The organism is Pseudomonas sp. NFACC37-1 (assembly GCF_900101575.1).
Lineage (GTDB): Bacteria > Pseudomonadota > Gammaproteobacteria > Pseudomonadales > Pseudomonadaceae > Aquipseudomonas > Aquipseudomonas fluorescens_AA.
This window is the reverse complement of the sequence record NZ_FMUZ01000036.1, coordinates 1-54,013: the sequence shown is the minus strand read 5'-3', so window position 1 is coordinate 54,013 and position 54,013 is coordinate 1. Positions and strand designations below refer to the sequence as shown.

The window sequence follows — 54,013 nt, the reverse complement described above, 5'->3', positions numbered from 1 at the left end:
GCTAGGAGCCCTGTTGTCCTTCGCAATGCCTGGCCTGGCCATGGCAGAAGAAGCGGCAGCCCCTGTCCTGAACTCCGGCGACACCGCCTGGATGCTCACGGCCACGATTCTTGTACTGTTCATGACCATCCCCGGATTGGCGCTGTTCTACGGCGGCATGGTCCGTTCGAAGAACATTCTTTCCGTGATGATGCAGTGCTTTGCCATTACCGGTCTGATCAGCATCCTGTGGGTCATCTATGGCTACAGCATCGCGTTCGACACCACCGGCATGGAGCAGGGCGTCGTCAACTTCAACTCCTTCATTGGCGGGTTCGGCAAAGCGTTCCTGGCGGGTGTCACGCCAGCCAGCCTGACCGGCCCGGCGGCGCTGTTCCCTGAAGCGGTGTTCATCACCTTCCAGATGACGTTCGCCATCATTACCCCGGCCCTGATCGTCGGTGCATTTGCCGAGCGGATGAAGTTCTCGGCCATGCTGATCTTCATGGGCGTGTGGTTCACCCTGGTGTATGCACCGATTGCGCACATGGTCTGGTCCGGCAATGGCGGCCTGATGTGGGACTGGGGCGTGCTGGACTTCGCTGGCGGCACCGTGGTGCACATCAACGCCGGTATCGCCGGTCTGGTGGCGTGCCTGGTATTGGGCAAGCGCAAAGGCTTCCCGACTACGCCAATGGCACCGCATAACCTGGGTTACACCCTGATGGGCGCGGCCATGCTGTGGGTCGGCTGGTTCGGCTTCAACGCCGGTTCCGCTGTCGCCGCCAACGGCACTGCCGGCATGGCGATGCTGGTGACCCAGATCGCTACCGCTGCGGCGGCGCTGGGCTGGATGTTTGCCGAGTGGATCACCCACGGCAAGCCAAGCGCGCTGGGCATTGCCTCGGGCGTGGTGGCCGGCCTGGTTGCAATCACCCCGGCTGCTGGCACCGTGGGCCCGATGGGCGCCCTGGTCATCGGCCTGGCGGCGGGTGTGGTGTGCTTCTTCTGCGCCACTACCCTCAAGCGCAAGCTCGGTTATGACGACTCCCTGGATGCCTTCGGCGTGCATGGCATCGGCGGTATTCTCGGCGCGATCCTGACCGGTGTATTCGCTGCACCGGCCTTGGGTGGCTTCGGTACCGTGACCGATATCGGCGCGCAAGTGTGGATTCAATTCAAGGGTGTGGGTTTCACGGTGGTCTACACCGCGATCGTCACCTTCATCATCCTCAAGGTCCTGGACGCCGTCATGGGTCTGCGTGTCACCGAGGAAGAAGAAGCTGTGGGCCTGGATCTGGCCCAGCACAACGAGCGTGGCTACAACCTGTAAGCACACGCCATAAAAAATGCCCGGTTCGCCGGGCATTTTTTTGTCTGGAATTTGTCATTGCTCACAAGGTGCGACGGTTTTTCCGATGCCTTTTGTTGTGGATGCGACATGGGTTTTTATACCGCCAAAGGCTTACATCGAAGCAAGAATATTAGGGCCTTTGTTTTTTCCCTGAGCGCGCTAGAATGCGCGCCGAACGTGCGGAGATCTGTATGTGGCAACAGACGCTGATAACCCTGCGGGCAAGACCCCGGGGCTTTCATCTGGTGACGGACGAGTTGCTCGCCGGCCTGCCTGAACTCCAGGCGTGTCGTGTCGGTCTGTTGCATCTGTGGCTGCAGCATACCTCGGCCTCGTTGACCATCAACGAGAACGCCGATCCGGCGGTACGTCGGGACTTCGAACGTTTTTTCAATCGGCTGATCCCACAAGGAACCGCCGGCTATGAGCACAACGACGAAGGCCTGGACGACCTCCCGGCGCACTTCAAGGCCAGTGTGCTCGGTTGCCAGCTCAGCCTGCCGGTTACGGCGGGACGGCTGGCATTGGGAACCTGGCAAGGTGTTTATCTGGGCGAGCACCGTGATCACGGCGGTGCTCGTAAAGTCCTTGCCACCTTGTACGGTGAAGGGGCATAACCGCTGATTGCCAGCGGATGTTGAATTTTTTCCGGCAGCCTTCGAACAGATGGCGAAGCTGGGCTATAACTAATCTGCTTTTCGCAAGTCATGAGGTAGAACATGAGCGACGATGATCTGGAAAACGACGACCTCGAAGTAGGCGACGAAGACGAGACCGAAGAAGGCCTTGAAGTGGCGGCTGAAGACGTTGCCGAAGACGATGGCGCCGACGTTCCGGCACCTACCGCCAAGGGCAAGGCCAAGGCCGCGGTGTCGGTCGACGAGTTGCCGAGCGTAGAGGCCAAGAACAAGGAGCGTGATGCGCTCGCCAAGGCCATGGAGGAATTCCTGGCCAGGGGCGGTAAGGTGCAGGAAGTGGAAGCCAACGTGGTCGCTGATCCGCCCAAGAAGCCTGACAACAAGTACGGCAGCCGCCCTATCTGAGTATCGGCTTCTTGCTTGCTGAAAAAGCCCGCCGTCGCTGCGGGCTTTTTCATGGGCGCGATTCTATTCCGGGCCAAGGGCAGTCCCTGTGGGAGCGAGCTTGCTCGCGATAGCGGTGGGTCTGTTGGCATTGATGTTATGTGCCGCCATCATCGCGAGCAAGCTCGCTCCCACAAAGGGCTTTGGCGGCTGTGAAGCAGGGTTCAGGGTTGGCTATGCCACCCAGCCAGTAACCCCGGCAGTTCGGTCAGGCTTCGAATTTCCGCGTCCGGTACATGGTCGGCATCCCAGGCCTTGCCCGCCGGGTTGAACCACACCGCGCGCAGGCCGGCCTGTTGGGCGCCGGCGATGTCGTCGCCCGGGTGATCGCCAACGTGCACAGCGGTCTGTGCCGTGGCGCCGCCGCGCTGCAGGGCTTCGTGGAACAACCGGGCGTCAGGCTTGGCGATGCCGATGTCTTCGGCGCACAAGGCGAACTTGAAGTAGTCCGCCAGCCCCAGGCGTCGCACGTCGGCGTTGCCGTTGGTCACCACGCCGAGGGAGAAATGATTGGCCAGGATTTCCAGGGTGGGCTGCACCTCGGGGAAAATCTCCAACTGATGACGGGCGTGCAGGAACGTCTCGAAGGCCTGGTCCGCCAGTTCAGAGGCGTGCCACTGGTCGTAGCCGGCTTCCTGCAAGGCACGGAACAGCACCCGCCGACGCAGCGCACTGATGCGATGCTTGAGGTTGGGTTCTTCGCGCAACACTTGCTCACGAATGGAAAAAAGATGCTCCACCGGCAGCCCGCCCAGGTTCGGTGCGTTGTCGGTCAGCCATTGGCGGAGTATGGCTTCGGCGCTGGCGATCACCGGGGCGGTGTCCCACAGGGTGTCGTCCAAGTCGAAAGTGATGAGTTCGATGGTCATGATTCTTCGCCTTTGATGCGTTTGGCCCTGGGGTGGGCACTGTCATAGACCGTCGCCAGGTGCTGGAAGTCCAGGTGGGTGTAGATCTGGGTCGTCTTGATGTCCGAGTGGCCCAGCAGCTCTTGAACGGCGCGCAGGTCCTGGGAGGACTCCAGCAAATGGCTGGCGAAGGAGTGCCTGAGCATGTGCGGGTGCAGGTTCTGCCCCAACTCGCGTTCGCCAGCGGCCTTGACCCGCAACTGAATCGCCCGCGGGCCGAGGCGTCGACCGCGTTGGCTGACGAATACCGCGTCGTCGGCGGGGTTGGCCAGGGCCCGCAAGGGTAGCCACAGTTCCAGGGCTTCACGGGCCTTGCGGCCGACGGGCAGCAGGCGGGTCTTGCTGCCCTTGCCAAGCACCTGGACCATGCCGTCGGCCAGGTCCAGTTGATCCAGGTTAAGCCCCGTCAGCTCTGAAAGCCGCAGGCCGGAAGAATAGAACAGCTCGAGAATCGCCTGGTCGCGCCGGGCCAGGAAGTCATCTTCGACGGCGCCTTCAAGCAATTGCAGGGCGCGGTCGGTATCGAGGCTCTTCGGCAGCCGGCGTTCGCCCTTGGGCGGTGCCAGGCCGGTGGCCGGATCGTGATCGCACAGGCCTTCGCGATTGAGGTAGTGATACAGGCCACGCACCGCCGACAACAGTCGCGCCAGGCTGCGGGAGGACTGTCCCTGTTGATGCAGGCGGGCGATCAGGCTGCGCAAGCGCTGGATGTCCAGGGCCGACCAACTGCCGATGTTCTGCTTCTGGCACCAGCCCAGTACTTTTTCCAGGTCGCGGCGATAGGCCAACAACGTATGGGGCGACACCTGGCGCTCACTGCGCAGGTGTTCGCAGTAGGCGTCCAGTTGCCGCTCCATCATCAGCGTACCGAGCGCAGCGAGCCGGCGACTCTTGGCAGCACCCGGCCGGTGACTTCGGCGATGTAGCTCAAGAACAGCGTGCCCACCGAACTCTTGTAGTGCTGCGGATCGCGGCTGGCGATGGCCAGCACGCCGTGCACACCCTGGTGGGCGATGGCGACGACGGCGGTAGAGCCGATCTGCTTGCGCTGTTCTTCGCCGAACAGAAAGTCCAACTCATGTTCGCGCAGGCTGCCGCTGACGCTTTTGTTTTCCGTGAGCAGCCCGCCGATGGCCGTCTGCGCTTCGGCGTGGGTCACCCAGCGGCCCACCGGCATGGCGTTGTCGCCAAACAGAATCAGGCTGACAAAGGGCACCTGGAAATCCTGGCGCAGGCTGTCTTCGACGCTCATGACCAGATCTTCGAGGGTGCTGGCGTCCATCAGGGCCAGGATCAGCCGACGGGTCTTGTCGAAGAGCCGGTCGTTGTCCCGGGCCACGTCCATCAGGTGCGAAAGACGATGGCGCATTTCGATGTTGCGCTCGCGCAGGATTTTCATCTGGTGCTCCACCAGCGACACGGTGTCGCCGCGCCGGTGGGGGATGCGCATCGTCGCAAGCAGTTCTTCATGCTCGACGAAGAAGTCCGGATGAGCCTCCAGGTAGGCGGCCACGGCCGCGACGTCTGGAAGGCTGGGGGATTCGTCGGGCTGTGGGGCTGGAACCTGCGGCTGATCGGTCATGGGTTTGGCTCACTCAAAGACGAACTTGTCCTTCGTATACGCGCACTGCCGGGCCGGTCATCATCACCGGTTGGCCAGGGCCTGCCCATTCGATGGACAGGCGCCCGCCGGGCAGGTCGATCAACAATGGCGAATCCATCCACCCCTGGCTGATCGCAGCGACGGCAGCGGCACAGGCGCCGGTACCGCAGGCCTGGGTTTCCCCGGCACCGCGCTCCCAGACGCGCAATTGTGCGCGGTGACGGTCGATGACTTGCAGGAAACCGACATTCACCCGCGCGGGGAAGCGCGGATGGTGTTCGATTTTCGGCCCCAGCTCATGCACCGGGGCGCTGTTGATATCGGCCACTCGCAGCACGGCATGGGGGTTGCCCATGGAGACTGCCGCCAGTTCCACCGTGTTGCCATCGACTTCCAATGGATAGCTCAGGGCCTGGGCCGGCGCTTCGAATGGAATGTCCGCCGGTACCAGGCGCGGAGCACCCATGTTGACGCCGATCTGGCCGTCGCTGCGCACATCCAGTTCGATGATGCCGCTCTTGGTCTCGACGCGGATCTGCCGCTTGGCGGTCAGGCGCTTGTCCAGCACGAAGCGGGCGAAGCAGCGCGCGCCGTTGCCGCATTGCTCCACTTCCGAACCGTCGGCGTTGAAGATCCGATAACGGAAATCCACGTCCGGGTTGTTGGGCGCCTCGACGATCAGCAACTGGTCGAAACCGATACCGGTGTGCCGGTCTCCCCATTGCTTGGCATGCTTGGGCAGGATATGCGCGTGCTGGCTGACCAGGTCGAGGACCATGAAGTCATTGCCCAGGCCGTGCATCTTGGTAAAACGCAGCAGCATGGTTTTACTCCGGCAGCAGGCTTTCGCCGGCAAACAACTCGGCTACCGTCTCGCGGCGACGCACTTCGAATGCCTGATCACCGTCCACCAGCACCTCGGCGCAACGGCCGCGGGTGTTGTAGTTGGAACTCATGACAAACCCGTAGGCACCGGCCGAATGCACGGCCAGCAAGTCGCCTTCTTCCAGCGCCAGCTCCCGACCCTTGGCCAGGAAGTCACCGGTTTCGCAGATCGGCCCGACGATGTCGTAGGGGCGGGCCGCGGTGTCGCGAGGGCGCACGGCGGTGACGTCCATCCACGCCTGGTACAGCGCCGGGCGGATCAGGTCGTTCATCGCCGCATCGACGATGGCGAAATCCTTGTGCTCGGTGTGCTTGAGGTATTCGACCTGGGTCAGCAGCACGCCGGCATTGGCCACGATATAGCGACCGGGCTCGAACATCAGCGCCAGGTCGCGCCCTTCGAGACGCTCGCGCACCGTCTTGATGTAGTCGGCCACCAGGGGGGGCTCTTCATCGCGATAGCGCACGCCGACACCGCCACCCAGGTCGATGTGGCGCAGGTAGATGCCGCAGTCGCCGAGGCGGTCGACCAGCGCCAGCAGGCGGTCGAGGGCATCGATGAACGGTTCGAGGGTGGTCAGTTGCGAGCCGATGTGGCAATCGACACCCAGCACTTCCAGGTTTGGCAGTTGGGCGGCGCGTACGTACACGTCCTCGGCGTCGGCAATGGCGATGCCGAACTTGTTTTCCTTGAGGCCGGTGGAAATGTACGGGTGGGTGCCCGCGTCGACGTCCGGGTTCACGCGCAGGGAGACCGGTGCGCGCACGCCCAGCTCGGCGGCGACGACCTGCAGGCGCTCCAGCTCATCGGTGGATTCGATGTTGAAGCAGTGCACGCCGACTTCCAGGGCGCGGCGCATGTCTTCGCGGGTCTTGCCAACGCCGGAGAACACAATCTTGTCGGCGCTGCCGCCCGCGGCCAGCACACGCTCGAGCTCGCCACCGGAGACGATGTCGAAACCGGCACCCAGGCGCGCCAGGACATTGAGCACACCCAGGTTGGAGTTGGCCTTGACGGCGAAACACACCAGGTGCGGCATGCCGTCGAGAGCATCGGCGAACGTCCGATACTGGGCTTCGATGTGGGCACGGGAATAGACATAGGTCGGCGTGCCGAAACGTTCGGCGATCGCGGACAGGGCAACTCCTTCCGCGAACAGCTCCCCGCCACGGTAGTTAAAAGCGTCCATGGCGTTCCCTTAGTAAGTGGTGTGGGTGTCGTGCGAGTGTGTCTTGGATTGCGACGACTTGGCCTGTTCTTCAGGGGACTTGCTGTCATCAGGCAGGTACAGCGGACCTTTTTGACCACAGGCTGTCACGAGGCAGGCAACCGCGACGAGCGCAGCAAGGGAAGAGATCAGGCGCTTCATGGCGAAATCCTTGAAAATGCATTAATTGCGCCGGAGTATACCGGCCACCCGTCAGCTTGCCTATGCAACGGGGCGCCCGTCCGGCGGCACTGTTGTCGTTGATCGGTATATCCTTTGCAATCGCCGGGCGGCGTCCGTATCTTGCGGCGCTTGAGCATGAGCAGACATTTTCGAGGTTGCCGCAAATGAGTTTGAGTGAAGCCCGTTTCCACGATCTGGTCGATGCGACCCAGCAAACGCTGGAAGATGTGTTCGATGACAGTGGCCTGGACATCGACCTGGAAATCTCCGCCGGTGTACTCACCGTCAAGTTCGAAAACGGCAGCCAACTGATCTTCAGTCGCCAGGAGCCGTTGCGGCAGCTGTGGCTGGCGGCGGTCTCCGGCGGCTTTCATTTCGACTACGACGAGGAAAGCGAGCGCTGGATGTGTGACAAGAGCGAAGAGCAACTGGGTGAGATGCTCGAGCGCATCGTCAAGCAGCAGGCGGGTGTGGAACTCGAGTTCGAAGGCCTGTGACGGCGTGAGCCAGATCGCCCCGCCACGGCCCCCCAAGCCGCTCTACAGCAACGTCAGCCCCGCCGTGCCGTCGCCGTGCACCAGCGTGTGCAAGCTGGATGAAAAGAAGGTCTGCCTCGGCTGTTTCCGCCATGTGGAAGATATCCGCGAATGGCGCTCGGCCGATGATGAGCGCCGGCGGGTCATCTGTGCAGAGGCGGCTAAGCGCAAATCCCTGAGGTGATTTGTGGTGAGGGGATTTATCCCCGATGGGCTGCGAAGCAGCCCCCAATAGAAGCTGTGCACGATCAGCCTGATGCACCAAGGTGAGGGTTTAGGGCCGCTTCGCAGCCCAGCGGGGATAAATCCCCTCGCCACAGTCATTCTGCCTCCCATGACGATGAGTAGACCCCGCCCGTCTTGTTTATTTATTGAGCTGTGATAGTGTCCGGTTACGCCTCAATCCATCGAGGCCCGTGAAAACCCCGCCTTTTTGTGGCGGGGTTTTGCTTTTTTTGTGCAGAAGAAAGGAGTCTGCCTGGATCATGACCGCACCTTCCATCACCCTTACCCGCCTGGACGTACAGCGTCTGGAACGCCTGATCGACAGTCTTGATGAAACGCTGCCAGGCGTGATTGCGTTGCAAACCGAACTGGATCGCGCCGAGAACGTGGTGGGCCACGAAGAAGTGCCTGCCGATGTCGTGACCATGAACTCGCGTGTGCACTGCCGCGAAGAAAGCAGCGGCAAGGACTATCACCTGACGTTGGTATATCCACAGGACGCCAATGCCGACGAAGGCCGGATCTCTATCCTGGCGCCGGTGGGCAGTGCCTTGCTGGGCCTGAAGGTCGGCCAGCACATCGACTGGCCGGCCCCCGGCGGCAAGACGTTGAAGCTGACCTTGCTGGACGTCGAATACCAGCCCGAAGCGGGCGGCGATTTCCACCTCTGAGTGCCCGGGTGCTTCAGACCAGGGCCAGCGCCTCGTTCAGGGCGCGTTCCAGGTCGGCCTTGTAGCGCAGGTACAAATTGCTTGAGCAGGTCCCGTCGCCCACCAGCCCCGAGAGGTCCAGGTCGGTGATGTAGCAACGATAGCGCTGGGCTTCGCGGCGCTGTTCGACGATCTCCCTGGCGACCACGCGGAACAGTTGGTCGCCATGTTCCAGTTCGGAAAACTCCTGCTGATCGCAGTACAGGGTGACGTGTACCTGCCCGTGCGCCGCCTTGCCGATGATCGCCTGCACGTCATAGAACGGCTTGTCGATCGGTGTCTGTGGGGCTTGCCGCGCTTCGATCCGGCGCGCCCGGCCACCTGAAGGCAGCAACTGGTAGTACAGGGTTTCCAGGGTCAGCGGCTGGGTGGCGTCCAGCGGCAGCAGGGCGTCGCGGCGGTACAGCACCGATTGCAGAAAGCGCTGCAGCGGCACCAGCAGGCTTTGTTCGTCGTGATAGGGCAGGTGTTGTTGCCACAGCGTGTTGAATTCATCGAGCACATACAGATCGGCTTCGTCCTCGTTGGTCCGGTAGAACACCTGGATACACTCGGGCTGGCCCATGGGCAGGATCAGCGCCAGGTCGTGGTCTTCCAGGGCCATCGGGTCCAGGTGCAAGGGGCTGTAGGCCGTCAGTTCCTCGCCCAGGTAATCCATCAGCGCCGACAAACTGCCCAGGGCCACGTGATTGACATGACCGGGCACCAGTTCCAGCACGTGGTAATGCTGCTGGACCTGAAGCAGGTAGCGGTGATTGAGCCTGCTCAACAGCAGGGTCTGCGCCGTTTCGATCACTTCCTCGACCCGTCGCGCAATGAATTGGGCGCGGTTGTGGCAGAAGCAGCGCACCTGCAAGCGCGGTTGGTGCAGGGTGACGGGCAGGTCGTTGAGGTAGTCGCGCAGGCAGTCGAGCAGGGCGTGTTCGCCGTCGAAACGGTTGACCAGCACTTCATTCCAACTGTTGAGGGTAACCTGGTCGAGGGTCAGCACCAGGTTTTCCCGGACCCCGGCATAGCTCAGGGAGTCGGTACGCTCGGTGGTCATCAGGATATTCAGGTCGCGATGGTGCTTGAGCGGGTCGACGCCGACATTCACCAGGATCAGCACTTCGCTGGGCACGCTGGCGCGCAGCAACTGCGCTTCATCCACCGTGACCAGGGGCAGGGCGATGGACTGTTGCAGGCTGCCCAGCAGGTTGAACAGTTCGAACTCGCTCAGGTCACTGTCACCTGGGTGCAGCGCCAGGCGCGTGCTGCTGTCGATCACGCCGTTGCGATGGCACCAGGTCAACAGCTCCAGCAATTCGCGGCAACGTTTGATCGGCGCGAAGTTCTCCCACTCCAGGGCGTTGAGGCTACCGTTGTACAGGCCCCACTGGCTCTGTCCCGGTTCCTTCTTGTTGGGTGACTGGACCAACGTCAGGGTGTCTTCGGCCAAGTCCGGCGCGATACCGGGGTTGATGAACTCGACTTTGTCGGCCTTGCGCTCGAAGGCGGCATACAAGCGCCGGCCAAGCACGTTGAGATCGCGCTTGTTGATCAGGCTGACGGTTTTCTCGGTGCGGGCGAACTGGGTCAGGAAGCGGTAGCTGTGGGTGAGTTCGTTGACCAGTGCGCGCCGCTCGTGGCTGACCTGGCGGACTTTCCACTGGCTGCGGCTGTCCAGCAATGCCAGTTGACGCTGGTCCCAGCCCCATTCCCGGGCCAGTCGCTCAAGCAGTACCCGTTGCCAGCCACTGCTGCGCGCCTGGCCGGTGAGCTTGCGGTTGACCTTCAGGTACAGTGCGCGACGGATCAACTCCAGGCGTTCAGGTTCGCCACGGGCATTGAGGTATTCCTCGATGCGGCGGTAAACCAGCATGTACGGGTCCAGCTCTTCCAAGTCCAGGCGATTGGCGAACACGGCCTGTTTGAAGCGCAGGCTCAGGCAGCGCACGTTCGGGTGTTCGCTGGCGTAGACCTCGGTCAGCAGCAGCTTGAGCACGGACTTGTAGGGCGATTCGATACCCTTGAACAACTGCCAGAGCCCGGCGCCGACGAATTCCCCCGGCGGAATGTAGGCCAGGTGTCCCAGGTCCAGGGTTTCATCGGCCCGAATGAAACGCTTGGACATCAGCGTATGGGTGTACTGCTCGTAGTTCTCTTCCTCGTAGACCGGCACCAGCCACCAGATCGGTGTGCGCCCGGCCAGCCAGATCGCGGTGCGGTAGAACTCGTCCAGCAGCAGGTAATGCTGGGTGGTGCCGCAATCGTCGGAACTGAGCTGGTTGTCCCGCTCGCCCCGCACGAAACGCGCCGGGTCGATCAGGAAAAAGTGGGCTTCGGCACCCTGGGTCGCGGCCCAGATTTCCAATAGCTGGCATTTCTTGCGCAGCTCGGCCAGTTCATCGTCGTTCAGGTCGGGGCCGTGGCAGACCCACACGTCCATGTCGCTCTGGTCGGCCTGGGCCAGGGTGCCGAGGCTGCCCATCAGGAACAGACCCAGGATCGGCCGTGGCGGGTTGCTGCCATGGCGCGGCTTGTAGGAAAACGAACGGGTCAGCCGCTGGGCTTCGGCAAGGACGTTGGCGTCGGGCTCGTAGTTCGACAGCCCGGCGGGCGTGCTGCCGGAGACGTAGCCGGGCAGCAGCGGATGGTTGACGTGGAAAAACAGCGGCAGCAATGTCAGTACGCCTTGTTGGCGCGGCGACAGGCCTTCCAGGGCGCGCTCCATCCGCACGCTGTTGAGCTTGAGAAAACGTGCGCGCAACTGGCTCAGGACCTTGCGGTCGATTCCCTCGTCCAGATCGGGGCGGATTTCATGGTTGCGGGTCATGTCAGCTCAAACCGGTTCGCGGCGTCGAACGTGGGAAATCACAGGTAGTGGCAGTTTAGCGCCCGGACTTGAGAATTCTTAAGCTGAAATGGAGGTTTGGCGTCAGATTTTTTTACAAGTGACGGCAGTGCGCCTGCGGAAATCTCGCTGAAGGAGATTTCCGTTGGCGGCAAGGGGCGTCAGGCGGCTTCTTGTACAACGTTAAGAATGGTCAACAGGCTTTGCACATGCTCGGCGGCATCTCGGCCCAGGCTGGTCAGGTAACCGCCATCGGACAAGGTGATCAGATCTTTTTCGTACAGGCGCTTGGCAGCAGCGATGGCAGAGGGGGCAGCGGTCTGATGAATTTTCAGGCCTTCCTGGGAACTGTCCAGGTTGAAGAGTGCAAGGATTTCCAGTTCGGCAACCAACTCAGGGGTAAGCGACATAAGGACTCCAGACTTTCTAGGAATTTGGACGACAGCGTCACTAAGGTGAGCGTAGTCGGCCGAGCTGTCCAGTGTCGGAGTAGTGGTTTTTTCGTTTTAGGGGACGGAGCACCGCTGTACTACCAGGCGGAGCCCCCTGTGGCGAGGGGATTTATCCCCGCTGGGTCGCGAAGCGGCCCCAAAAAACATGAGCGCGCCCGATTTCCAGGGTCTGCTTCGCAGCCCAGCGGGGATAAATCCCTCGCCACAGGAGCAACTTTGTCTCGCGGTTTATTTCTTTTCCGGCGGCAACTCGGGCAGGGCGCGCAACGCCGTTTCGTACCATTGGGTGTCGAACGGGCGGTCTTCTTCGAGGATGGCGTCGATCTCATGGGCCAGTACATGAGCCATGAGGTTGAGGATTTCTTCGCGCTCGTAGCCCACCAGGGTCAACTTGTTGAAGGTGGCCTTGGCCGCTGGCGGGTTGTCACTTTCGATCTGGTTTTCGATGGCTTCGATCAGCGTGTTCTCGACAAAATCTTCTTCGTCGGTGTCGATATCGGTTGGCTCGCTCATGGCAGGCTCCTGTAAGAAAGGTCGCCAGTTTACCTGCATTCAGCGGCGTGATGCGCCTGGCAAGAAACCCCTCGACGGTCTATAACGCAAGGCTGCCAACCCCGCACGGCCTGGAGGCTTTGTAATGCTCAAGCTTTATGGTTTCTCTGTCAGTAATTATTACAACATGGTCAAGCTGGCACTGTTGGAGAAGGGCGTGCCCTTCGAAGAAGTGCAGTTCTTTGGCAACCAGACCCCGGAAGCCCTGGCCATCAGCCCGCGCGGCAAGGTGCCGGTGCTGAAGACCGAACAGGGTTTTATCAACGAGACCAGCGTCATCCTCGAATACATCGAGCAAACCCAATCGGGTAAAGCCCTGCTGCCGACCGACCCGTTCGAGCGCGCCCAGGTGTTGGCCTTGTGCCGGGAAATCGAGCTGTACATCGAGCTGCCGGGGCGGGCCTGCTATGGCGAAGCATTTTTCGGCATGACGGTGGCCGATGCCATCAAGGAAAAGTCCAAGTCCGAATTGCTGCTGGGGTTCGCCTCGCTCGGCCGGCACGGCAAATTCTCGCCGTATGTGGCCGGTGACAGCCTGAGCATCGCCGACCTGTATTTCTACTACAGTCTTTCGCTGGCCTTGCAAGTGGGCAGGAAAGTCTTCGATATCGATTGGCTGGCGGACATGCCGGCGGCCAAGGCGCTTATGGAGCGCTTGGAGCAGAACCCGAACGTGCAGCGGATCGCTGCGGACAGGGAGGCAGAGATGCCGGCGTTTTTGGCGATGATTGCTGCAAAGAAGTGAGTTTTGTGCTGTTCTGAAGGACGCTTTCGCGAGCAAGCCCGCTCCCACACTGGACCTCTATATGTTCACAAGATTTGTGTCCACTGAAGATCTACTGTGGGAGCGGGCTTGCTCGCGAAGCTTTTAGCGGCTGGCGAGCAACGCCTGGCCGCGCACAACCGCTGCCTTGACCTGCGCCGGCGCGGTGCCGCCGATGTGGTCACGGGCATTGACCGAGCCTTCGAGGGTCAGCACGGCGAACACGTCCTGCTCGATCTGGTCGCTGAACCGGCGCAGTTCGTCCAGGCTCATTTCCGCCAGGTCCTTGCCGGTGTCCACGCCGTACTTCACGGCATGGCCGACAATCTCATGGCAATCACGGAACGGCAGGCCACGGCGCACCAGGTAGTCGGCCAGGTCGGTGGCGGTGGAGAAGCCGCGCAGGGCCGCTTCGCGCATCACCGCGTGCTTGGGCTTGATGGCCGGGATCATGTCGGCGAAGGCCCGCAGCGAGTCGCGCAAAGTGTCGGCGGCGTCGAACAGCGGCTCCTTGTCTTCCTGGTTGTCCTTGTTGTAGGCCAGCGGCTGGCCTTTCATCAGGGTCAACAGGCCCATCAGTGCGCCGAACACCCGGCCGCTCTTGCCGCGCACCAGTTCCGGCACGTCGGGGTTTTTCTTTTGCGGCATGATCGAGCTGCCGGTGCAGAAACGGTCGGGCAAATCGATGAATTGGAACTGCGCGCTGGTCCATAGCACCAGCTCTTCGGAGAAACGCGACAGGTGCATCATCGCGATGCTCGCGGCGGCGCAGAATTCGATGGCGAAATCGCGGTCCGAGACGTTATCCAGCGAGTTGCCGCCCACGGCGTCGAAGCCCAGCAGCTGCGCGGTGTATTCACGATCGATCGGGTACGTGGTGCCGGCCAGCGCGGCGCTGCCCAGGGGCATGCGGTTGGTGCGCTTGCGGCAGTCCACCAGGCGCTCGTAGTCGCGGCTGAGCATTTCGAACCAGGCCAGCATGTGATGCCCAAACGTTACAGGTTGAGCGGTTTGCAGGTGCGTGAAGCCCGGCATGATGCTCTCGGCCTCGCGCTCGGCCTGTTCCAGCAGGCCTTTTTGCAGGCGCGTGATTTCGCCCAGGATCAGGTCGATTTCATCCCGCAGCCACAGGCGGATGTCGGTGGCGACCTGGTCGTTGCGGCTGCGGCCGGTGTGCAGCTTCTTGCCGGTCACGCCAATGCGGTCGGTCAGGCGTGCTTCGATGTTCATGTGCACGTCTTCAAGGTCGACGCGCCAGTCGAACTGGCCGGCCTCGATTTCAGTCTCGATGGTCTTCAGGCCATCGATGATGCTATCGCGCTCGGCATCGGTCAGCACACCGACCTTGGCCAGCATGGTGGCGTGGGCGATTGAGCCCATGATGTCGTGGCGATACAGGCGCTGGTCAAAGTTGACGGAGGCGGTGAAGCGGGCGACGAAGGCGTCGACGGGTTCACTGAAGCGGCCGCCCCAGGACTGATTGGTCTTGTCAGTGCTCATGAATTCGCTCGTGATCGGCTGTGGAAAAAGTAGCGGTTAAAGGCTGCGGCGGATGATAGCAGGGTTGCCGGGACTGGCGCTGGCACTGGTCGGCAGGTTTTTTCGATCGAGACCCGGGATCCAACCGGGTTTTCGCACAACGATATTTTTCGATTGAGCAATATCGTCGTGGCAACCGTCTACAGTGGACGGTAGGACTTTTGCTTTTTCCATCCATGGCGCACCGGACACATAGAAAAAGGGGGAGCTCATATTGGTCAGATCGACAGTTAATAATCCCTACGGCAACGCCGTGCGACAACGGGCCTCGGGCATCGGTCGGCAAGCGCTGGTAAAGATAGGCAACCGCCTCGCGGCACTTTTTGGCCCTCGAGCGAGTCTTAGCGTGGATCGCGGTGACGGATGTCACTTCCCCTGTCTACGCTATCCTTGTGCGAGACTCACGCAGGAATCCAGCGCAATATGAATGTCCTGATCGTTGATGACGAACCACTGGCCCGCGAGCGCCTGAGCCGAATGGTTGGCGAGCTCGAGGGTTACAGTGTCCTGGAGCCGAGCGCCACCAATGGCGACGAGGCATTGGCCCTTATTGACAGCCACAAGCCGGATATCGTGCTGCTCGACATTCGCATGCCTGGCCTGGACGGCCTGCAGGTGGCGGCGAAGTTGTGCGAACGGGAGTCGCCGCCCGCCGTGGTGTTCTGTACCACCCGGGACGACTTTCCACCCGAGGTGTTGCAGGCCGGTGCCGTGGGCTACCTGGTCAAGCCGGTGACGTCCGAGGCGTTGCTCGAAGCCTTGCGCAAGGCCGAGCGACCCAACCGCGTGCAACTGGCGGCACTGACCCGTCCGGCCGCCGAAAGCGGCAGTGGCCCACGCAGCCACATCAGTGCGCGCACCCGCAAAGGCATCGAGTTGATCCCCTTGAACCAGGTGGTCTATTTCATTGCCGATCATAAATACGTGACCTTGCGCCATGAGAGTGGCGAGGTGTTGCTGGACGAACCTCTCAAGGCACTTGAAGACGAGTTCGGCGAACGCTTTGTACGCATCCACCGCAACGCCCTCGTGGCCCGCGAGCGTATCGAGCGTCTGCAACGCACTCCCCTTGGGCATTTCCAACTGTTCCTCAAAGGCCTCAATGGCGACGCGCTGATTGTCAGCCGGCGGCACGTGGCCGGCGTGCGCAAGATGATGCAGCAGCTTTAAGCCAGGCGGTCCAAGGCGTTCAGCGCGTTTCATTTCCAGGATCTGGCGGCCAGGGAGGCCTTGGGGTCGTGATTCAAATCAAAGCGGTTTTGACTGAGCTGTTATTATCTGCCGTATCTTTTAAGTACGGATTGATCCATGTCCCCTCGCGAGATCCGCATCGCCACCCGTAAAAGTGCCTTGGCCCTCTGGCAGGCCGAATACGTCAAAGCCCGCCTGGAAGCGGCCCATCCCGGCCTGATCGTGACCCTGGTGCCCATGGTCAGTCGCGGTGACAAGCTGCTGGACTCGCCTCTGTCGAAAATCGGCGGCAAGGGCCTGTTCGTCAAAGAGCTGGAAACCGCGCTGCTGGACAACGAAGCCGACATCGCCGTGCATTCGATGAAAGACGTGCCCATGGACTTCCCTGAAGGCCTGGGCCTGTTTTGCATCTGTGAGCGGGAAGACCCACGCGACGCGTTCGTCTCCAACACCTTTGCCAGCCTTGAAGCGCTGCCTGCCGGGAGCGTGGTCGGCACGTCCAGCCTGCGTCGCCAGGCCCAATTGCTGACGCGTCGTCCGGACCTGCAAATCCGTTTCCTGCGCGGCAACGTCAACACGCGTCTGGCCAAGCTCGATGCCGGTGAGTATGACGCCATCATCCTTGCTGCCGCCGGCCTGATCCGCCTGGGTTTCGAAGACCGCATCACCTCGGCCATCAGCGTCGACGACAGCCTGCCGGCCGGTGGGCAAGGGGCGGTGGGTATCGAGTGTCGCAGCGCCGACAGCGACATCCACGCCCTGCTGGCGCCGCTGCACCATACAGACACCGCCACCCGAGTCTTCGCCGAACGCGCGCTGAACAAACACCTCAATGGTGGCTGCCAAGTGCCGATTGCCTGTTACGCCGTGCTGGAAGGCGAGCAGGTCTGGTTGCGCGGCCTGGTGGGGGATCCCAATGGTGGCCGGCTGCTCAGCGCCGAAGCCCGGGCACCGCGCCAGGATGCCGAGGCGTTGGGCGTGCGGGTGGCTGAAGACTTGTTGAGCCAGGGCGCCGCCGACATTCTCAAGGCGGTCTACGGCGAGGCCGGCCACGCGTGACGGGTTGGCGGCTGTTGCTCACCCGGCCGGCGGATGAGTCGTCGGCGCTGGCGGCTGTCCTGGCCGAAGCGGGGGTCTACAGCAGCAGCTTGCCGTTGCTGGATATCGAGCCGGTCCCGCTGTCCGATGCCGGGCGGGCGATATTTCAGGCTCTGGATCAATACTCTGCGGTGATCGTGGTCAGCAAGCCGGCCGCACGCCTGTGCCTCGAGCTGCTGCGCCAATACTGGCCCCAACCTCCAGACCAACCCTGGTTCAGCGTGGGCGCGGCCACCGGACAGATCCTTGCCGATGCCGGCCTCACGGTGTTCTATCCCGATAACGGCGATGACAGCGAAGCCTTGCTGGAACACTTGGTCTTGCGCCAGGCTGTTTCGCGGCCCGACCCCAAGATCTTGATCGTGCGGGGCGAAGGCGGGCGTGGCTTGCTGGCAGAGCGTTTGCGCGAGCAAGGTGCTAGTGTCGATTATCTGGAATTGTACCGCCGCCACCTGCCCAGTTACGGTGAAGGGGCGTTGCCGGCGATAGTCGAAGCGGAACGCTTGAACGCACTGGTGGTCAGCAGTGGGCAGGGCTTTGAGCATCTGCAGCGGCTGGCCGGTGATGCGTGGCCGGCCCTGGCGCGGTTACCGTTGTTTGTTCCAAGCCCAAGGGTTGCCGAGATGGCGCGTGCCGCCGGGGCCCGAACAGTTGTGGATTGCCGTGGCGCCAATGCCGCGGCTTTGCTGGCGGCGTTACGGGAACACTCCGTGCCGTTTTCTAATGCAAAGGATGGATACGTGAGCGAAACAGCCTTGCCAAAAGAAGATCTAGACCAGCCAGCGATCGATGCGCCGGTTGAGCCCCCGCCCCCAGTGGCGCCGCGCCGCGGCAACGGGCTGGCCATTGTTGCCCTGCTGCTCGGCGCCGCCGGTGTTGCCGTGGGCGGTTGGGGCGTGTGGCAGGTACGTCACCTGCAAACCAATAACCAGCAGCAGTCCGCCCAGGTCCAGGCGCTGAACGACCAGGCCCAGACCCTCAAGCTCAACGAGCAACGCCTGAGCGAGCGCCTGGCGCAATTGCCACCGGCCGAAGAACTGGAGGAGCGGCGGCGCCAGGTGGCCCAGTTGCAAGGTGATCAGCAGCATCTGAACCAGCGCCTGGAAACCGTGCTGGGTGCCAGCCGCAAGGATTGGCGACTGGCGGAGGCCGAGCACCTGTTGCGCCTGGCCAGCCTGCGTCTTTCCGCCCTGCAAGACATCGACAGTGCCCAGGCGCTGGTCCAGGGCGCTGACGAAATCCTGCGCGAACAGAACGACCCCGGTTCGTTCGCTGCCCGCGAGCAACTGGCCAAGACCCTCGCTGCGCTGCGCAGCACCGAACAACCGGATCGTACCGGGCTGTTCCTGCAACTGGGCGCCTTGCGTGATCAGGTGTTGCAACTGACCGAACTGGCACCCGAGTACAAGGATCGTGGAGAGTCGCTGCTGGGCCTGACCGCCGATGGCGATGGTGCCAGCCGGTGGGCGCAGTGGTGGGACCAGATCTCGCGCTATATCCGCATCGACTTCAACGCCGACGAGAACGTCCGTCCGCTGCTGGCCGGACAAAGCCTCGTGCAAGTGCGCCTGGCCTTGAGCCTGGCGCTGGAGCAGGCGCAATGGGCCGCCCTCAATGGTCAGGCGCCGGTATACACCCAGGCGCTGACCGAGGCTCGGGACGTGTTGAAGAACAACTTCAACCAGGACAACCCGCAAAGCAAGATCATGCTCGAACGCGTGGTCGAGCTGTCCAGGCAACCGGTGACCGTGGTCACCCCGGACCTGACGGGCACGCTGAGCAGCGTCCAGGCCTACCTTGAGCGTCGCAACCTCAATGCCCAGGAATCGGTCAAGCCACTGCCCGCCCCAGGCGCGCAGGAGGCCACGCCATGAAGCGCCTCTACGTGATTCTGTTCGTGGTCATCGCTGCCGCGGCTTTGCTGGGCGTAGCGATTGCCGAGCATTCGGGTTACGTGCTGGTGGCGTACAAGAACTTCCGTTATGAAGCTGGCCTGTGGGTCACCCTGGCCCTGGTGGCGGTGCTCTGGCTGGTGTGGCGAGGCCTGAGGGCGCTGATCGGGTTGGTGACCACGTCCAGCGGCGTGGTCAACCCGTGGTCTCGGCGCAACCGCAGTCGTCGGGTGCAAGTGGCGATCGAACACGGTCAGTTGGACCTGGCCGAAGGTCGCTGGGCCAGTGCCCAGCGCCATCTGCATCGTGCCGCCGAAGCCGAGCGCCAACCGCTGCTGTATTACCTGGGGGCCGCCCGCGCGGCCAACGAACAAGGGCTTTACGAGCAAAGCGACAGTTTGCTGGAGCGCGCCCTGGAGCGTCAGCCCCAGGCGGAACTGGCCATTGCCCTGACGCACGCGCAATTGCAGATGGATCGGGGTGACACGGATGGCGCACTGAGCACGCTGCAGGCCATGCATGAGCGTCATCCCCATAACGCCCAGGTCCTGCGCCAATTGCAACGGCTGCATCAGCAGCGCGGCGATTGGTCGGCGGTGATCCGGCTGTTGCCGGAGCTGCGCAAGGATAAAGTCCTGCCGCCGGCCGAGCTGGCTGAACTGGAGCGGCGTGCCTGGGGCGAAAACCTGACCCTGGCGGCCCACCGCGAGGAGGACGGCAGCGTCGGTTTGCAGTCGCTCAATCGAGCCTGGCAACAACTGACCTCCGCACAGCGCCAGGAGCCGGCGCTGGTGCTGGCCTATGCCGAGCAATTGCGCCAGTTGGGCGCCCAGGTCGAAGCCGAAGAGGTGCTGCGCGGCGCGCTCAAGCGTCACTATGACAGCCATCTGGCGCGCCTGTACGGGCTGGTTCGCGGCAATGATCCGATCCGCCAGTTGCAAGCGGCCGAAGGCTGGCTCAAGGACCACCCGGCCGACCCGAGCCTGTTGCTGACCCTGGGGCGCCTATGCCTGCAGAACAGCTTGTGGGGCAAGGCGCGGGATTATCTGGAAAGCAGTTTGCGCGCCCAGCGCAATCCCGAAGCCTGCGCCGAACTGGCGCGCCTGCTGGCGCAGTTGGGGGATGCCGAGCGCAGCAACCAGTTGTTTCAGGAGGGGTTGGGACTGTTGGATGAGCGCCTGTTGGCCGCGCCGTTGCCGGTTCCGGCCCAGGTGTTGTCCACTTAAAAAGGCATGACTCATTCCTGGGAATGTATGAGTCCTTGTGGCGAGGGAGCTTGCTGTGGCGAGGGGATTTATCGCCGCTGGGCTGCGCAGCAGCCCCTTGGAAGGCAGGACTCGATGGGGCTGACGCACCACTGCAATGTCAGGCTTTTAGAGGCTGCTGCGCAGCCCAACGGGGATAAATCCCCTCGCCACAATTAAGTGCTGTCCTTGAATGAGAGGGGCGAATACCGCCCCGGTTTTGGGGCTTTGGTCATACCTTCAGCAAAGTCCTACAGCGGACCGCGCCGAATCCTCTTCGACCTGTCGGGAATTCCCTACACCCCTGGTGAAGTGTCTGCGCGGGGCTGCCTTGAAAGGCCCGAGGGCTTTCCTCTACCGTAACTGCTTGTCTCTTCTGTTACGGAATCGCCATGTCTTTGGCCAGCTCACGCTTCTCGTTTCTCATGGCTTCCATCGCCGCCGCCCTGGCTTTGGGCATCAGCACTTATCTGGAGTATTCGGCCGGCCTGACGCCTTGCAGTCTGTGTGTCTTGCAGCGGTTGTGCCTGATGCTGTTCCTGGCGAACAGCCTCGTAGCGTGTGTACACGGGCCAGGCCAACGAGGCAGTCTCTTCTATGGCGCCGCAGGATTGGTTTTTGCGACCGGGGGCATGACCCTGGCGTGGCGTCAGGTCCTGATGCAAAGCCATTCCTTCGAGTCGTTATCCGATTGTGCCGCACAGCTCAACCCGACGAGGTCGTGGTGGTGCGCGTTGCATCGTGTCCTCGACGGCGCCGTCGACTGTGCGAATATCACGTGGACGTTGTTCGACCTGAGCATCCCCGAATGGAGCCTGTTGTTTTTTCTCGCGGTGTCCAGCGCCATGACCTACCTGCTGCTGCGCCTTGCCTGGAGTGCTCTGGTACGACCGCTCAGCGGCGAGACGTCGCAGCTGGCCCGGGCCCTGGATTAAACACTTGTATGAACTTTATCTCCTGCGTACCTTGAAGCCATTGTCGTGCGGGCATAATCTGGCCCGCACGTGTTATTGGAATTGTGCCGCTCGATCATGTTGTGTCTGGCTTGTCCCTGGTCATCAGGCGTGCACAGGCTGCGAAGGGGCATGACTCACAAGGGAAGAAATCACCATGCTCGAAAGTTGTCAGAATGCTCAGGAACGCTGGGGTGGGGTGCATCTGCTGATCGATCGTTGGCTGCAGGAGCGTCATGAACTGGTTCGGGCCTACGATGATCTCGGTGCCAAGCCTGAAGCCCTGAGCGAAAGCCGCAGACCCTTGCAGGATTTCTGCGGTGTGCTGGTCGACTATGTGTCTGCCGGTCATTTCGAGATATACGAACAACTGACGGGCGAGGCGAAGGCCTTCAACGACAAGCGCGGCCTTGAACTGGCCGAGACGATCTACCCGCGCATCGATGTCATCACCGAGAAGCTGCTGGCGTTCAACGACCTGTGCGATGAAGGCAAGTGCGTAGCGGAAAAATTCAAGGAACTGGGTGGCTTGCTGCACGAGCGTTTCGAATTGGAAGACTGCCTGATCGAAGTGCTGCACAACGCTCACAAGGAAGAAGCTGCGGTCCAGGCCTGAGGGTTCGCGGTCATGAAAAAAACGGTGCGCATTGCGCACCGTTTTTTGTTGGGCCTGCGTCAGGTCGTCGCGCCCAGCAACTCGATTTCAAACACCAATGGTGTGTACGGTGGGATCACATCCCCGGCCCCTTCAGCGCCATAGGCCAGGGACGACGGAATCACCAGCCGCCATTTCGCGCCGACCGGCATTTGCGGCAACGCACTGCGCCAACCGTCGATCACACTGTCAAGATTGAACCACTGTGCCTGGCGGTTTGAATCGAATACGGTGCCGTCTGGCAATCGACCGGTATACAGCACCTGGACCTTGCCGTGAGGGCCGGCCTTCGTGCCATGGCCCGGCTTGATTTCGGTCAGCAGAATGCCGTCAGCCAGTTGCTGGACCCCGGGCCGGTTTTTTTCTTCAGTGAGAAATTTCTGCTCGGTTTTCAACGCGGCGTCGGCCTGCGGCGATGTCGATGGCGCGTTCAGTTGCGCCTGGTGCTCGGCCAGGATCTGTTCGATGCGTTCATCTTTCAGGGCCAGCGGTTTGCCCAGGTAGGCCTGTTGCAAACCTTCGACCAAGGCTTTGATCTGCAAGTCCGGCACGTCCTGGCGCAGGCGTTCGCCGAGGCTGGCACCCAGGCTATAAGCCAGATCGTGGGCATCGTTTGCGCTGGTTTTTTCAACGGCCTGGACCGTGGCGCAAGCCATGCACAGGAATAAAAACAGGTGACGCGACATGTGTGCTCTCCGGCCTCGAATCGAGGAATTATGCCAGTGTCGATATCTGTAGAGGTGGATTGCCAAGGCACTGGCGCAGAAGATTTTTCGTCCCTTGCAACGCAACGTCTTGTGTACTGTCAACATGCCCTAGCGGCGGTTGCAGCAGAGGTCTAGTATGAGCCGCACTCACGTCAGTCAGGAGGTAAACCATGTCGGCCACCAAGAAGCCTGTAAACACTCCGTTGCACTTGCTCCAACAACTCTCGGGCAGCTTGCTCGAACATCTGGAAAACGCCTGCTCCCAAGCCCTGGCTGATGCCGAAAAACTGCTCGCCAAACTGGAAAAGCAACGCGGCAAAGCGCAGGAAAAACTGCACAAGTCGCGTACCAAATTGCAAGACGCAGCCACCGCTGGCAAGGCCAAGGCACAAGCCAAGGCCAAAGATGTCGTGAAAGAGCTCGAAGACCTGCTCGATGCCCTGAAGGATCGTCAGTCCGAAACCCGCGCCTACATTTTGCAACTCAAGCGTGATGCCCAGGAAAGCCTGAAACTGGCCCAGGGTGTCGGTCGTGTGCAAGAAGCTGCGGGCAAGGCGCTGTCGCTTCGTGCGGCCAAGCCTGCCGCTGTATCGGCCAAGAAGCCGGCGGCTAAACCCGCCGTGGTAAAAGCACCGGTCAAAGCCGCAGCCAAACCTGCCGCCAAGGCACCGGCCAAGGCGGCCAGCAAGCCGGCTGCCAAACCCGTCGCGGCCAGCGCTGCAAAACCTGCGGCAAAAAAACCAGTCGTCAAGGCTGCTGCTGCCAAGCCAGCCGCAAAAACGGCGGCCGCTAAACCTGCCGCTGCCAAGCCCGCTGTAAAAGCCGCTGCTAAACCTGCAGCAAAAGTTGTGGCCAAGCCTGCCGCTAAAACCGCCGCCGCAAAACCTGCCGCGACGAAAGCCGCTGCCGCTAAGCCGGCTGCCAAAACGGCGGTAAAATCCACTGCCAAACCTGCTGCCGCCAAACCTGCTGCCAAACCTGCGGCAACCAAAACGGCCGCGGCCAAGCCTGTTGCGAAAACGGCTGCCAAGCCCGTCGCTGCCAAAGCGCCTGCCAAAGTGGCGGCTAAACCCGCTGCCAAACCAGCCGCTGCGAAGCCTGCTGCCGCGAAGCCAACGGCTGCCAAGCCTGCTACGGCCAAGCCCGCTGCCGCCAAGCCCGCCGCTAAACCAGCCGTGAAGAAGCCAGCCGCTGCAAAACCTGCGACTGCGCCGGCCGCCAAGCCAGCGACACCGACTCCGGCCCCGACCGCGACACCTGCGCCTACCGCCAGCACTCCGGCCTCGGCCACCAGCCCAGCCGCCGTTGCGCCGACCACCAGCAGTACCCCAACCAGCGCTTCCTAAGTGCCGGACACCGCGACGCGCAGCTGATGCAGCGCGTCGCGGTTCGCTGGGTCGGCACTCGTCACCAGCCCTTGCAGCCATAGCGCTGAATCATTCGGTTGTTCCTCAGGCCAATTCCCGGTCGCCGCCTGCAATCGTTCCAGCAATCGTCGTTCGGCTTCCAATTCCAGTCGCTTGACCTGTTCGCGCAGGCTATCGAGTGCCGTGTCTTGCCGGGCACCGGTCTTCCATTGACTGCGAAGCGCGCGCAAGGGCCTCACCACCTCTGCCTCCCAAGGCTCGGTCAATTGTCGAAGCTGTTGCAGCCGTTGTTCATTGCAGGCCACGCCGCGTCGTTCCAGCCACAGCCCGCAAAGCAACAGGCAGACATTGATGCCGGCGCTCTGTAGCGTGAGGCACGCAGGCTCTACGCCAGGCTTGGCATAAAGGTCGAGGGAAAAACTCCACAGGTCAGGGGACATCGTGCTACTCGCGCCAGTTGCGAGCGAAGCTGGTAGACTCCGCCGCCATTATGATCCGACTTCAGAACCTGACTTTACAGCGTGGCCCGCAACGTCTGCTAGAAGACGCCGAGCTGACCCTGCACGCCGGCCACAAAGCCGGCCTCATCGGTGCCAACGGCGCCGGCAAATCGAGCCTGTTCGCCTTGCTGCGAGGCGAGCTGCACCCGGACTCGGGCGATTGCCTGCTGCCGGCCGACTGGCGTATCGCTCACATGCGCCAGGAGGTCGACACCCTCGATCGCCTGGCGGTGGACTACGTGCTCGATGGCGACCTGCGCCTGCGCCAGGTGCAGCGTGACCTGGCGGCAGCCGAAGCGGCCCACGACGGTGCCGCACAGGCCCGCCTGCACGCGGAACTCGACAGTGCCGACGGCTATACCGCCGATGCCCGCGCGCGCAAGTTGCTCGCCGGCCTGGGCTTTACCAATGAACAGATGGACCGCCAGGTCGGGGACTTCTCCGGTGGCTGGCGGATGCGCCTGAACCTGGCGCAGGCCCTGATGTGCCCTTCGGATCTGCTGCTGCTCGATGAACCGACCAACCACTTGGACCTCGACGCCATCATCTGGCTCGAAGACTGGCTCAAGGGTTACCCGGGCACGCTGCTGCTGATTTCCCACGACCGCGATTTCCTCGACGCGGTGGTGGATCACGTGGCCCATGTCGACCAGCGCAAGCTCACCTTGTACCGCGGTGGCTACAGCGCCTTCGAGCGCGCCCGTGCCGAACGCCTGGCCCAGCAACAGCAGGCCTACGAGAGGCAACAGGCGCAACGTGCGCACATGGAAAGCTACATCGCCCGCTTCAAGGCCCAGGCCACCAAGGCCCGCCAGGCCCAGAGCCGGATCAAGGCGCTGGAGCGGATGGAAGAGCTGTCGGCGGCCCACGTCGATTCACCGTTCGATTTTGTCTTCCGCGAATCGACCAAGATTTCCAGCCCGTTGATCGACCTGTCCGACGCGCGCCTGGGTTATGGCGACAAGACCGTGCTGGAGAAGGTCAAGCTGCAACTGACCCCGGGTGCGCGGATCGGTCTGCTGGGCCCCAATGGTGCCGGTAAGTCGACCCTGATCAAGAACCTCTCGGGCGAACTCCAGCCATTGGCTGGACGCTTGACCCGAGGCGAAAACACCGTTGTTGGCTATTTCGCCCAGCACCAGCTCGACTCCCTGGATTCCAAGGCCAGCCCGCTGCTGCACCTGCAACGCCTGGCGCCAAGCGAGCGGGAGCAAACCCTGCGCGACTTCCTCGGTGGGTTCGATTTTCGCGGGGCGCGCATCGACGAGCCGGTGTTGAATTTCTCCGGTGGCGAAAAGGCGCGCCTGGCGCTGGCGTTGATCGCCTGGGGCCGGCCGAACCTGTTGCTGCTCGACGAACCGACCAACCACCTGGACCTGGAAATGCGCCTGGCCCTGACCATGGCCTTGCAGGAATTCAGTGGCGCGGTACTGGTGGTGTCCCACGATCGGCATTTGCTCAAGAGCACCACGGATAATTTCTTCCTGGTGGCCGACGGCAAGGTCGAGGAGTTCGACGGTGACCTGGAAGACTATGCCCGTTGGCTGGTGGAGTACCGCCAGCGCAACGCGCCGGTCAGCAGCACGCCGGTCAACCCGGACAAGACCGACAAAAAGGCCCAGCGCCAGGCCGCCGCCGCATTGCGCCAGCAACTGGCGCCGCACAAGCGCGAGGCCGACAAGCTCGAAGCCGAGCTGGGCAAGCTGCATGAAAAACTGCAGAAAATCGAAACCAGCCTGGGCGACAGTGGTCTCTACGAGGCGGCGCGCAAGGATGAGTTGCGTGACCTGCTGGCCGAGCAGGCCAGGCTGAAGGTTCGGGAAGCGGAGATCGAGGAGGCGTGGATGCAAGCGCTGGAACTGCTGGAAAACCTGCAAGCGGAGCTGGAGGCCTTGTCCTGATGGAAGCGTTGGCGTTGCCTGTCCCTGTCATGTGGATCGAGCCGATCTGGCTCGGTGTGCAAATCCTGTTGATCCTGGTGGCCGGTTATGTCTCGCAGCGCTTCGTCGCGCGTGCGCTCACGGGCCTGGGTGAGCGTTACCCGCTCCCACCCCAACTGGTGATTATCCTGCGGGGCGTGCTGCGCTGGCTGATCATGGGGACTGCGGTGCTGGTGGTGCTCGAACGCCTGGGCGTCTCGGCCACGGTGCTGTGGACGGCTCTGTCGGGTTTTGTCGCGGTGGCAGCGGTGGCTTTCTTCGCCATCTGGAGCGTGCTGTCCAACCTGTTCTGCGCCGTGTTGATCTACACCGTCGGACCGTTTCGCCTGGGCGATGTGGTCGAGTTGGTGGATACCACCGACAAGCCCGGCATCAAAGGGCGCGTGGTGGCGATCAATCTGCTGTACACCACGCTGATCGAACCCGAGGAACTCGGCACCGGCAGCGCCATGGTGCAAGTGCCCAACAGCCTGTTCTTCCAGCGTTCGGTACGGCGCTGGCGTGGCAGCGAAGCCTTTCCGGTGGGTGGGTTCGTCGAATAACCTGGCCTCGCCGATTGGCTTTTTTTTGCAAAAAAGCGATGGTCAATCCTGCGGCGGCGCATTAGCTTAGTCGTTTTCGACGAATCCGAGCCGAGGTGTGCAATGGTGTTGGAAACATGGCTGGCGTTTTTCGCCGCCTGTTGGGTGATCAGTCTTTCCCCGGGCGCCGGCGCCATTGCATCGATGTCCAGTGGCTTGCGCTACGGTTTTTGGCGCGGTTACTGGAATGCCCTGGGCCTGCAATTGGGCCTGGCGCTGCAAATCGTGATCGTCGCCGCCGGTGTTGGCGCGATCCTCACGGCGTCGGCCACCGCGTTCTATGCGATCAAGTGGTTCGGCGTGGCCTATCTGGTCTACCTGGGGGTCAAACAGTGGCGAGCCATCCCCGGTGACATGACTGATGACGCGGCCCCGCGGCCCATCGGCAAGCCCCTGGCACTGGTGTTTCGCGGCTTTCTGGTCAACGTCAGCAACCCCAAGGCGTTGGTATTCATGCTGGCGGTGTTGCCGCAGTTCATCAATCCCCACGCACCGTTGATCCCGCAATACCTGATCCTGGGCGTCACAATGATCGTCGTCGATCTCATCGTCATGGCCGGGTACACCGGGTTGGCGTCCAAGGTCCTGCGCCTGTTGCGCACACCGAAGCAGCAACGGCGGATGAACCGCGCCTTCGCGGGTATGTTCATTGGCGCGGCGGGTTTGCTCGCGACGATTCGCAAGGCTGCGGTGTAAAGCAAAACCTGTGGTGAGGGGATTTATCCCCGCTGGGGTGCGAAGCAGCCCCAAGAATTCTGCGAGCGCTACGCACTCGAGCGGGGATAAATCCCCTCGCCACAGAAGCAGCTGAAGAGCTACCCGACGGTGTGGCTCAGCGCAGGATCACCGGCGCGGTATCCCGGGGCAGGTTATTGCGCTGCATCGGCTCGCCGGGCTGTTGGTTGCTCGGGCCGCCGAGTTGTTCACTCAGCTGCCGCGCCACGTCTTCACCCAGGGCCTTGGACACTTCGCGCACCACCCGTGGACGGTTGAGGCTGATGCGCACGTCCCGGTGGTTCAACAACTTGGTGTCCTGGCCTTCGCCCATGGCCGTAAAGGCCGAGGTGATTTCGTAGGTCTTGGTGTTGATCAGGCTGAAGTCCGCCACCAGGGTCAGCGCCAGCACGGCCGAGTAGCTGTCGGTGTTGGCCAGTTCGTTGATGTCGCGGGTGAAGTCGATGTCCGACACCGTGCCGAACAGCACGTAGTCGGCACCCTTGAAGTTCCCGGCCTTGATGCGCTTGATGACGTCATAGACGTCGCCATTGGACGCCGCCGTGTGAGGCGTGCCCTGGGTCAGCTGGAACATCCCGCTGCGCAGGATCTCGCCCTTGATGTCACCCGTGAACTTGCGCAGTTCGCCCTGCTCGATGTAGCTGCTGGTGGCTTCCATCTCGTCGTAGCTCGAGGAAGCGCTGGCACTGTAGGGGTTCGCCTGGAAGTTGCTCTGCGCTGAAACGGTGTGGATGTATTCCTCCACCCGCTCCTGGTACGCCAGGTCGGTCACCGCGACTTTTGGGGCTGCCTGCGCGCTGAATGCGCAGGCCAGGGCCATGATGCCTATCCATGTGCGCATGGCTTAGCGCTCCGTGGTCTTGCGGATTTCTTTTTCGTCCATCCACTCGGCCAGACCGCTCTCGACGTCGATCAATTGCAGGCTGAATTTGTAGAAGACGTCCTTGTAGTCGCTGCTGCGCTTGACGATCGAGCTGATGGAGCCCTCGAGGCGGTACTTGGCCGCGATCATGTTGCCGGTCTTGGCCACGGTGCTTTTCTTGTACAGGCCGCTCTGGTTCTGCAGCTTGAGCTGGTCGACCTGGCTGTCCATGGCGGTGTTGTCGCTGGCGAAACGAGCGGCACCGGTCTTCATCAGTTGGGTCTTGATGCTGGTGGTGATTTCGCGGGTGTCGATGTATTCGCTGGTCTTGTTCTTCACGTCATAGACCTGGACCACCGGGCGGCCCTGCAGGATGCCGGACTGGGCCAGGGAGCGGGTCATGGACTCGGCGATCATTTGCAGGTCGGTGGAGCCGAACTCGTTGGTCACGGTTTCCACGGCCTTGGTATCGCCGTAGCTGATGTTCTTGTTGCCCAGGACCGGCGAGTTGTTGGCACAGCCGCTGACCAGCAGGGCGGCGAGGGCGAGGGATGAAATGCGTACGAACATGTGGGTGCTCTCAAATTGCTGCATAAAGGGTTTTTGTGGCAAGGGGATTTATCCCCCGTTGGGCTGCGTAGCAGCCCCAAAAAACTGAATGAAATCTACCTGACATACCGAGTCCGTCGGTTTGAGGGCTGCTGCGCAGCCCAGCGGGGATAAATCCCCTCGCCACAGGTCTGGTGTTGGCTTGACCGACCGGGATCAGGCTCAAGGGGTATTGATTTCCAAACGGAAATCCACGGCCTTGGGTGTCGGGGCGATGGCCGGCAGGAAGCTGGTCTGTTCGCCGTACAGCGTCAGGCTTTTCCAGGTTTCTTCCTCGGCGATCGGAAAACCTTCCGGCCCCAACCAGGCAAAGCGGTAGTACATCGTCTTGTTGTTGTAGCTGGTGTTGCTCAACTGGACATTGACGGTCATGTAGCCGTTTTCCCGGGCCACGCGCATGGCGCCGACCACGATGTTCTTGGTCTTGCCCATCGCCACGACCTTGCTGGCGGCGCTGCCCGGCTCCGGAGGCGGCGGGGTGGCGCAACCGGCCAGCAAGGCCAGGGCGCCGACGGCGATCATTTTTAAACGCATGTGAACAAGACTCCGTTCTTAAGGTTGCTTGAGGGCAATGGCGGTCGGGTTGGCGCTCGGCATCACCTGGGCCGCGAGGCCGCCGGCGAACACCTGGTTACCCACGGCGCGAAGGCTGATGACCTGGTAGCGCTGGTCGACGGTGACCTTGACCACCGAGCCGCCCACGGCACTTGGCAAGGTGACCTGGTGCTCGCCTTTCTTCAGGCGCAGGCGCACCACCTGGGTGTAGTCGGGCAGGGTGCGCCAGGTCCGGGTGTCGGCCCCTTCGAATACCGCCGAGGTGAGGCCGACGGCCAGGCCGGCCAGGGGATTGGTTTCGTTGATCTGCTTTTGCGCCACACCACGGGTGACGGCGCGCACGGTGGTGCGCAGGATGATGCCCGGCATGTCGTCGCGCAGGGCCCGACGGGACATGGCGGTGGTGCTGTTGAGTTGGGTCAGGTCCAACTGACGGCCGTCGACACCGATCTGGCCGAAGGTGGCCGTGGAGGTGTCAGGCTTGATCAGGGGGAACGACAACGGCGTGATGACCAGGTTGCCGCTGATTGGCAAAGGCAAGGGAATGCGGATCGAGTCCCGGGACGGTGCCAGGCCACTCTGCACCACGATCAGGATGTCGCTGTCGTCGCTCTTGGCGGCGGGCTTGTCGAGGTCACGCAGGGCCTGCTCCAGCAACGGTGTGTTGGGGCGCAGTTCGGCGGCCTTGCGATAACCCGGTGCGGCCAGGTCCTTTTCACCCAGGGCTTCGTAGACAAAACCGGCCAGGTAATGGCTGAACGCGCTCTGGTAACTGTTCTTGAGGCTGACCACTTCCGGGGCGTCGAGGCTGGCCACCGGGTAACCCTGGAGGTCCTTGTACTCGGTCTTGACCCCTTGTTTCTCGGCTTCTTCCTCGCGCTTGAGGTATTCCTTGTCCCGCAGGTCGGCGATCACCGCTTCGCGTTCGTGGGTCTTCTTGATCTGGGTCCGCGCGCCGTCGAAGTCATTCACCGCCAGCAGGTTCAGGGCCATCTGGGTGGTCAGCATGACCTTTTCGTAGTCGTAGCCTTCGTAGCGGCGGACTTTATCGTTGACCAGGAAACTGCCGAACTGGGCCAGGTACTTGGCCGTGTCGAGCTTGACCGCATCTTCCCACTGGGCCACTTGTTGGTCGGCGCTGCTCCAGGCGGTCTGGCTGCCGGACAAGTCGCCCTTGGCGCGCAGCAGCTCACCTTTCTCGAAGTAATACAGCAGGTCCTTGTCTTGGCTGGAGTTGTTCTTTTCCAGCAGGGTCAACGCGCCGTCGACATTGCCGGACGCCAACTGCTGGTTGGTCTGGGCCAATTCGCTGTCATAGTTGCGAAAGGCCGAACAGCCGGACAACAAGGTGATCGCGCCGAGGGCGACCGAAAGAACGGCACGGGATGCCATGAACATTTTCTTCCCTGATAGCAGCCGGGGTGTGCGGGTCGGGCTGGGGCGATCCCACGGACAAGCGTCGCTACGCTGTCGGTTCCTCATAAGAAGAGGAGCTTTTATGCCATCTGATGATAAGAAGGCGGCGGGATTATAAACATGGCGCTTGGCTATGTAATGGCTTTTCAATTCCTAAATGCTGTTTTTGTGACATCACCGCCAAAGCATGAAAATCCGATGAAAATCGGCTCCCAAGCCACATCCACCCTTGAGCCGAAGCCATTGGAAGTGAACAATGTGTTACTTCTTATTACCAACTGAGAGTCATTCATGACTGCGCCGTACCGTTTCCTGGCCTGGCTTGTACTGCCATTGCTTGCTTTGTGCAGCACTGCGCTGCAGGCCGACCCCCTCGAGAGTGCCCCCCAGGCGCTGCATTTATTGGATTACATCGGGGCGGATTACCCGGCGACGGTCGAGGCGGGCAAGGTCATCGACGAGGCGGAGTACCGCGAGCAGCTGGAATTTACCCAGGCGCTGGAAGGGTTGGTCGCCGGGTTGCCGGCCAAGCCGGAAAGGACTGAGCTGGTCCAGGGCATCGGCACCTTGCGCACGGCGATCACCCAGCGCCAGGACGGCGGCGATGTTGCGCGCCTGGCGCGGCAACTGGGGGCCAAGCTGGCGGTAGCGTATGAAGTCAGCCAGGCACCGGTCATCACGCCCGACCCCACCCGCGGCGCGCCGCTGTATGCGCAGAATTGCTCGGTGTGCCACGGCGCCAACGGTGTCGGCGACGGTCCTGCCGGTGTTGGCCTGGAACCGCCGCCCGCCAACTTGCGCGACGCCCAGCGCCTGGATCGCCTGAGTCTCTACGCGATCTACAACACCCTCGGCATGGGCATCGAAGGCACCGACATGCCGGCCTTCGCCGATCAGCTCGACGACCGTCAGCGCTGGGACCTGGCAACCTACATCGCCAGCTTCAGCGCCGACCCGGCAGCGGCCAAAGGCGAACAGGTCTTCAATCTCGCTGACCTGGCGCGCCAGACCCCGGCCGAAGTGCTCGCGGCGCAAGGCCCCGCAGCGGCGGCGACATTCCGTGCCCAGCGTGCCCAGCCGCCGCAGGTACAACGTGGCCCGGCGCAGTTGCTCGACTACACGGCCGCCACCCTGGACAAAAGTATCGCGGCGTATCGCGCCGGTGACCACGACCAAGCCTATGACCTGTCGGTAGCGGCTTACCTGGAAGGTTTCGAGCTGGTGGAAAGCTCGCTGGACAACGTCGATGCCAATGTGCGCAAGGACACCGAAAAGGCCCTGATGGCCTACCGTCAGTCGTTGCAGGACGGTTTGCCGGTGGAGCAGGCCGTACAGCGCCTGGACGTGGCCAAGGCCAAGCTGAAGGAGTCCGCCGGCCTGCTGGGTGGCGATGGCTTGAGCTGGTCGCTGAGCTACATCTCGGGGTTGCTGATCCTGCTGCGTGAAGGGTTGGAAGCGATCCTGGTGCTGGCGGCGATCCTGGCGTTCCTGCGCAATACCGGCCAGCAGTCGGCGGTGCGCAGCGTCAACGTCGGTTGGGGCCTGGCGCTGCTGGCCGGCCTGGCGACCTGGGGGCTGGCGGCGTATGTGATCGACGTCAGCGGCGCCCAGCGCGAGCTGCTCGAGGGCGCGACGGCGTTGTTCGCCAGTGTGATGGTGTTGTGGCTGGGGGTCTGGATGCACGACCGTCGTCACGCGGCGGCCTGGCAGGATTACATCAAGAGCAGCCTGGTGGGCGGCGGTGGTCGGTTTGGTTTTGCGATCCTGGCGTTCTTCTCGGTCTATCGTGAACTGTTCGAAGTGATCCTGTTCTACGAAACCCTGTGGTTGCAAGCGGGTCCTGCCGGGCATGACGCAGTGCTGGCCGGCGGCGCGACGGCGCTGGTGCTGCTGGTGGGGCTGGCCTGGGTGATCCTGCGCGGCTCGGCGAAACTGCCGCTGGCGCTGTTCTTCAGCATCAACGCCGCGTTGCTGTGCGCACTGTCGGTAGTGTTTGCCGGCCATGGCGTGAAGGCGTTGCAGGAAGCCGGGATCTTCGGCACCCACCCGGTGGCGTTCTTCGACTTCGACTGGCTGGGCATTCATGCCGATGCCTATTCGCTGGCCGCTCAAGTGGTGGCGATCCTGGCGATCGTGGTGCTGTATGGGCGCAGTTGGGTAGCGGAGAAGCGTCGGGTCCAGGTTTCCTGACAGCATTCGCTGCGCTCATGATCGCGAGCAAGCTCCCACAGGATGTAGGCTGTCCTTGTGGGAGCGAGCTTGCTCGCGATGCATTTGAAAAGAGGAACAACCCCAATGCGCATATGGATCGACGCCGATGCCTGCCCCAAGGCGGCGAAGGAGCTGGTGGTCAAGTTCGCCCTGAAGCGCCGGTTCGAGGTGGTGCTGGTGGCTGGTCAACCGCAGATCAAGCCGGCCCTGGCCTGTGTAAAATTGATCGTGGTGCCCAGCGGCCCCGACGCGGCGGACGACTACTTGGTGGAACACGCCGTGCCGGGCGAGCTGGTGATCTGCAGCGACGTGCCCCTGGCTGATCGGTTGGTGAAGAAGGGCGTCGCGGCCCTGGACCCGCGAGGCAAGGAGTTCGATGCGCAAAACATGGGTGAGCGGCTGGCGGTGCGAAACCTGTTCACCGATTTGCGCGAGCAGGGCCATATGGGCGGTGGCCCGGCCGCGTACAGCGAGCGAGACAAGCAGGGGTTTGCCAATGCTTTGGACCGGATACTGACGCGCTTGGCCCGAGCCTCTTAAATCTTGCCTGGACCCCTTGTGGGAGCGGGCTTGCTCGCGAAGGGGGTGTGTCAGCCGACAGAGATGCCAACTGAACCGACGCCTTCGCGAGCAAGCCCGCTCCCACAAGGATGGCGCTGGTGTCAGGAGTCATTCTCGTGCGTCAGCTCCAGCACCCGGTCCACCAGTTTGTTGATGCCTGAAGCCGCTTCGCTGATGTTCTGCGCCAGCATGTAGGCCGGGGTGCTGACCAGTTTGCGCGCGCGGTCTTCGACGATGTCGGTGACCGCGCAGTCTTCGTGAGTGCCGCCCATTTTGCCCACGGCTGCCGCCGTGTCCGGGTCGTTGCCGATGGTGCACGTCACCCCCGGGCCATAGATTTTGGCCGCCAGGGCCGGGGAGATGCAGATCAGCCCGACCGGTTTGCCCGCCTCGGCAAAGGCTTCGGTCAAGGCCAGGACCTCTGGCTGTACGGTGCAGCCGGCGCCTTCGACGGCAAAGTTGGAGAGGTTTTTCGCCGAGCCAAAACCACCGGGTACGATCAAGGCGTCGAAATCCTCGACCCTGGCTTCACGCAAATCCTTCACGTTGCCCCGGGCGATTCGCGCCGACTCCACCAACACGTTGCGGCTCTCGGGCATTTCCTCGCCGGTCAGGTGATTGATCACATGCAACTGGGCAATGTTGGGGGCGAAGCACTGGACCTGCGCCCCGCGCTGGTCGAGACGCAGCAAGGTGATCACGCTTTCGTGGATCTCGGCGCCGTCATATACGCCACAGCCGGAAAGGATCACTGCAATTTTTTTGCTCATGGGCTTTTCTCCAGATTCATGGCGTTAAATGTCTACTAATTTGTCACTCGTTGCCATAGGGGGATCGGGCAGCTACACCTAATCTGCCGACTATCTCCTTGCCTTGCGTGCCCGGGTTGCGTCATGAACTTCATCCTGTATGCCGTGCCGTTCTTCTTCGTGCTGATCGCCGTCGAGTTGCTGGCCGATCGCTGGCGGGGTGTGAGCCACTACCGCGTGGCGGACGCGATCAACAGCTTGAGCACCGGCGTGCTGTCGACCACCACGGGCCTGTTGACCAAGGGCGTGGGGCTGCTGACCTACGCCTTTGCGCTGAAACACCTGGCCGTCATCGAACTGCCTGCCGACCGGGCCTGGACCTGGGTGTTCGCCTTCGTGCTCTACGACCTCTGTTACTACTGGCTGCATCGCATGGGCCATGAGCGCAACATCCTCTGGGCCGCCCATTCGGTTCACCACCAAAGCGAGGACTACAACCTGTCCACCGCGTTGCGCCAGACCAGCACCGGGTTCCTGTTGAGCTGGATCTTCTACGTCCCGCTTGCCGTACTGGGCGTGCCGCTGGTGGTCTTCGTCAGCGTCGCGGCGTTGAATCTGCTGTACCAGTTCTGGGTCCACACCCAGCACATCCCCAAGCTCGGCTGGCTGGAGTGGTGTTTCGTGACGCCGTCCAATCATCGTGCCCACCATGCACAGAACCCTCTCTACATGGATCGCAACTACGGCGGGGTGTTCATTATTTGGGACCGTCTATTTGGCACCTTCCAAGAAGAAGACGATAACGAGCCGGTGATTTTTGGCGTGACCACGCCGCTGGCGAGTTGGAATCCGTTGTGGGCCAACCTGCAGTTCTATGCACAGCTGTGGGCCGATGCGCGACGGACCGGGCGCTGGTGGGACAAGCTGCGGATCTGGTTCATGCCCACTGGTTGGCGTCCGGCGGACGTCGCGGCCCAGTACCCGTTGAGCAAGCCCGACCTGAGCCAGTTCCGCAAATTCACCGTGCCGCTGGACCCGCGCCAGCAGTGGTACGTGGGGCTGCAGTTCTGCGTCTACATTGCCTTGGGCAGTTATTTGATGAACCTTGAAAGCAGCCTGCCGGTCGCCGCCCTGGTGCTGGGGTGGGGCGCGGTGGCGTTCGGTCTGTTCGTGTTGGGCGTGGCCCTGGAGAATCGCCCGTGGGCACTGAAACTGGAGCTGTTGCGGCTGGCCTCGAACCTGCCGCTGGTGTGGCTGGCGCCCTTGGCCGGGGTGTGGCCGGCCAGCGCTGTGGCCTGGGTCGGGCTGCTCAGCTACAGCCTGCTCAGTGGCATCGGGCTGTATTGCTGCCGCAGCCGCTTTACTCGGTTGGCGTCGTAGGTGCGTCGGACCTGGCTTGTTCCAGGCGTTCGGCTTCTAGGACTTTCCTGGCCAGCCGCGCATTCTTGATGCGTCGGCGCAACCACAGGACCAGGCCCAGCACCAGCAGCGCGCCGAGTACCCACAGCTCATATTTCTTGATGCTGCCCAACATGCCTTCCAGCACGGCGCCGAAGTGATACGCGGCAGCGGCCAGGGCCGTGGCCCAGATCGCCGCGCCGATGCCGTTGAGCAGCAGGTAGCGGCCCGGCGGGTAGCCTGACAGGCCGATCGCCACCGGCATCACCGTGCGCAGGCCATAGACGAAGCGGAAGCTCAGCACCCAGATGTCTGGATGCCGGCGGATGTGCTCCAGCGCGCGATCCCCCATCAACTGCCAACGCGGCTTGCGCGCCAGGAGCTTGCGGCCGTGCTTGCGTCCCAGGAAATACCACAGCTGATCGCCCGCGTAGCTGCCGCAGAAAGCCACGACCACTACCAGGTTGATGTCCATATAGCCACGGAACGCCAGGAAACCTGCGAGCACGAGGATGGTTTCGCCTTCGAAGAACGTGCCGATAAACAAGGCCAAGTAGCCGAAGTCATGCAGAAATTGTTGGAGCATTGTCTGGGTGCTGGCGAAATGAACGCGCAGCCTAACCCTTCAGGCACATTCAGGAAAGTATCGAAATGTGTCTCGACGTGAACAATTCCTACAGAAGACAATGACTGCGACTACCGGTCGCGCCTTAGCACAACTGTCACACGTTCGTCATAATGTCCGCTTATAACTGTCACGCTCGCCCGTCTGCGGGCTCAGGAGTCTGCCGTGAGCTTTACCCCCGCCAATCGTCTGTTCCCTGCTACCCGCCTGCGTCGCAACCGCCGTGATGAGTTCTCTCGTCGGCTGGTGCGTGAAAACGTGCTGACCACCGATGACCTGATCCTGCCGGTATTCGTGCTGGACGGTGAGAACCGTCGCGAAGCGGTGGCGTCGATGCCCGGGGTGGAACGCCTGACCATCGACCTGCTGCTCGAAGAAGCCGCCCACTGGGTCGAGCTGGGCATTCCGGCGCTGGCCCTGTTCCCGGTGACCCCGCCGGCCCTCAAGTCCCTGGACGCTGCCGAGGCCTGGAACCCGGAGGGCATTGCCCAGCGTGCCACCCGTGCCCTGCGTGCGCGTTTCCCGGAGCTGGGGGTGATCACCGACGTGGCGCTGGACCCGTTCACCACCCATGGCCAGGACGGCATCCTCGATGAAGAGGGCTACGTGCAGAACGACATTACCGTCGATGCACTGGTCAGGCAGGCGCTGTCCCACGCCGAGGCCGGTGCCCAGGTGGTGGCCCCCTCGGACATGATGGACGGGCGCATCCAGGCGATCCGCGAAGCCCTCGAGGTGGCCGGTCACGTCAACGTGCGGATCATGGCCTATTCGGCCAAGTACGCCAGCGCCTATTACGGCCCGTTCCGCGATGCGGTCGGCTCGGCCCTGAACCTGGGCAAGGCCAACAAGGCCTCTTATCAGATGGACCCGGCCAACAGTCAGGAAGCCTTGCACGAAGTGGCGGCTGACTTGTCAGAGGGTGCAGACATGGTCATGGTCAAGCCTGGCATGCCCTACCTCGACATTCTTTGCCGGGTCAAAGACGAATTCAAAGTGCCGACCTTTGTTTATCAGGTCAGCGGCGAGTACGCCATGCACATGGCCGCGATCCAGAACGGTTGGTTGGGCGAAGGGGTGATCCTGGAGTCCTTGACCGCTTTCAAACGCGCAGGTGCCGATGGCATCCTGACTTACTTTGCCGTGCGCGCCGCCCAATTGTTACGAGAGCAGAAATAGCCTCCCAGGAACTTGCGATGAATACCGAAGGACTCTCCGAAGTTGCCGTAAAAGACGCTCAACCCGTGGTCGAGCAAGTTGCCGAAACACCGCCGGAGCTGGAGCCCGCTCCCCCGGCCGTCATCGAGCCCGCCCCGGCACCGGCGATTGCCGTTCCGAACCTGGATGACAGCAGCCTGTACATCCATCGCGAGCTGTCGCAACTGCAGTTCAACATCCGCGTGCTGGAGCAGGCGCTGGACGAGTCCTATCCGCTGTTGGAACGGCTGAAATTCCTGCTGATCTTTTCCAGCAACCTGGATGAGTTCTTCGAAATCCGCGTCGCCGGCCTGAAGAAACAGATCACCTTCGCCCGTGAACAGGCGGGTGCCGACGGCTTGCAACCGCACCAGGCCCTGGCTCGCATCAGCGAGCTGGTCCACGGCCATGTGGACCGGCAATACGCGATCCTCAACGACATCCTGCTGCCGGAGCTGGAAAAGCACCAGGTGCGCTTCATCCGCCGGCGCTACTGGAACACCAAGATCAAGACCTGGGTGCGCCGCTATTTCCGCGACGAGATCGCGCCGATCATCACGCCGATCGGTCTCGATCCGACGCACCCGTTCCCGCTGCTGGTCAACAAGAGCCTGAACTTCATCGTCGAACTGGAGGGCATCGACGCCTTCGGTCGCGATTCCGGCCTGGCGATCATTCCGGCGCCGCGCCTGTTGCCGCGCATCATCCGTGTGCCGGAAGATGTCGGCGGCCCCGGCGACAATTATGTGTTCCTGTCGTCGATGATCCACGCCCACGCCGATGACCTGTTCCAGGGCATGAAGGTGAAGGGCTGCTATCAGTTCCGCCTGACGCGTAACGCCGACCTGTCGGTGGACACCGAGGACGTCGAAGACCTGGCCCGCGCCCTGCGCGGCGAGCTGTTCTCCCGTCGCTACGGCGATGCGGTGCGCCTGGAGGTGGCCGACACCTGCCCGAAACACCTGTCCGACTACCTGCTCAAGCAGTTCAACCTGCACGAGACCGAGCTGTATCAGGTCAACGGTCCGGTCAACCTGACCCGACTGTTCAGCATCACCGGCCTGGACAGTCACCCGGAACTGCAATACCTGCCGTTCACGCCGCAGATCCCGAAACTGTTGCAAAACAGCGAGAACATTTTCAGCGTGATCAGCAAGCAGGACATCCTGCTGTTGCACCCGTTCGAGTCGTTCACGCCGGTGGTCGACCTGCTGCGCCAGGCCGCCAAGGACCCTCACGTCCTGGCGGTGCGCCAGACCCTGTACCGCAGCGGCGCCAACTCGGAAATCGTCGATGCCCTGGTGGATGCGGCGCGAAACGGCAAGGAAGTCACCGCGGTGATCGAATTGCGCGCCCGCTTCGACGAAGAATCCAACCTGCAACTGGCCAGCCGCCTGCAAGCGGCCGGCGCGGTGGTGATCTATGGCGTGGTCGGCTTCAAGACCCACGCCAAGATGATGCTCATCCTGCGCCGTGAGGCCGGTGAGATCGTGCGTTACGCCCACTTGGGCACCGGCAACTACCACGCCGCCAACGCCCGCCTGTACACCGACTACAGCCTGCTGACCTCCGACGATGCCTTGTGCGAAGACGTCGGCAAGCTGTTCAGCCAGTTGATCGGCATGGGCAAGACCCTGCGCATGAAGAAACTGCTGCACGCGCCGTTCACCTTGAAAAAGGGCATGCTCGACATGATCGCCCGGGAGACGCAGTTCGCCCTGGACGGCAAGCCGGCCCACATCATTGCCAAGTTCAACTCGCTGACCGATCCGAAGATCATCCGCGCGTTGTACAAGGCCAGCCAGTCGGGCGTGCGCATCGACCTGGTGGTGCGGGGCATGTGCTGCCTGCGGCCGGGCATCCCGGGGGTGTCCCACAACATCCATGTACGCTCGATCATCGGGCGGTTCCTGGAGCATACCCGGGTGTTCTACTTCCTCAACGGCGGGGAGGAGCAGATGTTCCTGTCCAGCGCCGATTGGATGGAGCGCAACCTCGACAAGCGGGTCGAGACCTGCTTCCCGGTGGAAGGCAAGAAGCTGATCCTGCGGGTCAAGAAGGAATTGGAAAGCTACCTCACCGACAACACCCACAGCTGGAGCCTGCAGTCGGATGGCCGTTACATCCGCAACACGCCGACCGGCAACCAGAACCCGCGCAGCGCCCAGGCGACATTGCTCGAGCGCTTGAGCAGCCCGGTGTTGGCGGTTCGTTAAGGTTGGGGTGATGCAGTTCTGATGGTTTAAGGATATCTGTGGCGAGGGGATTTATCCCCGCTGGGCTGCGAAGCAGCCCTGAAACCTGCCAGCCAGTTGTGTCAGGTTGATTACCTTCCAACTCTTTGGGGCCGCTTCGCGGCCCAACGGGGATAAATCCCCTCGCCACAATAGATCTGTGTTGTAGCGGGGCTCAGTGAATGTTCAGCACAATCCCGACCCGTGTCAGCCACTCGGCTTCCTGGGCGAAGTCGGCCTGGGTCAGCTGGTTTTCTTCCAGCCACCCGTCGGGGAACATCACGTCCAGTTGATCGCCGTCGGCATGCAGGGCGACCTGGGGCATTTCCTGGGTGCCACGGATGTGGTGGAACAGGATCGCAAAGCGCAGCAGCACGCACAGGCGAATCAGCTTGATGCCGTCATCGCCGAACTCGGCGAATTTATCCTTGGGAATGTTGCGCCGATGGCCGCGCACCAATAGCGCGAGCATCTGCTGGTCTTCCCGGGAGAAGCCCGCCAGGTCGGAGTGCTCGATCAGGTAGGCGCCATGCTTGTGGTAGTGATAGTGGGCAATGTCCAGGCCCACTTCATGGACCTTGGCGGCCCAGCCCAGCAGTTCGCGCCAGACCCCGTCGTTCAAGTCCCAGTCATCGGCCACCTGGTCGAAGGCATGCAGTGCCTTGCGTTCGACCCGTGCGGCCTGCTCCAGGTCGACGTGATAACGCTCCATGAGCGAGCCCAGGGTGCGCTCACGTACGTCTTCGTGATGATGACGCCCCAGCAGGTCGTAGAGCACGCCTTCGCGCAGAGCACCCTCGCAGTGGTCCATGCGCTGCAGTTCGAGGGCGTCGAAAATCGCTTCGAGGATCGCCAGGCCCGCCGGGAAAATCGCCCGGCGGTCGGGCTTGATGCCTTCGAAATCGATCTTGTCCGCTTCACCGAGCTTGAACACCCTGCGCTTGAGCCAGGCCAGGCCTTCGGCGTTGACCTCGCCAGTACCGTGGCCGCCAGCCTTGAGCGCCAGGCCGATGGCGCGAATGGTCCCGGAGGAGCCGATGGCTTCGTCCCAGGTCAGGCGGTGCAGGGCGTGTTCGATACTCATGATTTCCAGGCGCGCCGCGGTGTAGGCCTGGGCGTAGCGGGCCGGGGTGATCTTGCCGTCGCGGAAATAACGCTGGGTGTAGCTGACGCAGCCCATCTGCAGGCTTTCGCGCAGCAGCGGTTCGAAGCGCTGGCCGATGATGAATTCGGTACTGCCACCACCGATGTCCGCCACCAGGCGCTTGCCCGGGGTGTCGGCCAGGGTGTGGGAGACGCCAAGGTAGATCAGGCGGGCTTCTTCACGACCGGAGATGACTTCCACCGGGTGGCCGAGGATCTCTTCGGCGCGACGGATGAATTCGCCACGGTTGCGCGCCTCGCGCAGGGCGTTGGTGCCGACGATCCGCACCGCGCCCAGGGGCATGCCGTTGATCAGTTGGGCAAACCGCTTGAGGCAATCGAGCCCGCGCTGGATGGATTCTTCGCTCAGCTGGCGTTCTTCGTCGATGCCGGCGGCCAGTTGGACCTTTTCGCCGAGCCGCTCAAGAATGCGGATTTCCCCGTTCTGGGCCTTGGCGACGACCATGTGGAAGCTGTTGGAGCCCAGGTCGATGGCGGCGATCAGGGACAGATTCTTGGCTTGGGATTGCGGCATGGTCAAAAAGTCTCGGTCGATAACCTCGCCATCCTGCCACGATCGACCGCTTACGCCAACGCACCTGAACCAAACCCTTGAGCCAGAGCAGCTTGCAGGGTGCTCTTGTGGCGAGGGGATTTATCCCCGCTGGGCCGCGCAGCAGCCCTAAAGCTGTGAACTCAATCATCCTGGCACGCCGAGTTGCCTGGTTTGGGGGCCGCTTCGCAGCCCAACGGGGGTAAATCCCCTCGCCACAGAGTGTTCCTTGGCTGAGAAAATCAGGCCGGCTCGACGGTCCCGATGAAGTTCGCCAGCTCCGCGGTCTGCGGATCGGCGAACAGCACCTTGGGATCACCCACCTCATGCACCTTGCCTTGGTGCATGAACACCAGTTTGTCGCCCACTTCCCGGGCGAAACGCATTTCGTGGGTGACCATGATCAGCGTCATGCCTTCCTTGGCCAGTTGCCGCACGACGCTGAGCACTTCATTGACCAGTTCCGGGTCCAGGGCCGAGGTGATTTCGTCGCACAGCAGCACTTTCGGCGACATCGCCAGCGCGCGGGCAATCGCCACCCGTTGCTGCTGGCCGCCGGACAACCGGTCGGGGAAGGCATCGAATTTCTCCCCAAGCCCGACCCGTTCCAGCATCTGTCGCGCCAGCTCGGCCGCCTTGGCCTTGGGCACTTTTTGAACAACTTGCGGCGCGAGCATCACGTTCTCGCCCACCGTCAGGTGCGGGAACAGGTTGAATTGCTGGAACACCATTCCGACTTTCTGTCGCAGGCTGCGCAGGTCGGCGCGGGCGGCATCAAGGTATTCGCCGTCGACTTCGATCACGCCGTCGTTGATCGACTCCAGGCCATTGAGGGTGCGCAGCAAGGTGGATTTGCCCGAGCCGCTGCGGCCGATGATCGCTACCACCTGGCCTTCCTCGACGCTCAGGTCGATGCCTTTGAGCACGTGATGATCGCCGTAGTATTTATGCAGGGCGGTAATTCTAAGCAGAGGCATGCAGTCTCCTTTCCAGGTAGCGCGCACTGAGGGACAAGGGGTAGCAGAGCAGGAAGTAACCGAGGGCGACCAGGCCATAGACCATGAACGGCTCGAACGTGGCGTTGGCGAGCATTCCGCCGGTCTTGGTCAGTTCGGTAAAGCCAATGATCGAAGTCACGGCGGTGCCTTTGACCACCTGCACGGAAAAGCCCACGGTCGGCGCCACGGCGATGCGCAGGGCCTGGGGCAGGATCACGTAGCGCAACTGCTCCAGCGGGTTGAGGGCCAGGCTCGCCGAGGCTTCCCACTGGCCGTTGGGAATCGAGTCGACACAACCGCGCCAGATCTCCGCCAGGTAGGCACTGGTGAACAGCGTCAGGGCAATGGCCGCCGCCATCCACGGCGAAATCTCTACGCCGGCCAGGGCCACGCCGAAGAACACCAGAAACAGTTGCATCAACAGCGGCGTGCCCTGGAACAGCTCGATGTAGGTGCGGGCGATGTTGCGGGGCAGGGCGCTTTTGGAGATGCGCAGCACCATCACCAGCAAGCCGATCACACCGCCGCCGATAAACGCCACCAGCGACAGCGCCAGGGTCCATTGCAGGCCGGTGAGCAGGTTGCGCACCACGTCCCAGAAAGTGAAATCGCTCATGGTCGGCTCCCGGTGCTGCTCCTGTACAGGCAACGGCGACCCACCCAGTTGAGGAACTGGCGGATCAGCAGCGCCATGCACAAGTAGATGAGCGTGGTCAGCGCGTAGGTTTCGAACGCGCGGAAGTTGCGCGACTGGATGAAGTTGGCGGCAAAGCTCAACTCTTCGGTGGCGATCTGCGAACAGACCGCCGAGCCTAGCATCACGATGATGATCTGGCTGCTCAGGGCCGGCCAGACCTTGCCCAATGCCGGCAGCAGCACCACGTGGCGGAAGGCCTCGAAGCGGCTCATGGCCAGGGCCGCGGCCGCTTCCAGTTGCCCCCGCGGGATCGCCTGGATACCGGCGCGGATGATCTCGGTGGAGTAGGCGCCGAGGTTGATCACCATCGCCAGCACCGCCGCCTGCCATTCGGAAATCTGCAGGCCCAGGGACGGCAAGCCGAAGAAGATGAAAAACAACTGCACCAGGAACGGCGTGTTGCGGATCAATTCCACGTACACACCGAAGAACGCCGCGAACGGACGAATGTTCCAGGCCCGCACCACGGCCCCGACGATGCCCAGGCCGACCCCGAGCAACGTGCCGATGGCCGTCAGTTCCAGGGTGAACAGCGCACCGCGCAGCAGCAGCTCGGTGTTTTGCACCACCGGTAGAAAATCGAACTGATAAGCCATGCTCAGCCTCTCAAGCGACGATCAGAGATCGGCCGGCAGCGGCTGCTTGAGCCAGGTCTGGGAATTCTTCTCCAGGCTGCCATCGGTCTTGGCGGTGGCCAGGATCTGGTTGACCTTGTCCAGCAGCGCCGGCTCGTTCTTGTTCACGCCCACGTACACCGGCGAGTCCTTGAGCTTCACCTTCAGCGCCGGAACACGCTTGGGGTTGCGTTCGCTGATGGCGACCATCACCACGTTGCCGCTGGCGATCAGGTCCACCTGGCCGGCCAGGTAGGCGGCGATGGTCGAGTTGTTGTCTTCGAAGCGCTTGATGGTGGTGCCTTCGGGGGCGACCTTGGTCAACTCGATGTCTTCGATGGCGCCACGGGTGACGCTGATGGTCTTGCCCTTGAGGTCATCCAGAGTGTTGATGGCGGCATCGGGCGGGCCGAACACGGCCAGGTAGAACGGCGCGTAGGCGCTGGAAAAGTCGATGACTTTTTCCCGCTCCGGGTTCTTGCCCAGGCTGGAAATCACCAGGTCGACCTTGCCAGTGGTCAGGAAGGGGATGCGGTTGGTGCTGTTGACCGGCGTCAGTTCAAGCTTGACCTTGAGCTGGTCGGCCAGCAATTTTGCGGTGTCGATGTCCAGGCCGCGGGGTTTCATGTCCGGGCCCACCGAACCGAATGGCGGGAAGTCCTGGGGTACGGCGACCTTGAGGGTGCCACGCTTGACCACGTCTTCCAGGCCATCGGCGTGGGCGGGCAACTGGCAAAGCATCAGGCTGGCAAACAGGGCTGTGAGCAGGACGCTGCAACGCTGAATCATGGCGAATCTCCGCAATCGGTGATGTGATTTCTGCGTTCGGACAGAGCACAGGCCATGCCAAGGCCACTTTTAATCGGCCAAAGCCACGGTTTTGCTGGTGGGCAGCGGTCTTACTGGTCTGAACAGTTGTGTCGTGTTTCGCACCGTTATCGGGCGTCGGCATTTGTCGCCGAACCCTGCTGGGGCACGACTTGCCGGGCGCGGCGAATAGCTTTACAACTAGCCGCTCACTGGCCCGGTTCGTCTGAAAAAACCATGAATTCCATCGCTCGTGCCGTTCCTGAAGTGGCCCTGCAAGCCATCCGCAAACTGATCGTCGATAAAGGCTTCGGTCCAGGCGATGCGTTGCCGTCGCAACGGGACCTGGCGCTGCAGTTGGGCGTGAGCCGGGCGTCGTTGCGCGAAGCGCTGTCCTCGCTGAGTGCCTTGGGCATGATCAGCGTGCAGCCGGGCAAGGGGGTGTTCGTGCAGGCGCCGGTAGAGGCCCCACGCACCGAGTCGGCGCCGGGTTGGCCGTTCGCGGCCCAGGCTTCGCCGGTGGACATCTTCCAGTTGCGCTACGCCCTGGAGGGTTTCGCGGCGGGGTTGGCGGCGGTGACGCTCAGCGCCGATGAACTCGACCGGTTGCAAGACAATGTCGAAGCCATGCGCCGGGAGCTGAAGGTCGGCGATTTCGACGCCGCCGCGCGGCTGGATTTCGAATTCCATCGGCGAATCCTGCTGGCCAGCGGCAACCAGGCGATGCTGAGCATCCTTACCGCCAGCGCCGACATCTTCCTGGAAAGCCAGAAACTACCGTTCATCCGGGCGGAGCGGGCGATGGAAACCTGGCAAGAGCACCGCAAGATCCTTCGCGCCCTGGCCCGTCGTGCTTCTGCTGCCGCGCAAAAAGCCATGCAGGAACATGTACGTAACGCTGCGCTGCGTACCGGGATTTCGTTCGTCGCCCCCACGGCTTCATGAGCCGGGCCATACTCAAATACATCTTGCGCCATAGCGAGACTCAATCAACTGCGGCTTCCTGAACCTGGGAAGGGCCGCTATGATGGGCCACGTTTTTTTGCTGATGACCCCGGAGATTTCCATGAGCAGCGATCTGATCAAACACGTTAGCGACGCTAGCTTCGAAGCTGACGTACTCAAGGCCGAAGGCGCGGTACTGGTCGACTATTGGGCTGAGTGGTGCGGTCCCTGCAAAATGATCGCCCCAGTCCTGGACGAGATTGCTGAGACCTACAAGGGCAAGCTGACCGTTGCCAAGCTGAACATCGACGAAAACCAGGAGACTCCGGCCAAGCACGGCGTGCGTGGTATCCCGACCCTGATGCTGTTCAAGAACGGCAACGTCGAAGCCACCAAGGTCGGTGCGTTGTCGAAGTCGCAACTGGCTGCTTTCCTCGACGCTAACATCTAAGCGCCGAATGCCACTGAAAAAGCCCCGCAAATCGCGGGGCTTTTTCGTTATCCAGGGCTAGACGCTTGCAAACCCAGGTGGTACATTCGGCCCCGCACTGGTTTCTCCATTGCCCCCTGCAAGCCGTCGCCGACGCTCTCCTTTCGAATAAGTACGCGATCCTGTCGCCTTCTCTGCGGCGCGGCCTCATTAAGCCAAAAGCTTAATTTCCCCCCTCCATAAATGATTACGTCATTCCTATATGAATCTGACTGAACTCAAGCAAAAGCCGATTACCGAACTGCTCGAATTGGCCGAACAGATGGGCATAGAAAATATGGCCCGTTCGCGCAAGCAGGACGTGATTTTCTCCCTGCTCAAGAAGCACGCAAAAAGCGGCGAGGAAATCTCCGGTGATGGCGTGCTGGAGATTCTCCAGGACGGCTTCGGCTTCCTTCGCTCCGCAGACGCTTCCTATCTCGCCGGCCCGGACGATATCTACGTCTCGCCGAGCCAGATCCGTCGCTTCAACTTGCGCACCGGTGACACCATCGTTGGCAAGATCCGCCCTCCGAAGGAAGGCGAGCGTTATTTCGCCTTGCTCAAGGTCGACACGATCAACTTCGATCGTCCGGAAAACGCGAAGAACAAGATTCTCTTCGAGAACCTGACCCCGCTGTTCCCGACCGTGCGCATGAAGATGGAAGCCGGCAACGGTTCCACCGAAGACCTCACCGGTCGCGTGATCGACCTGTGCGCACCCATCGGCAAGGGCCAGCGTGGCCTGATCGTGGCGCCGCCGAAAGCGGGCAAGACGATCATGCTGCAGAACATCGCGGCCAACATCGCCCGTAACAACCCTGAAGTTCACCTGATCGTGTTGCTGATCGACGAACGTCCGGAAGAAGTGACCGAGATGCAGCGCACCGTGCGCGGCGAAGTGGTCGCCTCGACGTTCGACGAGCCGCCAACCCGCCACGTGCAGGTTGCCGAAATGGTGATCGAGAAGGCCAAGCGCCTGGTCGAACACAAGAAAGACGTGGTGATCCTGCTGGACTCCATCACCCGTCTGGCCCGTGCCTACAACACCGTGATCCCGAGCTCCGGCAAGGTGCTGACCGGTGGTGTCGATGCCCATGCGCTGGAAAAACCGAAGCGTTTCTTCGGCGCCGCGCGGAACATCGAGGAAGGCGGTTCGCTGACCATCATCGCCACCGCACTGGTTGAAACCGGTTCGAAGATGGACGAAGTGATCTACGAGGAATTCAAGGGCACCGGTAACATGGAGCTGCCTCTGGATCGTCGTATCGCCGAGAAGCGTGTGTTCCCGGCCATCAACATCAACCGTTCCGGCACACGCCGCGAAGAGTTGCTGACCGCCGACGACGAGTTGCAGCGCATGTGGATCCTGCGCAAGCTGCTGCATCCGATGGATGAAGTCGCCGCCATCGAGTTCCTGGTCGACAAGTTGAAAACGACCAAGACCAACGATGAGTTCTTCCTGTCGATGAAACGCAAGTAAATCGCCAAGACAGGCCAGCAAGAGCCGGGGAAACCCGGCTTTTTGCTATCTGTGCATTCACTATTCTGGACGGGCGGCGTTAAACTCGGGCCCCCGAACGCCACGGCCACCATGAGGCTTTTGCATGCAGTATCGCGACTTGCGCGACTTTATCAGCGGGCTGGAACAGCGCGGCGAACTCAAGCGCATCCAGGTGCCGGTGTCTCCTGTCCTGGAAATGACCGAGGTCTGCGACCGCACCCTGCGTGCGAAAGGCCCGGCGCTGCTGTTCGAAAACCCGACGGGGTATGACATTCCAGTGCTGGGCAACCTGTTCGGTACGCCGGAGCGCGTGGCCTTGGGCATGGGGGCCGAAGCCGTCAGCGAATTGCGCGAGATCGGCAAGCTGCTGGCGTTCCTCAAGGAGCCCGAGCCGCCGAAAGGCCTGAAGGACGCTTGGTCCAAGCTGCCGATTTTCCGCAAGATCATTGCCATGGCGCCGAAAGTCGTCAAGGACGCGATCTGCCAGGAAGTGGTCATCGAGGGTGACGACGTCGACCTGGCCATGCTGCCGGTACAGACCTGCTGGCCGGGTGACGTGGGGCCGCTGATCACCTGGGGCCTGACCGTCACCAAAGGCCCGAACAAGGACCGCCAGAACCTGGGCATCTACCGTCAGCAGGTGATTGGCCGCAACAAGGTCATCATGCGCTGGCTGAGTCATCGCGGCGGTGCATTGGACTACCGTGAGTGGTGTGAAAAACACCCCGGCCAGCCCTTCCCGGTGTCGGTGGCCCTGGGCGCGGACCCGGCGACCATCCTCGGCGCCGTCACGCCCGTGCCCGACAGCCTTTCCGAATACGCGTTCGCCGGCCTGTTGCGGGGCAATCGTACCGAGCTGGTGAAATGCCGTGGCAATGACCTGCAAGTTCCGGCCACCGCCGAGATCATTCTTGAAGGTGTGATCCATCCCGGCGAAATGGCCGATGAAGGTCCGTACGGCGACCACACCGGCTATTACAACGAAGTCGACAGCTTCCCGGTGTTCACCGTCGAGCGCATCACTCACCGGATCAAGCCGATCTACCACAGCACCTACACCGGCCGTCCACCCGATGAGCCGGCCATTCTCGGCGTGGCGCTGAACGAAGTGTTCGTGCCGATCCTGCAGAAGCAGTTTCCGGAAATCACCGATTTCTATTTGCCGCCGGAAGGTTGTTCGTATCGCATGGCCGTGGTGACCATGAAGAAGTCGTATCCGGGGCACGCCAAGCGGGTCATGCTGGGGGTCTGGTCGTTTTTGCGACAGTTCATGTACACCAAGTTCGTTATCGTCACCGACGACGATATCAACGCACGGGACTGGAACGACGTGATCTGGGCCATCACCACGCGCATGGACCCCAAGCGCGATACGGTGATGATCGAGAATACGCCGATCGACTACCTCGACTTCGCCTCGCCGGTGTCTGGCCTGGGGTCGAAGATGGGGCTCGATGCCACGCATAAATGGCCCGGTGAAACCACTCGCGAGTGGGGCCGGGTTATCGTCAAGGATGAAGCCGTTACCCAACGGATCGATGCCATCTGGAATCAGTTAGGAATAGATTGATGCGTGTAACCTTGCAGCCTTCCGGAGCGGTGCTGGAGATACGGCCCGCCGAGCGGATTCTCGATGGCGCGCGACGCCTGGGCTATGAATGCCCGCAAAGCTGCCGCAACGGCAACTGCCACGTCTGTGGTGCGTTGCTGGTGGAAGGCCGTGTGGAACAGGCGGGCGAGGTGCGCGACCACGGTGAGATTTTCACGTGCATCGCCGAGCCGTTGGAGGACTGCGTGGTGTTGTGGGACGGTGTGCTCTCGCCAGGTGAGCTACCGGTACGCAACCTGGCGTGCCAGGTGATCGAGTGCGCCGAGGTGGGCGGCGATGTCTGGCGAGTGCGCTTGCGGGCGCCGGCGGGCAAGCCACCGCGCTATCACGCCGGGCAGTACCTGATGATTGAGCGGGAAAACGGCGAGAAATCGGCGTTCTCCCTGGCCTCGGCGCCGCATTCCGGGCGCGAGCTGCAGTTGCATGTGTTGGTGCGCGAAAGCAGTGCACAGGCGCTGCTGGAACAGTTGCAACGCAACTCCAGCGTGCGCGTCGAAATGCCTTTTGGCGACACGCATTTGTCCGAGCTGCCGGACGGACCGTTGGTGCTGATCGCCGCCGGAACCGGCATGGCGCAGATGCACAGCCTGATCGAGCATTGCCGCGCCGCGGGCTTCAAGCACCCGGTGCATCTGTACTGGGGCGTGCGGCGACCGGACGATTTCTATGAAATCGAGCACTGGGACGAATGGAAAAAGCTGCCGAACCTGTTCCTGCACAAGGTCGTCAGCGACTTGTGCGGCTGGGAAGGGCGCTGCGGGATGCTCCATGAAGCGGTGTGCGAGGACCTCAGCGATCTTTCCGGCGTGCACGTCTATGCCAGCGGCTCGCCGGCCATGATCTACGCCACGCTCGATGCGCTGGTGGAAGCCGGCATGGACGCCCATCAAATGCGCGCCGATGTATTTGCCTATGCGCCTCGGGCTTGAGTAGAACTCATTTAGCCCAGGCTAAGGTGCTTTTGTGGCGAGGGGATTTATCCCCGTTGGGCTGCGAAGCGGCCCTCGAAATCAGAAATCAATTGATCTGACACACCGAGCGCTCGGATTTTTGGGACGCTTCGCGCCCCAGCGGGGATAAATCCCCTCGCCACAACTGTATAGATCTGCACATATGCCTATTCGATATTTAACCCATAAGCCAGATGTCGTTAAGGTATATGCCAGCGCCCCCAGCATTCATGGCATCCAATTTGCGTTGGTTCTGCCGAGCGTCAGTGTCATGACGGCGCGCCATCCAGCTTTTTGAATCGCGAGGAGCCAACCACTACCGGCCATGACCGCTATCGAATCCGCCATTACCTGTGCCTTGTACCCGCCACGACTCGAACTGGGGCCGCAACTGACCCGTGAGCAATTGCTCGCCTCGATGCAATTGACCATGAGTCTCCACCAGGGCGGTCCGGTCTGGCTGTTTGCGTACGGTTCATTGATCTGGCGGCCGGAATGCACGGCGGTGGAGCGCATGCGCGGTCGGGTCCATGGTTATCATCGCGGTTTGTACCTGTGGTCCCACGAACACCGCGGCACCCCGGAGTTGCCGGGGCTGGTGTTCGGGCTGGACCGCGGCGGTTCGTGCAGCGGGTTCGCCTACCGATTGCCGGAGGAGAATCTCGAGCACTCGCTGTTTGCCCTGTGGCAGCGCGAGATGCCGGTCCCGTCCTATCGTCCGCATTGGCTCAGTTGCCGTCTCGAGGATGGCAGCCGGGTGCAAGCCTTGGGTTTTGTGCTGGAGCGGCACCTGCCCAGCTATGCCGGCAACGTGCCGGACCATGTGCTGAGCCAGGTGTTCGAAAGCGCCTGTGGGCGTTACGGCACCACTCGCGATTACGTCGAGCAGACCGTCCACGCCCTGCGCAGCCACGCCATGCCAGACCGGAATCTGGAGGCGCGGCTCAAGCGCTGCCAATCAGCGCTGGATCAGGCGACCACTTCGCGGCTCTGACTGGCTATTTGCTTGTGCCACAGCGTGGGCGCGAGGAACGCCATTGCCAGCAGGCAGGCGCCGATCAGCAGCACAAAGCCACCGTCCCAGCCGAAATGGTCCACGGTGTAGCCCATGGCGGCGCTGGCCGCGACCGAGCCACCTAGGTAACCAAACAGACCGGTGAAGCCGGCAGCTGTACCGGCGGCTTTCTTCGGTGCCAGTTCCAATGCTTGCAAACCGATCAACATCACCGGGCCGTAGATCAGGAAGCCGATGGAAACCAGGGCGATCATGTCGACGGTCGGGTTGCCGGCCGGGTTCAGCCAGTACACCAGCGTGGCCACGGTCACCAGGGCCATGAACACCATGCCGGTCAGGCCACGGTTGCCACGGAAGATCTTGTCCGACATCCAGCCACACAGCAGCGTGCCGGGAATGCCCGCCCACTCGTAGAAGAAGTAGGCCCAGGAACTCTTGTCCACCGTGAAGCCCTTGGCTTCCTTGAGGTAGGTCGGTGCCCAGTCCAGCACGCCGTAGCGCAGCAGGTAGACGAAGACGTTGGCCATGGCGATGTACCAGAGCATTTTGTTGCGCAGCACGTATTTGACGAAAATTTCCTTGGCGCTGAATTCGTTCTCGTGGCTCGCGTCGTAGCCTTCGGGGTAGTCGTTCTTGTATTTCTCGATGGGCGGCAGGCCCACGGATTGCGGCGTGTCGCGCATGGTCACGAAGGCAAACACCGCAACGGCGAGCGCTACGGCAGCGGGCACATAGAATGCCGCGTGCCAGTCGTTGAACCAGCCCATCCCCAGCAGGAACAGCGGGCCGATCAGGCCGCCGCCGACGTTGTGCGCGACGTTCCACACCGAGACCACGCCGCCACGTTCCTTCTGCGACCACCAGTGCACCATGGTCCGTCCGCTTGGCGGCCAACCCATGCCTTGGGCCCAGCCGTTGATGAACAGCAGGATGAACATCATGGTCACGCTGGAGGTTGCCCAGGGCGCGAAACCGAACACGAACATCACCCCCGCCGATACCAACAAGCCGAAGGGCAGGAAGTAACGCGGGTTGGAACGGTCGGACACCAGGCCCATCAGGAACTTCGACAGCCCGTAGGCGATGGCGATAGCGGACATGGCCAGGCCCAACTGGCCACGGGTATAGCCCTCGTCGATCAGGTACGGCATGGCCAGGGAGAAGTTCTTGCGCAGCAGGTAATACCCGGCGTAGCCAATGAATATCCCGGCGAAGATCTGCCAGCGAAGGCGTCGGTAGGTGCTGTCTATTTTTTCTTCAGGCAGGGACGCCTGATGGGCGGCAGGGCGAAAGAAAGAAAACATTCAAGGGCTCCAGGTTCTTGTTATGACTGCGGATGCGAATGTTACAGTTTCGTTACCGAAAATAGCATTGGTTCTTACCGTTTAAACAGGGAAATTTTTCTGATCGAATGTTCTTAAACGAACATGTCGCTCAGGTATTGGCGAAAGCTGTTGTAGGAAATGTCGCCACAGGCTTTTTTCATGCGGTGCATCGGTGGCTAGGGGGCAGGACAGTGGGAAAGGTCCTTCACCCAAATGGGAAGTCTCGCTATTCAGCCCCAGGGCTGCGGCCTCTACCCTCTATGTCTTTGCCAAGTCTGGCATTCAGGTGAGGGGTGAGGGCATGAGGTGGTGTGTCGTGATGCTGTTGTTGTGCTTGTCCGCTATGAGCGGCGCGACGGATGTGTTGTTGGTGCCCGAGCACAATCCCAAGCCGGACTACCCGACGGCCCTGCACCGGAAGGGCGTCGTGGGTGTGGTCCGGGTCGGCTTCACGGTGCAGGCCGATGGTCGTGTCGATGAAGTCGCAATCCTGCACAGTGATCATCCGGATTTCGCCGAGGCCGCACGGGCGGCCGTGAACCAATGGCGCTTCAAACCGTGGACGGTGGATCACGAACGCCCGGCGCAGGCGCACGTCGTGGTGCCCTTCGAATTCCGCCTGGATGGCTTGCCACTGGATGCCAACAAGTGGATCAAGACCTGGAAATGCTCGGTCATCAATGCGCATGCCAGGGGTCAGCTGTGGGTAGAGGATTTGCTTCCGTTCCGTTACACCCGCAGTTACTTGTCCAATGTGTTTTTTGTGAAAAAGATACCGGATGTGGAGCGTTTGGCCTTGATCGCCCGGTTCAACAGGCTCCTGCCTACGATCGTGCAGCGTTGCGGGAGTTTTCCGGCTGCACGGTATATGCGGATGCTGCCGAAGGAAATTCGCGAGTTGCTTTAGCCATCAAGTAGGGGCATCGCCGTTGGCGATGCCCCTACTTGTTTATTCTGACTTGAAACCGGGTTTTCCGTTTTCTGCTCGCCAGATTTTAATTTCATTCAGGATTCCTTCCGGACTGTCTTCTCGGCCTTGTTTAGGCTCTGTACGAAAAGAGATGTCGCAAACACCGCATGGAGCAAGCCAGCGAGACCATGGCGGCATAGCTTTTTGCGAGCTTGTCGAAGCGTGTCACGATGCGGCGGTTTTCTTTCAGCCAGCCAAACATGCGCTCGATGATGTTGCGCTGTCGGTACTTGGGCCTATCAAACAGTCTGGGTAAGCCGGGTTTGGGTTTGCGCTTCATTGAGCGCAGCGGGATGACGGGCTGCATTCGATATTGGTCGCA

At 61.8% G+C, this 54,013-nt stretch carries 56 protein-coding genes and 1 pseudogene (1 of these 57 cut by a window edge); 31 read left to right on the top strand and 26 right to left on the bottom strand.

The features are described from left to right. The 3 genes from BLP82_RS25680 to sutA all read left to right on the top strand — a co-directional run. Positions 1 to 1,312, top strand: the 3' portion of a protein-coding gene (locus tag BLP82_RS25680) for an ammonium transporter (RefSeq protein ID WP_060740085.1). It extends 23 nt beyond the left edge of the window; 1,312 of the gene's 1,335 nt are visible here — the last part of the coding sequence; the start codon falls outside the window, past its left edge; it ends in the stop codon at positions 1,310 to 1,312. Between the two features lie 212 nt (positions 1,313 to 1,524). Further along, on the top strand, positions 1,525 to 1,950 hold the full coding sequence (locus BLP82_RS25675; RefSeq protein ID WP_003177301.1) for a secondary thiamine-phosphate synthase enzyme YjbQ: 426 nt from the start codon (positions 1,525 to 1,527) through the stop codon (positions 1,948 to 1,950). 102 nt (positions 1,951 to 2,052) lie between these two features. Further along, positions 2,053 to 2,376, top strand: coding sequence for a transcriptional regulator SutA (gene sutA, locus BLP82_RS25670; RefSeq protein WP_072406034.1), 324 nt, complete (start codon positions 2,053 to 2,055; stop codon positions 2,374 to 2,376). A gap of 203 nt (positions 2,377 to 2,579) precedes the next feature. On the opposite strand, the gene BLP82_RS25665 is transcribed toward sutA, so the two are convergent. The 6 genes from BLP82_RS25665 to BLP82_RS25640 are packed head-to-tail and all read right to left on the bottom strand — an operon-like array spanning position 2,580 to position 7,181. After that, positions 2,580 to 3,284: an HAD family hydrolase gene (locus tag BLP82_RS25665; protein WP_092174859.1), complete on the bottom strand. Its 705-nt coding sequence runs from the start codon at positions 3,282 to 3,284 to the stop codon at positions 2,580 to 2,582. Beyond that, positions 3,281 to 4,180, bottom strand: coding sequence for a tyrosine recombinase XerC (xerC, locus tag BLP82_RS25660; RefSeq protein WP_092174869.1), 900 nt, complete (start codon positions 4,178 to 4,180; stop codon positions 3,281 to 3,283). The genes BLP82_RS25665 and xerC overlap by 4 nt, the downstream gene beginning before the upstream one ends. A 2-nt stretch (positions 4,181 to 4,182) precedes the next feature. After that, positions 4,183 to 4,905, bottom strand: coding sequence for a DUF484 family protein (locus BLP82_RS25655; protein WP_092174855.1), 723 nt, complete (start codon positions 4,903 to 4,905; stop codon positions 4,183 to 4,185). A 13-nt stretch (positions 4,906 to 4,918) separates the two neighbouring features. Beyond that, positions 4,919 to 5,749: a diaminopimelate epimerase gene (dapF, locus tag BLP82_RS25650; protein WP_060740090.1), complete on the bottom strand. Its 831-nt coding sequence runs from the start codon at positions 5,747 to 5,749 to the stop codon at positions 4,919 to 4,921. A 4-nt stretch (positions 5,750 to 5,753) separates the two neighbouring features. Next, positions 5,754 to 7,001, bottom strand: a complete 1,248-nt coding sequence (gene lysA / locus BLP82_RS25645) for a diaminopimelate decarboxylase (protein WP_092174851.1) — start codon at positions 6,999 to 7,001, stop codon at positions 5,754 to 5,756. Between the two features lie 9 nt (positions 7,002 to 7,010). Next, positions 7,011 to 7,181 (bottom strand): LPS translocon maturation chaperone LptM, encoded by a 171-nt coding sequence (locus tag BLP82_RS25640; RefSeq protein WP_072406122.1) that lies wholly within the window; start codon positions 7,179 to 7,181, stop codon positions 7,011 to 7,013. A gap of 185 nt (positions 7,182 to 7,366) precedes the next feature. On the opposite strand from BLP82_RS25640, the gene cyaY reads away from it, so the two are divergent. The 3 genes from cyaY to rnk all read left to right on the top strand — a co-directional run bounded on the left by cyaY (position 7,367) and on the right by rnk (position 8,634). Continuing rightward, positions 7,367 to 7,699: an iron donor protein CyaY gene (gene cyaY / locus BLP82_RS25635; RefSeq protein ID WP_060740092.1), complete on the top strand. Its 333-nt coding sequence runs from the start codon at positions 7,367 to 7,369 to the stop codon at positions 7,697 to 7,699. Positions 7,700 to 7,703: 4 nt separating this feature from the next. Then, a complete protein-coding gene (locus BLP82_RS25630; protein ID WP_092174847.1) occupies positions 7,704 to 7,922 on the top strand; it encodes a DUF1289 domain-containing protein in 219 nt (72 codons plus the stop codon). 301 nt (positions 7,923 to 8,223) lie between these two features. Continuing rightward, the gene (gene rnk / locus BLP82_RS25625; protein WP_060740094.1) at positions 8,224 to 8,634 is read left to right on the top strand and encodes a nucleoside diphosphate kinase regulator; all 411 of its coding nucleotides are present in this window, start codon (positions 8,224 to 8,226) and stop codon (positions 8,632 to 8,634) included. A gap of 13 nt (positions 8,635 to 8,647) precedes the next feature. Here the strand turns inward: rnk and BLP82_RS25620 are convergent, their stop codons facing one another. The 3 genes from BLP82_RS25620 to BLP82_RS25610 all read right to left on the bottom strand — a co-directional run bounded on the left by BLP82_RS25620 (position 8,648) and on the right by BLP82_RS25610 (position 12,471). After that, positions 8,648 to 11,488, bottom strand: a complete 2,841-nt coding sequence (locus tag BLP82_RS25620) for a class I adenylate cyclase (RefSeq protein ID WP_092174843.1) — start codon at positions 11,486 to 11,488, stop codon at positions 8,648 to 8,650. A gap of 179 nt (positions 11,489 to 11,667) precedes the next feature. Further along, positions 11,668 to 11,916, bottom strand: coding sequence for a TIGR02647 family protein (locus BLP82_RS25615; protein ID WP_025216093.1), 249 nt, complete (start codon positions 11,914 to 11,916; stop codon positions 11,668 to 11,670). Between the two features lie 270 nt (positions 11,917 to 12,186). Then, positions 12,187 to 12,471 carry a hypothetical protein gene (locus tag BLP82_RS25610; protein WP_092174839.1) on the bottom strand — a complete coding sequence of 95 codons (285 nt, stop codon included), beginning with the start codon at positions 12,469 to 12,471 and terminating at the stop codon, positions 12,187 to 12,189. Between the two features lie 124 nt (positions 12,472 to 12,595). Between BLP82_RS25610 and BLP82_RS25605 the strand changes: the two genes are divergently transcribed. Beyond that, positions 12,596 to 13,255, top strand: coding sequence for a glutathione S-transferase family protein (locus tag BLP82_RS25605; RefSeq protein ID WP_092174835.1), 660 nt, complete (start codon positions 12,596 to 12,598; stop codon positions 13,253 to 13,255). Between the two features lie 123 nt (positions 13,256 to 13,378). Here BLP82_RS25605 and argH read toward each other — a convergent pair whose 3' ends face one another. Beyond that, on the bottom strand, positions 13,379 to 14,773 hold the full coding sequence (argH, locus tag BLP82_RS25600) for an argininosuccinate lyase (protein WP_092174831.1): 1,395 nt from the start codon (positions 14,771 to 14,773) through the stop codon (positions 13,379 to 13,381). Positions 14,774 to 15,235: 462 nt separating this feature from the next. Here argH and BLP82_RS25595 point away from each other — a divergent pair, with 462 nt between their 5' ends. From BLP82_RS25595 to rsd, 7 genes and pseudogenes are all read left to right on the top strand, one after another. Then, positions 15,236 to 15,982 (top strand): LytR/AlgR family response regulator transcription factor, encoded by a 747-nt coding sequence (locus BLP82_RS25595; RefSeq protein ID WP_092174826.1) that lies wholly within the window; start codon positions 15,236 to 15,238, stop codon positions 15,980 to 15,982. A gap of 138 nt (positions 15,983 to 16,120) precedes the next feature. Then, the gene (gene hemC / locus BLP82_RS25590; protein ID WP_092174821.1) at positions 16,121 to 17,062 is read left to right on the top strand and encodes a hydroxymethylbilane synthase; all 942 of its coding nucleotides are present in this window, start codon (positions 16,121 to 16,123) and stop codon (positions 17,060 to 17,062) included. Continuing rightward, positions 17,059 to 17,805, top strand: a pseudogene (locus tag BLP82_RS31770) (uroporphyrinogen-III synthase); the annotation flags it as partial. The gene hemC and the pseudogene BLP82_RS31770, both read left to right, overlap by 4 nt. A 36-nt stretch (positions 17,806 to 17,841) precedes the next feature. After that, entirely contained in the window at positions 17,842 to 18,975 is a 1,134-nt protein-coding gene (locus tag BLP82_RS31765) for a uroporphyrinogen-III C-methyltransferase (protein ID WP_256576679.1), read from the top strand. Beyond that, positions 18,972 to 20,219: a heme biosynthesis protein HemY gene (locus BLP82_RS25580; protein ID WP_092174813.1), complete on the top strand. Its 1,248-nt coding sequence runs from the start codon at positions 18,972 to 18,974 to the stop codon at positions 20,217 to 20,219. The genes BLP82_RS31765 and BLP82_RS25580 overlap by 4 nt, the downstream gene beginning before the upstream one ends. A gap of 410 nt (positions 20,220 to 20,629) precedes the next feature. Then, the gene (locus BLP82_RS25575) at positions 20,630 to 21,172 is read left to right on the top strand and encodes a disulfide bond formation protein B (protein ID WP_092174809.1); all 543 of its coding nucleotides are present in this window, start codon (positions 20,630 to 20,632) and stop codon (positions 21,170 to 21,172) included. Between the two features lie 175 nt (positions 21,173 to 21,347). Further along, on the top strand, positions 21,348 to 21,806 hold the full coding sequence (gene rsd, locus BLP82_RS25570) for a sigma D regulator (RefSeq protein ID WP_092174804.1): 459 nt from the start codon (positions 21,348 to 21,350) through the stop codon (positions 21,804 to 21,806). A 59-nt stretch (positions 21,807 to 21,865) separates the two neighbouring features. Here the strand turns inward: rsd and BLP82_RS25565 are convergent, their stop codons facing one another. Continuing rightward, a complete protein-coding gene (locus tag BLP82_RS25565; protein WP_092174800.1) occupies positions 21,866 to 22,531 on the bottom strand; it encodes an FKBP-type peptidyl-prolyl cis-trans isomerase in 666 nt (221 codons plus the stop codon). Positions 22,532 to 22,722: 191 nt separating this feature from the next. On the opposite strand from BLP82_RS25565, the gene BLP82_RS25560 reads away from it, so the two are divergent. Beyond that, complete coding sequence (locus tag BLP82_RS25560; RefSeq protein ID WP_092174795.1) at positions 22,723 to 23,898, top strand: AlgP family protein; 1,176 nt, start codon at positions 22,723 to 22,725, stop codon at positions 23,896 to 23,898. Here the strand turns inward: BLP82_RS25560 and BLP82_RS25555 are convergent. Beyond that, entirely contained in the window at positions 23,895 to 24,359 is a 465-nt protein-coding gene (locus tag BLP82_RS25555) for a TIGR02444 family protein (protein ID WP_092174791.1), read from the bottom strand. The genes BLP82_RS25560 and BLP82_RS25555 overlap by 4 nt on opposite strands. A 50-nt stretch (positions 24,360 to 24,409) precedes the next feature. Between BLP82_RS25555 and BLP82_RS25550 the strand changes: the two genes are divergently transcribed. The 3 genes from BLP82_RS25550 to rhtB all read left to right on the top strand — a co-directional run bounded on the left by BLP82_RS25550 (position 24,410) and on the right by rhtB (position 27,636). Beyond that, positions 24,410 to 26,320, top strand: a complete 1,911-nt coding sequence (locus BLP82_RS25550) for an ATP-binding cassette domain-containing protein (RefSeq protein WP_092174788.1) — start codon at positions 24,410 to 24,412, stop codon at positions 26,318 to 26,320. Beyond that, positions 26,320 to 26,901 (top strand): mechanosensitive ion channel family protein, encoded by a 582-nt coding sequence (locus BLP82_RS25545; protein WP_060740109.1) that lies wholly within the window; start codon positions 26,320 to 26,322, stop codon positions 26,899 to 26,901. Before BLP82_RS25550 ends, BLP82_RS25545 begins: the two co-directional genes overlap by 1 nt. 102 nt (positions 26,902 to 27,003) lie before the next feature. Further along, positions 27,004 to 27,636, top strand: a complete 633-nt coding sequence (gene rhtB / locus BLP82_RS25540) for a homoserine/homoserine lactone efflux protein (protein WP_060740110.1) — start codon at positions 27,004 to 27,006, stop codon at positions 27,634 to 27,636. 136 nt (positions 27,637 to 27,772) lie between these two features. Here the strand turns inward: rhtB and BLP82_RS25535 are convergent, their stop codons facing one another. From BLP82_RS25535 to BLP82_RS25520, 4 genes are all read right to left on the bottom strand, one after another. Further along, positions 27,773 to 28,516: a penicillin-binding protein activator LpoB gene (locus BLP82_RS25535; RefSeq protein ID WP_092174783.1), complete on the bottom strand. Its 744-nt coding sequence runs from the start codon at positions 28,514 to 28,516 to the stop codon at positions 27,773 to 27,775. A gap of 3 nt (positions 28,517 to 28,519) precedes the next feature. After that, positions 28,520 to 29,107, bottom strand: a complete 588-nt coding sequence (gene lpoB / locus BLP82_RS25530; RefSeq protein ID WP_003177333.1) for a penicillin-binding protein activator LpoB — start codon at positions 29,105 to 29,107, stop codon at positions 28,520 to 28,522. 201 nt (positions 29,108 to 29,308) lie between these two features. After that, positions 29,309 to 29,680, bottom strand: a complete 372-nt coding sequence (locus BLP82_RS25525; RefSeq protein ID WP_092174778.1) for a YcfL family putative periplasmic lipoprotein — start codon at positions 29,678 to 29,680, stop codon at positions 29,309 to 29,311. A gap of 18 nt (positions 29,681 to 29,698) precedes the next feature. Beyond that, positions 29,699 to 31,093: a COG3014 family protein gene (locus BLP82_RS25520; protein ID WP_060743111.1), complete on the bottom strand. Its 1,395-nt coding sequence runs from the start codon at positions 31,091 to 31,093 to the stop codon at positions 29,699 to 29,701. 144 nt (positions 31,094 to 31,237) lie between these two features. Here BLP82_RS25520 and BLP82_RS31255 point away from each other — a divergent pair, with 144 nt between their 5' ends. The 3 genes from BLP82_RS31255 (at position 31,238) to BLP82_RS25510 (ending at position 33,868) form a co-directional block, all read left to right on the top strand. Next, positions 31,238 to 31,399 (top strand): hypothetical protein, encoded by a 162-nt coding sequence (locus BLP82_RS31255; RefSeq protein ID WP_170842382.1) that lies wholly within the window; start codon positions 31,238 to 31,240, stop codon positions 31,397 to 31,399. Positions 31,400 to 31,408: 9 nt separating this feature from the next. After that, a complete protein-coding gene (locus BLP82_RS25515) occupies positions 31,409 to 33,307 on the top strand; it encodes a cytochrome c/FTR1 family iron permease (RefSeq protein ID WP_092174774.1) in 1,899 nt (632 codons plus the stop codon). Positions 33,308 to 33,412: 105 nt separating this feature from the next. Then, positions 33,413 to 33,868, top strand: coding sequence for a YaiI/YqxD family protein (locus BLP82_RS25510; protein WP_092174769.1), 456 nt, complete (start codon positions 33,413 to 33,415; stop codon positions 33,866 to 33,868). Between the two features lie 122 nt (positions 33,869 to 33,990). Here BLP82_RS25510 and elbB read toward each other — a convergent pair whose 3' ends face one another. Then, on the bottom strand, positions 33,991 to 34,659 hold the full coding sequence (elbB, locus tag BLP82_RS25505; RefSeq protein ID WP_092174764.1) for an isoprenoid biosynthesis glyoxalase ElbB: 669 nt from the start codon (positions 34,657 to 34,659) through the stop codon (positions 33,991 to 33,993). Between the two features lie 123 nt (positions 34,660 to 34,782). Between elbB and BLP82_RS25500 the strand changes: the two genes are divergently transcribed. Then, a complete protein-coding gene (locus BLP82_RS25500) occupies positions 34,783 to 36,018 on the top strand; it encodes a sterol desaturase family protein (protein WP_092174760.1) in 1,236 nt (411 codons plus the stop codon). Here the strand turns inward: BLP82_RS25500 and BLP82_RS25495 are convergent. Beyond that, entirely contained in the window at positions 35,999 to 36,622 is a 624-nt protein-coding gene (locus BLP82_RS25495; RefSeq protein WP_072405987.1) for a DedA family protein, read from the bottom strand. The genes BLP82_RS25500 and BLP82_RS25495 overlap by 20 nt on opposite strands. Positions 36,623 to 36,826: 204 nt before the next feature. On the opposite strand from BLP82_RS25495, the gene hemB reads away from it, so the two are divergent. Beyond that, positions 36,827 to 37,840, top strand: coding sequence for a porphobilinogen synthase (gene hemB / locus BLP82_RS25490; protein ID WP_072405986.1), 1,014 nt, complete (start codon positions 36,827 to 36,829; stop codon positions 37,838 to 37,840). A gap of 17 nt (positions 37,841 to 37,857) precedes the next feature. Beyond that, complete coding sequence (gene ppk1 / locus BLP82_RS25485) at positions 37,858 to 40,074, top strand: polyphosphate kinase 1 (protein ID WP_092174755.1); 2,217 nt, start codon at positions 37,858 to 37,860, stop codon at positions 40,072 to 40,074. A 193-nt stretch (positions 40,075 to 40,267) separates the two neighbouring features. Here ppk1 and ppx read toward each other — a convergent pair whose 3' ends face one another. The 5 genes from ppx to BLP82_RS25460 form a co-directional block, all read right to left on the bottom strand. Continuing rightward, on the bottom strand, positions 40,268 to 41,770 hold the full coding sequence (ppx, locus tag BLP82_RS25480; protein WP_092174751.1) for an exopolyphosphatase: 1,503 nt from the start codon (positions 41,768 to 41,770) through the stop codon (positions 40,268 to 40,270). A 260-nt stretch (positions 41,771 to 42,030) separates the two neighbouring features. Beyond that, entirely contained in the window at positions 42,031 to 42,765 is a 735-nt protein-coding gene (locus BLP82_RS25475; RefSeq protein ID WP_030138144.1) for an amino acid ABC transporter ATP-binding protein, read from the bottom strand. Further along, on the bottom strand, positions 42,752 to 43,402 hold the full coding sequence (locus BLP82_RS25470; RefSeq protein ID WP_092174746.1) for an amino acid ABC transporter permease: 651 nt from the start codon (positions 43,400 to 43,402) through the stop codon (positions 42,752 to 42,754). The genes BLP82_RS25475 and BLP82_RS25470 overlap by 14 nt, the downstream gene beginning before the upstream one ends. After that, positions 43,399 to 44,079 (bottom strand): amino acid ABC transporter permease, encoded by a 681-nt coding sequence (locus tag BLP82_RS25465; protein WP_092174742.1) that lies wholly within the window; start codon positions 44,077 to 44,079, stop codon positions 43,399 to 43,401. The genes BLP82_RS25470 and BLP82_RS25465 overlap by 4 nt, the downstream gene beginning before the upstream one ends. A gap of 21 nt (positions 44,080 to 44,100) precedes the next feature. Next, the gene (locus BLP82_RS25460; RefSeq protein ID WP_092174738.1) at positions 44,101 to 44,886 is read right to left on the bottom strand and encodes a transporter substrate-binding domain-containing protein; all 786 of its coding nucleotides are present in this window, start codon (positions 44,884 to 44,886) and stop codon (positions 44,101 to 44,103) included. A gap of 255 nt (positions 44,887 to 45,141) precedes the next feature. Between BLP82_RS25460 and BLP82_RS25455 the strand changes: the two genes are divergently transcribed. The 6 genes from BLP82_RS25455 (at position 45,142) to BLP82_RS25430 (ending at position 51,375) form a co-directional block, all read left to right on the top strand. Further along, a complete protein-coding gene (locus BLP82_RS25455; protein ID WP_092174734.1) occupies positions 45,142 to 45,849 on the top strand; it encodes a FadR/GntR family transcriptional regulator in 708 nt (235 codons plus the stop codon). A gap of 121 nt (positions 45,850 to 45,970) precedes the next feature. Then, positions 45,971 to 46,300 carry a thioredoxin TrxA gene (gene trxA / locus BLP82_RS25450; protein ID WP_003206727.1) on the top strand — a complete coding sequence of 110 codons (330 nt, stop codon included), beginning with the start codon at positions 45,971 to 45,973 and terminating at the stop codon, positions 46,298 to 46,300. Between the two features lie 241 nt (positions 46,301 to 46,541). After that, positions 46,542 to 47,801, top strand: coding sequence for a transcription termination factor Rho (rho, locus tag BLP82_RS25445; protein WP_003206716.1), 1,260 nt, complete (start codon positions 46,542 to 46,544; stop codon positions 47,799 to 47,801). 124 nt (positions 47,802 to 47,925) lie between these two features. Continuing rightward, positions 47,926 to 49,392: a 4-hydroxy-3-polyprenylbenzoate decarboxylase gene (ubiD, locus tag BLP82_RS25440; RefSeq protein WP_014340789.1), complete on the top strand. Its 1,467-nt coding sequence runs from the start codon at positions 47,926 to 47,928 to the stop codon at positions 49,390 to 49,392. Beyond that, positions 49,392 to 50,360: a CDP-6-deoxy-delta-3,4-glucoseen reductase gene (locus tag BLP82_RS25435; protein WP_092174730.1), complete on the top strand. Its 969-nt coding sequence runs from the start codon at positions 49,392 to 49,394 to the stop codon at positions 50,358 to 50,360. The genes ubiD and BLP82_RS25435 overlap by 1 nt, the downstream gene beginning before the upstream one ends. A gap of 346 nt (positions 50,361 to 50,706) precedes the next feature. Continuing rightward, positions 50,707 to 51,375, top strand: coding sequence for a gamma-glutamylcyclotransferase (locus BLP82_RS25430; protein ID WP_092174727.1), 669 nt, complete (start codon positions 50,707 to 50,709; stop codon positions 51,373 to 51,375). Here the strand turns inward: BLP82_RS25430 and glpT are convergent. Continuing rightward, the gene (gene glpT, locus BLP82_RS25425) at positions 51,351 to 52,700 is read right to left on the bottom strand and encodes a glycerol-3-phosphate transporter (protein WP_092174724.1); all 1,350 of its coding nucleotides are present in this window, start codon (positions 52,698 to 52,700) and stop codon (positions 51,351 to 51,353) included. The genes BLP82_RS25430 and glpT overlap by 25 nt on opposite strands. A 340-nt stretch (positions 52,701 to 53,040) precedes the next feature. Between glpT and BLP82_RS25420 the strand changes: the two genes are divergently transcribed. Further along, positions 53,041 to 53,628 (top strand): energy transducer TonB, encoded by a 588-nt coding sequence (locus BLP82_RS25420; RefSeq protein WP_256576678.1) that lies wholly within the window; start codon positions 53,041 to 53,043, stop codon positions 53,626 to 53,628. A gap of 42 nt (positions 53,629 to 53,670) precedes the next feature. Here BLP82_RS25420 and BLP82_RS32195 read toward each other — a convergent pair whose 3' ends face one another. Beyond that, entirely contained in the window at positions 53,671 to 53,829 is a 159-nt protein-coding gene (locus BLP82_RS32195; protein WP_218189439.1) for a bacteriocin immunity protein, read from the bottom strand. Then, positions 53,762 to 54,013: transposase (locus BLP82_RS25410; protein WP_139197943.1), on the bottom strand; the 252-nt coding region annotated here is incomplete at its 5' end. The genes BLP82_RS32195 and BLP82_RS25410, both read right to left, overlap by 68 nt.

What these genes read in the sequence shown, in the direction of transcription:
- cyaY (WP_060740092.1), top strand. Translation starts at nt 7,367, where the DNA reads ATGAGTTTGAGTGAAGCCCGTTTCCACGATCTGGTCGATGCGACCCAG.
- BLP82_RS25535 (WP_092174783.1), bottom strand. Translation starts at nt 28,516, where the DNA reads ATGCGCACATGGATAGGCATCATGGCCCTGGCCTGCGCATTCAGCGCG.
- BLP82_RS25545 (WP_060740109.1), top strand. Translation starts at nt 26,320, where the DNA reads ATGGAAGCGTTGGCGTTGCCTGTCCCTGTCATGTGGATCGAGCCGATC.
- BLP82_RS25430 (WP_092174727.1), top strand. Translation starts at nt 50,707, where the DNA reads ATGACCGCTATCGAATCCGCCATTACCTGTGCCTTGTACCCGCCACGA.
- BLP82_RS25620 (WP_092174843.1), bottom strand. Translation starts at nt 11,488, where the DNA reads ATGACCCGCAACCATGAAATCCGCCCCGATCTGGACGAGGGAATCGAC.
- BLP82_RS31255 (WP_170842382.1), top strand. Translation starts at nt 31,238, where the DNA reads ATGGCGCTTGGCTATGTAATGGCTTTTCAATTCCTAAATGCTGTTTTT.
- BLP82_RS25550 (WP_092174788.1), top strand. Translation starts at nt 24,410, where the DNA reads ATGATCCGACTTCAGAACCTGACTTTACAGCGTGGCCCGCAACGTCTG.
- BLP82_RS25460 (WP_092174738.1), bottom strand. Translation starts at nt 44,886, where the DNA reads ATGATTCAGCGTTGCAGCGTCCTGCTCACAGCCCTGTTTGCCAGCCTG.
- BLP82_RS25595 (WP_092174826.1), top strand. Translation starts at nt 15,236, where the DNA reads ATGAATGTCCTGATCGTTGATGACGAACCACTGGCCCGCGAGCGCCTG.
- ppk1 (WP_092174755.1), top strand. Translation starts at nt 37,858, where the DNA reads ATGAATACCGAAGGACTCTCCGAAGTTGCCGTAAAAGACGCTCAACCC.
- BLP82_RS25610 (WP_092174839.1), bottom strand. Translation starts at nt 12,471, where the DNA reads ATGAGCGAGCCAACCGATATCGACACCGACGAAGAAGATTTTGTCGAG.
- BLP82_RS25500 (WP_092174760.1), top strand. Translation starts at nt 34,783, where the DNA reads ATGAACTTCATCCTGTATGCCGTGCCGTTCTTCTTCGTGCTGATCGCC.
- BLP82_RS25665 (WP_092174859.1), bottom strand. Translation starts at nt 3,284, where the DNA reads ATGACCATCGAACTCATCACTTTCGACTTGGACGACACCCTGTGGGAC.
- lpoB (WP_003177333.1), bottom strand. Translation starts at nt 29,107, where the DNA reads ATGTTCGTACGCATTTCATCCCTCGCCCTCGCCGCCCTGCTGGTCAGC.
- hemC (WP_092174821.1), top strand. Translation starts at nt 16,121, where the DNA reads ATGTCCCCTCGCGAGATCCGCATCGCCACCCGTAAAAGTGCCTTGGCC.
- BLP82_RS25475 (WP_030138144.1), bottom strand. Translation starts at nt 42,765, where the DNA reads ATGCCTCTGCTTAGAATTACCGCCCTGCATAAATACTACGGCGATCAT.
- BLP82_RS25580 (WP_092174813.1), top strand. Translation starts at nt 18,972, where the DNA reads ATGAAGCGCCTCTACGTGATTCTGTTCGTGGTCATCGCTGCCGCGGCT.
- BLP82_RS25615 (WP_025216093.1), bottom strand. Translation starts at nt 11,916, where the DNA reads ATGTCGCTTACCCCTGAGTTGGTTGCCGAACTGGAAATCCTTGCACTC.
- BLP82_RS25465 (WP_092174742.1), bottom strand. Translation starts at nt 44,079, where the DNA reads ATGGCTTATCAGTTCGATTTTCTACCGGTGGTGCAAAACACCGAGCTG.
- dapF (WP_060740090.1), bottom strand. Translation starts at nt 5,749, where the DNA reads ATGCTGCTGCGTTTTACCAAGATGCACGGCCTGGGCAATGACTTCATG.
- BLP82_RS25675 (WP_003177301.1), top strand. Translation starts at nt 1,525, where the DNA reads ATGTGGCAACAGACGCTGATAACCCTGCGGGCAAGACCCCGGGGCTTT.
- elbB (WP_092174764.1), bottom strand. Translation starts at nt 34,659, where the DNA reads ATGAGCAAAAAAATTGCAGTGATCCTTTCCGGCTGTGGCGTATATGAC.
- BLP82_RS25555 (WP_092174791.1), bottom strand. Translation starts at nt 24,359, where the DNA reads ATGTCCCCTGACCTGTGGAGTTTTTCCCTCGACCTTTATGCCAAGCCT.
- BLP82_RS25565 (WP_092174800.1), bottom strand. Translation starts at nt 22,531, where the DNA reads ATGTCGCGTCACCTGTTTTTATTCCTGTGCATGGCTTGCGCCACGGTC.
- BLP82_RS25435 (WP_092174730.1), top strand. Translation starts at nt 49,392, where the DNA reads ATGCGTGTAACCTTGCAGCCTTCCGGAGCGGTGCTGGAGATACGGCCC.
- BLP82_RS25525 (WP_092174778.1), bottom strand. Translation starts at nt 29,680, where the DNA reads ATGCGTTTAAAAATGATCGCCGTCGGCGCCCTGGCCTTGCTGGCCGGT.
- BLP82_RS25655 (WP_092174855.1), bottom strand. Translation starts at nt 4,905, where the DNA reads ATGACCGATCAGCCGCAGGTTCCAGCCCCACAGCCCGACGAATCCCCC.
- BLP82_RS25605 (WP_092174835.1), top strand. Translation starts at nt 12,596, where the DNA reads ATGCTCAAGCTTTATGGTTTCTCTGTCAGTAATTATTACAACATGGTC.
- rhtB (WP_060740110.1), top strand. Translation starts at nt 27,004, where the DNA reads ATGGTGTTGGAAACATGGCTGGCGTTTTTCGCCGCCTGTTGGGTGATC.
- lysA (WP_092174851.1), bottom strand. Translation starts at nt 7,001, where the DNA reads ATGGACGCTTTTAACTACCGTGGCGGGGAGCTGTTCGCGGAAGGAGTT.
- BLP82_RS25510 (WP_092174769.1), top strand. Translation starts at nt 33,413, where the DNA reads ATGCGCATATGGATCGACGCCGATGCCTGCCCCAAGGCGGCGAAGGAG.
- sutA (WP_072406034.1), top strand. Translation starts at nt 2,053, where the DNA reads ATGAGCGACGATGATCTGGAAAACGACGACCTCGAAGTAGGCGACGAA.
- BLP82_RS25560 (WP_092174795.1), top strand. Translation starts at nt 22,723, where the DNA reads ATGTCGGCCACCAAGAAGCCTGTAAACACTCCGTTGCACTTGCTCCAA.
- BLP82_RS25455 (WP_092174734.1), top strand. Translation starts at nt 45,142, where the DNA reads ATGAATTCCATCGCTCGTGCCGTTCCTGAAGTGGCCCTGCAAGCCATC.
- trxA (WP_003206727.1), top strand. Translation starts at nt 45,971, where the DNA reads ATGAGCAGCGATCTGATCAAACACGTTAGCGACGCTAGCTTCGAAGCT.
- BLP82_RS25575 (WP_092174809.1), top strand. Translation starts at nt 20,630, where the DNA reads ATGTCTTTGGCCAGCTCACGCTTCTCGTTTCTCATGGCTTCCATCGCC.
- ppx (WP_092174751.1), bottom strand. Translation starts at nt 41,770, where the DNA reads ATGCCGCAATCCCAAGCCAAGAATCTGTCCCTGATCGCCGCCATCGAC.
- BLP82_RS25515 (WP_092174774.1), top strand. Translation starts at nt 31,409, where the DNA reads ATGACTGCGCCGTACCGTTTCCTGGCCTGGCTTGTACTGCCATTGCTT.
- BLP82_RS32195 (WP_218189439.1), bottom strand. Translation starts at nt 53,829, where the DNA reads ATGCCGCCATGGTCTCGCTGGCTTGCTCCATGCGGTGTTTGCGACATC.
- glpT (WP_092174724.1), bottom strand. Translation starts at nt 52,700, where the DNA reads ATGTTTTCTTTCTTTCGCCCTGCCGCCCATCAGGCGTCCCTGCCTGAA.
- BLP82_RS25495 (WP_072405987.1), bottom strand. Translation starts at nt 36,622, where the DNA reads ATGCTCCAACAATTTCTGCATGACTTCGGCTACTTGGCCTTGTTTATC.
- BLP82_RS25520 (WP_060743111.1), bottom strand. Translation starts at nt 31,093, where the DNA reads ATGGCATCCCGTGCCGTTCTTTCGGTCGCCCTCGGCGCGATCACCTTG.
- BLP82_RS25420 (WP_256576678.1), top strand. Translation starts at nt 53,041, where the DNA reads ATGCTGTTGTTGTGCTTGTCCGCTATGAGCGGCGCGACGGATGTGTTG.
- BLP82_RS25470 (WP_092174746.1), bottom strand. Translation starts at nt 43,402, where the DNA reads ATGAGCGATTTCACTTTCTGGGACGTGGTGCGCAACCTGCTCACCGGC.
- xerC (WP_092174869.1), bottom strand. Translation starts at nt 4,180, where the DNA reads ATGGAGCGGCAACTGGACGCCTACTGCGAACACCTGCGCAGTGAGCGC.
- rho (WP_003206716.1), top strand. Translation starts at nt 46,542, where the DNA reads ATGAATCTGACTGAACTCAAGCAAAAGCCGATTACCGAACTGCTCGAA.
- argH (WP_092174831.1), bottom strand. Translation starts at nt 14,773, where the DNA reads ATGAGCACTGACAAGACCAATCAGTCCTGGGGCGGCCGCTTCAGTGAA.
- BLP82_RS25640 (WP_072406122.1), bottom strand. Translation starts at nt 7,181, where the DNA reads ATGAAGCGCCTGATCTCTTCCCTTGCTGCGCTCGTCGCGGTTGCCTGC.
- ubiD (WP_014340789.1), top strand. Translation starts at nt 47,926, where the DNA reads ATGCAGTATCGCGACTTGCGCGACTTTATCAGCGGGCTGGAACAGCGC.
- rnk (WP_060740094.1), top strand. Translation starts at nt 8,224, where the DNA reads ATGACCGCACCTTCCATCACCCTTACCCGCCTGGACGTACAGCGTCTG.
- rsd (WP_092174804.1), top strand. Translation starts at nt 21,348, where the DNA reads ATGCTCGAAAGTTGTCAGAATGCTCAGGAACGCTGGGGTGGGGTGCAT.